Origin of the sequence: Mitsuaria sp. BK037, assembly GCF_014193045.1 — a bacterium.
Classification (GTDB): Bacteria; Pseudomonadota; Gammaproteobacteria; order Burkholderiales; family Burkholderiaceae_C; genus Roseateles.
The window spans coordinates 903,364-961,034 of sequence record NZ_JACHYS010000003.1 but is presented as its reverse complement, the minus strand read 5'-3'; the positions used below and the strand labels follow the sequence as shown (position 1 = coordinate 961,034).

General features: G+C 71.7%; 44 protein-coding genes (2 of these 44 only partly in view). 18 read left to right on the top strand and 26 right to left on the bottom strand.

What is annotated here, in order from left to right; translation table 11 throughout:
- The 3 genes from FHT37_RS20935 to FHT37_RS20925 form a co-directional block, all read right to left on the bottom strand.
- Window positions 1–339: the 5' portion of an organic hydroperoxide resistance protein gene (locus FHT37_RS20935; protein WP_183484085.1), read on the bottom strand. 84 nt of this gene lie to the left of the window's left edge; 339 of the gene's 423 nt are visible here — the first part of the coding sequence; its start codon is at window positions 337–339; its stop codon lies beyond the left edge, outside the window.
- Between the two features lie 70 nt (window positions 340–409).
- The gene (locus FHT37_RS20930; protein ID WP_183484082.1) at window positions 410–1,435 is read right to left on the bottom strand and encodes an alpha/beta fold hydrolase; all 1,026 of its coding nucleotides are present in this window, start codon (window positions 1,433–1,435) and stop codon (window positions 410–412) included.
- Between the two features lie 20 nt (window positions 1,436–1,455).
- Complete coding sequence (locus tag FHT37_RS20925) at window positions 1,456–2,295, bottom strand: alpha/beta fold hydrolase (RefSeq protein WP_183484079.1); 840 nt, start codon at window positions 2,293–2,295, stop codon at window positions 1,456–1,458.
- Window positions 2,296–2,525: 230 nt separating this feature from the next.
- On the opposite strand from FHT37_RS20925, the gene FHT37_RS20920 reads away from it, so the two are divergent.
- The 4 genes from FHT37_RS20920 (at window position 2,526) to FHT37_RS20905 (ending at window position 9,020) form a co-directional block, all read left to right on the top strand.
- Complete coding sequence (locus tag FHT37_RS20920) at window positions 2,526–3,212, top strand: TetR family transcriptional regulator (RefSeq protein ID WP_147241837.1); 687 nt, start codon at window positions 2,526–2,528, stop codon at window positions 3,210–3,212.
- Window positions 3,213–3,459: 247 nt separating this feature from the next.
- Window positions 3,460–7,131, top strand: coding sequence for a molybdopterin cofactor-binding domain-containing protein (locus FHT37_RS20915; RefSeq protein ID WP_183484077.1), 3,672 nt, complete (start codon window positions 3,460–3,462; stop codon window positions 7,129–7,131).
- Window positions 7,132–7,218: 87 nt separating this feature from the next.
- Complete coding sequence (locus FHT37_RS20910) at window positions 7,219–7,536, top strand: DUF3311 domain-containing protein (protein ID WP_183484074.1); 318 nt, start codon at window positions 7,219–7,221, stop codon at window positions 7,534–7,536.
- Entirely contained in the window at window positions 7,533–9,020 is a 1,488-nt protein-coding gene (locus tag FHT37_RS20905) for a sodium:solute symporter (RefSeq protein ID WP_183484071.1), read from the top strand. The genes FHT37_RS20910 and FHT37_RS20905 overlap by 4 nt, the downstream gene beginning before the upstream one ends.
- Here the strand turns inward: FHT37_RS20905 and FHT37_RS20900 are convergent.
- The 8 genes from FHT37_RS20900 to glnE form a co-directional block, all read right to left on the bottom strand.
- Entirely contained in the window at window positions 8,950–9,348 is a 399-nt protein-coding gene (locus FHT37_RS20900; protein ID WP_091731060.1) for a response regulator transcription factor, read from the bottom strand. The genes FHT37_RS20905 and FHT37_RS20900 overlap by 71 nt on opposite strands.
- Entirely contained in the window at window positions 9,348–10,034 is a 687-nt protein-coding gene (locus FHT37_RS20895; RefSeq protein WP_183484068.1) for a response regulator, read from the bottom strand. Before FHT37_RS20895 ends, FHT37_RS20900 begins: the two co-directional genes overlap by 1 nt.
- Before the next feature lie 96 nt (window positions 10,035–10,130).
- A complete protein-coding gene (locus tag FHT37_RS20890; protein WP_183484065.1) occupies window positions 10,131–11,315 on the bottom strand; it encodes a thioredoxin family protein in 1,185 nt (394 codons plus the stop codon).
- 5 nt (window positions 11,316–11,320) lie between these two features.
- A complete protein-coding gene (locus FHT37_RS20885; RefSeq protein WP_183484062.1) occupies window positions 11,321–11,971 on the bottom strand; it encodes a DUF4148 domain-containing protein in 651 nt (216 codons plus the stop codon).
- Window positions 11,972–12,306: 335 nt separating this feature from the next.
- Window positions 12,307–17,433: an ATP-binding sensor histidine kinase gene (locus FHT37_RS20880; RefSeq protein ID WP_183484059.1), complete on the bottom strand. Its 5,127-nt coding sequence runs from the start codon at window positions 17,431–17,433 to the stop codon at window positions 12,307–12,309.
- A gap of 175 nt (window positions 17,434–17,608) precedes the next feature.
- On the bottom strand, window positions 17,609–18,493 hold the full coding sequence (locus tag FHT37_RS20875; RefSeq protein ID WP_183484057.1) for a DMT family transporter: 885 nt from the start codon (window positions 18,491–18,493) through the stop codon (window positions 17,609–17,611).
- Between the two features lie 9 nt (window positions 18,494–18,502).
- Window positions 18,503–19,105, bottom strand: coding sequence for a rhomboid family intramembrane serine protease (locus FHT37_RS20870; protein ID WP_147242100.1), 603 nt, complete (start codon window positions 19,103–19,105; stop codon window positions 18,503–18,505).
- Window positions 19,106–19,126: 21 nt separating this feature from the next.
- Window positions 19,127–21,898 (bottom strand): bifunctional [glutamate--ammonia ligase]-adenylyl-L-tyrosine phosphorylase/[glutamate--ammonia-ligase] adenylyltransferase, encoded by a 2,772-nt coding sequence (gene glnE / locus FHT37_RS20865; RefSeq protein WP_183484055.1) that lies wholly within the window; start codon window positions 21,896–21,898, stop codon window positions 19,127–19,129.
- A gap of 74 nt (window positions 21,899–21,972) precedes the next feature.
- Here glnE and FHT37_RS20860 point away from each other — a divergent pair, with 74 nt between their 5' ends.
- From FHT37_RS20860 to FHT37_RS20820, 9 genes are all read left to right on the top strand, one after another.
- A complete protein-coding gene (locus tag FHT37_RS20860; RefSeq protein ID WP_183484053.1) occupies window positions 21,973–26,160 on the top strand; it encodes a YhdP family protein in 4,188 nt (1,395 codons plus the stop codon).
- Complete coding sequence (locus FHT37_RS20855; protein ID WP_091731025.1) at window positions 26,157–27,032, top strand: carbon-nitrogen hydrolase family protein; 876 nt, start codon at window positions 26,157–26,159, stop codon at window positions 27,030–27,032. The genes FHT37_RS20860 and FHT37_RS20855 overlap by 4 nt, the downstream gene beginning before the upstream one ends.
- A 133-nt stretch (window positions 27,033–27,165) precedes the next feature.
- Window positions 27,166–27,759 carry a hypothetical protein gene (locus tag FHT37_RS20850; RefSeq protein WP_183484050.1) on the top strand — a complete coding sequence of 198 codons (594 nt, stop codon included), beginning with the start codon at window positions 27,166–27,168 and terminating at the stop codon, window positions 27,757–27,759.
- 191 nt (window positions 27,760–27,950) lie between these two features.
- The gene (locus FHT37_RS20845; RefSeq protein ID WP_183484047.1) at window positions 27,951–28,958 is read left to right on the top strand and encodes a methionine ABC transporter ATP-binding protein; all 1,008 of its coding nucleotides are present in this window, start codon (window positions 27,951–27,953) and stop codon (window positions 28,956–28,958) included.
- The gene (locus tag FHT37_RS20840) at window positions 28,955–29,638 is read left to right on the top strand and encodes a methionine ABC transporter permease (RefSeq protein WP_183484044.1); all 684 of its coding nucleotides are present in this window, start codon (window positions 28,955–28,957) and stop codon (window positions 29,636–29,638) included. The genes FHT37_RS20845 and FHT37_RS20840 overlap by 4 nt, the downstream gene beginning before the upstream one ends.
- 96 nt (window positions 29,639–29,734) lie before the next feature.
- A complete protein-coding gene (locus FHT37_RS20835) occupies window positions 29,735–30,517 on the top strand; it encodes a MetQ/NlpA family ABC transporter substrate-binding protein (protein WP_183484041.1) in 783 nt (260 codons plus the stop codon).
- 177 nt (window positions 30,518–30,694) lie between these two features.
- On the top strand, window positions 30,695–33,781 hold the full coding sequence (locus tag FHT37_RS20830) for an MHYT domain-containing protein (protein WP_183484039.1): 3,087 nt from the start codon (window positions 30,695–30,697) through the stop codon (window positions 33,779–33,781).
- Window positions 33,778–34,770, top strand: a complete 993-nt coding sequence (locus FHT37_RS20825) for an HD-GYP domain-containing protein (protein WP_091730997.1) — start codon at window positions 33,778–33,780, stop codon at window positions 34,768–34,770. Before FHT37_RS20830 ends, FHT37_RS20825 begins: the two co-directional genes overlap by 4 nt.
- A gap of 107 nt (window positions 34,771–34,877) precedes the next feature.
- Window positions 34,878–36,125, top strand: coding sequence for a nucleoside recognition domain-containing protein (locus FHT37_RS20820; protein ID WP_183484036.1), 1,248 nt, complete (start codon window positions 34,878–34,880; stop codon window positions 36,123–36,125).
- A gap of 19 nt (window positions 36,126–36,144) precedes the next feature.
- On the opposite strand, the gene FHT37_RS20815 is transcribed toward FHT37_RS20820, so the two are convergent.
- The 3 genes from FHT37_RS20815 to FHT37_RS20805 form a co-directional block, all read right to left on the bottom strand.
- The gene (locus FHT37_RS20815; protein WP_183484034.1) at window positions 36,145–37,278 is read right to left on the bottom strand and encodes a GGDEF domain-containing protein; all 1,134 of its coding nucleotides are present in this window, start codon (window positions 37,276–37,278) and stop codon (window positions 36,145–36,147) included.
- A gap of 78 nt (window positions 37,279–37,356) precedes the next feature.
- The gene (locus tag FHT37_RS20810; protein WP_183484032.1) at window positions 37,357–38,142 is read right to left on the bottom strand and encodes a LytTR family DNA-binding domain-containing protein; all 786 of its coding nucleotides are present in this window, start codon (window positions 38,140–38,142) and stop codon (window positions 37,357–37,359) included.
- A 73-nt stretch (window positions 38,143–38,215) separates the two neighbouring features.
- Window positions 38,216–39,355: a sensor histidine kinase gene (locus tag FHT37_RS20805; protein WP_255489867.1), complete on the bottom strand. Its 1,140-nt coding sequence runs from the start codon at window positions 39,353–39,355 to the stop codon at window positions 38,216–38,218.
- Window positions 39,356–39,567: 212 nt separating this feature from the next.
- On the opposite strand from FHT37_RS20805, the gene FHT37_RS20800 reads away from it, so the two are divergent.
- The 3 genes from FHT37_RS20800 to FHT37_RS20790 all read left to right on the top strand — a co-directional run bounded on the left by FHT37_RS20800 (window position 39,568) and on the right by FHT37_RS20790 (window position 41,978).
- Window positions 39,568–39,933 carry a YciI family protein gene (locus tag FHT37_RS20800; protein WP_091730979.1) on the top strand — a complete coding sequence of 122 codons (366 nt, stop codon included), beginning with the start codon at window positions 39,568–39,570 and terminating at the stop codon, window positions 39,931–39,933.
- Window positions 39,934–40,130: 197 nt separating this feature from the next.
- Window positions 40,131–40,541 carry a VOC family protein gene (locus FHT37_RS20795; protein WP_091730975.1) on the top strand — a complete coding sequence of 137 codons (411 nt, stop codon included), beginning with the start codon at window positions 40,131–40,133 and terminating at the stop codon, window positions 40,539–40,541.
- Between the two features lie 120 nt (window positions 40,542–40,661).
- Window positions 40,662–41,978, top strand: coding sequence for an RNA polymerase sigma factor (locus tag FHT37_RS20790; RefSeq protein WP_091730971.1), 1,317 nt, complete (start codon window positions 40,662–40,664; stop codon window positions 41,976–41,978).
- Between the two features lie 12 nt (window positions 41,979–41,990).
- On the opposite strand, the gene FHT37_RS20785 is transcribed toward FHT37_RS20790, so the two are convergent.
- From FHT37_RS20785 to FHT37_RS20770, 4 genes are all read right to left on the bottom strand, one after another.
- Window positions 41,991–42,326, bottom strand: a complete 336-nt coding sequence (locus FHT37_RS20785) for a hypothetical protein (RefSeq protein ID WP_183484030.1) — start codon at window positions 42,324–42,326, stop codon at window positions 41,991–41,993.
- Window positions 42,307–42,612, bottom strand: a complete 306-nt coding sequence (locus FHT37_RS20780; RefSeq protein WP_147240851.1) for a hypothetical protein — start codon at window positions 42,610–42,612, stop codon at window positions 42,307–42,309. The genes FHT37_RS20785 and FHT37_RS20780 overlap by 20 nt, the downstream gene beginning before the upstream one ends.
- A 170-nt stretch (window positions 42,613–42,782) precedes the next feature.
- Entirely contained in the window at window positions 42,783–44,405 is a 1,623-nt protein-coding gene (locus FHT37_RS20775; protein WP_091730962.1) for a GGDEF domain-containing protein, read from the bottom strand.
- A gap of 6 nt (window positions 44,406–44,411) precedes the next feature.
- Window positions 44,412–45,383, bottom strand: a complete 972-nt coding sequence (locus tag FHT37_RS20770; RefSeq protein WP_091730959.1) for a LysR family transcriptional regulator — start codon at window positions 45,381–45,383, stop codon at window positions 44,412–44,414.
- 107 nt (window positions 45,384–45,490) lie between these two features.
- On the opposite strand from FHT37_RS20770, the gene FHT37_RS20765 reads away from it, so the two are divergent.
- Window positions 45,491–46,300, top strand: coding sequence for an SDR family NAD(P)-dependent oxidoreductase (locus FHT37_RS20765; RefSeq protein ID WP_183484029.1), 810 nt, complete (start codon window positions 45,491–45,493; stop codon window positions 46,298–46,300).
- Between the two features lie 6 nt (window positions 46,301–46,306).
- On the opposite strand, the gene FHT37_RS20760 is transcribed toward FHT37_RS20765, so the two are convergent.
- The 8 genes from FHT37_RS20760 to FHT37_RS20725 all read right to left on the bottom strand — a co-directional run bounded on the left by FHT37_RS20760 (window position 46,307) and on the right by FHT37_RS20725 (window position 57,124).
- Complete coding sequence (locus tag FHT37_RS20760) at window positions 46,307–47,374, bottom strand: hypothetical protein (protein ID WP_091730950.1); 1,068 nt, start codon at window positions 47,372–47,374, stop codon at window positions 46,307–46,309.
- A 178-nt stretch (window positions 47,375–47,552) separates the two neighbouring features.
- Window positions 47,553–48,275 carry an ABC transporter ATP-binding protein gene (locus FHT37_RS20755; RefSeq protein WP_091730946.1) on the bottom strand — a complete coding sequence of 241 codons (723 nt, stop codon included), beginning with the start codon at window positions 48,273–48,275 and terminating at the stop codon, window positions 47,553–47,555.
- 18 nt (window positions 48,276–48,293) lie between these two features.
- The gene (locus FHT37_RS20750; RefSeq protein WP_183484025.1) at window positions 48,294–50,225 is read right to left on the bottom strand and encodes an ABC transporter permease subunit; all 1,932 of its coding nucleotides are present in this window, start codon (window positions 50,223–50,225) and stop codon (window positions 48,294–48,296) included.
- A 6-nt stretch (window positions 50,226–50,231) separates the two neighbouring features.
- A complete protein-coding gene (locus FHT37_RS20745) occupies window positions 50,232–51,107 on the bottom strand; it encodes a branched-chain amino acid ABC transporter permease (RefSeq protein ID WP_091730939.1) in 876 nt (291 codons plus the stop codon).
- Between the two features lie 59 nt (window positions 51,108–51,166).
- Complete coding sequence (locus FHT37_RS20740; protein WP_091730935.1) at window positions 51,167–52,399, bottom strand: ABC transporter substrate-binding protein; 1,233 nt, start codon at window positions 52,397–52,399, stop codon at window positions 51,167–51,169.
- 237 nt (window positions 52,400–52,636) lie between these two features.
- Window positions 52,637–53,875, bottom strand: a complete 1,239-nt coding sequence (locus tag FHT37_RS20735; RefSeq protein ID WP_183484022.1) for an MFS transporter — start codon at window positions 53,873–53,875, stop codon at window positions 52,637–52,639.
- Window positions 53,876–53,900: 25 nt separating this feature from the next.
- Window positions 53,901–55,178, bottom strand: a complete 1,278-nt coding sequence (locus FHT37_RS20730) for an FAD-dependent monooxygenase (protein ID WP_183484019.1) — start codon at window positions 55,176–55,178, stop codon at window positions 53,901–53,903.
- Between the two features lie 155 nt (window positions 55,179–55,333).
- Window positions 55,334–57,124, bottom strand: a complete 1,791-nt coding sequence (locus FHT37_RS20725) for an alkaline phosphatase (protein WP_183484016.1) — start codon at window positions 57,122–57,124, stop codon at window positions 55,334–55,336.
- 124 nt (window positions 57,125–57,248) lie between these two features.
- On the opposite strand from FHT37_RS20725, the gene FHT37_RS20720 reads away from it, so the two are divergent.
- Window positions 57,249–57,671, top strand: partial view of an aldo/keto reductase gene (locus FHT37_RS20720; protein WP_091730919.1) — the start only. 558 nt of this gene lie beyond the right edge of the window; only the first 423 of its 981 coding nucleotides appear in the window; its start codon is at window positions 57,249–57,251; its stop codon lies off the right edge, out of view.

Below are 57,671 nucleotides of genomic sequence, written 5' to 3'. Positions count from 1 at the left end.
CCACTTCTGTGCCTCGGTCAGGCCGGGCAGCACCACGTGCAGCTTCGCCGCCAGCGCGAAGCCGCCGTCGGCGGTCGTGCCGAGCGAGATGTCGGCCTCGATGGAGGCGTCGTCGGGCACGCGGATCGGCTCGGCCGTCTTCACGCGGCGCATCGCGCCCATGAAGCAGGCGGACCAGCCCACCGCCAGCAGCTGCTCGGGGTTGGTGCCCGGACCGCCCGAGCCCGGCAGGCTCAGCCGGACATCGAGCGCGCCGTCGCTGGACTTGCCGGTGCCATCGCGGCCGCCGGTGGTCAGCGTGGAACCGGTGTAGAGGACCTTGTCGATCGTGCGGGTCATGGAGAAATCCTTCGAAGTCGGAAAGTGGAACGAAAAGCAGGGGCGTAGACGGCAGCGGCGGGTTCGGGGCTCACCACTGCGCGACGTCGATGACGGCCTTGGCGAAGTCGGCCGGCGCTTCCTGCGGCAGGTTGTGGCCGATGCCGCCGGTCAGCGCGCGGTGCTCGTACTTGCCGGTGAAGCGCGACCGGTAGGCGGCCGCCGGCGGATGCGGCGCGCCGTTGGCATCGCCCTCCAGGGTGATCGTGGGCATCGCCACGGTCTTCACCTGCGCTAGGCGGATCTCGAGCGGCTCGTACTGCGGGTCGGTCTCGGCCGCGCCGATGCGCGAGCGGTAGTTGTGCACCACCAGCGCGACATGGTCCGGGTTCACCAGGTTCGCGGCGCTGCGCTCGAAGGTTGCGTCGTCGAAGTTCCACTTCGGCGAGGCCTGGTGCCAGATGAAGCGGGCGAAGGCCTTCAGGTTCTTCTCGTAGCCGATGCGGCCGCGCTCGGTGGCGAAGTAGTACTGGTACCACCACGTGAACTCGTCGGCCGGCGACAGCGGCGTCAGCGCGGTGGTCCGGTCCAGCACCAGGAAACCGCTCACCGACACCAGCGCCTGGCAACGCTCGGGCCACAGCGCGGCCATCACGCAGGCATTGCGCGCGCCCCAGTCGCAGCCGCCGAAGATGGCCTTGCGGATGCCCAGCGCGTCCATCAGCGCGATGCCGTCCGCCGCCAGCGCGGTCTGCTGCGCCGAGCGCATCGTGGCGTCGGAGAGGAAACGCGTCGTGCCGTAGCCGCGCAGGTGCGGCACGATGACGCGGAAGCCCTGCGACGCCAGCATCGGCGCGACGTCCTCGTAGCCGTGGATGTCGTAGGGCCAGCCATGGAACAGCATCACCGGCGTACCGTTGCGCGGACCGAGGTCGATGTAGCCGATGTTCAGCGGGCCGGCGTCGATCTGGCGCATCGGGCCGAAGGCGGCGCGGCCGACGGCGGTCGGGGCGGCGGTGGCGGCGGTCGCCGGGCCGGTCAGCCCGCCCAGGGCCAGGCCGGCACCGGTCGCGGCGGCGAGCGACAGGAAGTCGCGGCGGTTCGTGTCTGCGGTCATGGGAGTCTCCTGTGGCCGGCTCAGTCGGCGGACTTCGCGGCGGTTTCGATCAGCGCGGCGACCTCGTGGGCATGGCTGACCATCGGCACGTGCGACGCGTTGGGGATCACGACGGTGCGGCGCGCATGCGCGCGCTCAGCCATCCAGGCCATCGCGGCGGGCGGGATGTTCTTGTCCGCGGCGCCGTAGACGAAGTACACCGGGTGGTCCTTCCACGCGGTGCCCTGGCTGGGTTCCTTCAGCGCCGCCTCGGCCACCGGGCGCTGGCCGACGGCCATCAGGCGCGCGGCATCGGGCTTCACGTCGGCGGCGAACTGGTTGCGGAACTTGTCCTGGTCGATGTACAGGTCCACGCCGCCCTCGGGCAGCGGCACCGGCGCGGCCAGTGCCTCGCCCAGCGTGCTGCCGGGGAACTTGCCGGCCAGCTCGACCACCGACTCGCCCTGCTCGGGCGCGAAGGCCGACACATACACCAGCGCCTTCACCCGGGCGTTGCCGGTGGCGGCATTGCTGATCACCGAGCCCCCGTAGGAGTGCCCGACCAGCACCACCGGCCCGGCGATCTTGTCGAGCAGGCTGGCGGTGTAGCGCGCGTCGCCGGAGACGCTGCGCAGCGGATTGGCGACCGCGACGACGGGATAGCCCTTGCCGCGCAGCTCGCCGGCCACGCCGTTCCAGCTGGAGGCGTCGGCGAAGGCGCCGTGGACCAGCACGATGGTGGGCTTGGCGCCGGCGGGCGCTGCGTCCTTGGCGAGCGCGGGCCCGGCGGCCGTCAGCGCGACCGTGACGCCCAGCGCGGCGAAGGCGCCCAGCGCGGCCGAAGCGCGGGAGCGGAGGGAACGGGACGAAGATGAAGACATGGTGGCTGCCTCTGCAGGATCGGGTGGAGGTCGGCGGAACCCCTGTCCCGCCGCTGTCCGCCATCAGAGCAGCGCCGCCCTGCGCGGCAAATTGAACCTGCGGGCGCGCCGCCCCCTACCTGTGTATGGTCCGCGGACCGTGGACAACCCGGTTGCCGCTGGCCGCCGCCCTGCGTATCATGAGGCGATTCATGTAGTGCCCGCTACATGAAATCGCATTCAGGACATTCATGGCTCAGAAGAAGCAGACCCAGGCGGTGCGCGGCACCGGCGTGCGCGAGGCCGCCGCGCAGGCCACCCGCGACAGCATCCTCAAGGCGGCGACCAAGGTGTTCGCGCGCTATGGCTACGACGGCGGCAGCATCGAGAAGATCTCCAGCTCGGCCAAGACGCACGACCGGATGATCTATTACTACTTCGGCAGCAAGGAGGGCCTGTTCATCGCGGTGCTCGAGGGCATCTACGACCGCATGGACCGGGCCGAGGCCACCTGCGCGCCGGACACCGCCGACCCGGTCGCGGCGCTGAAGACGGTGATCCGCTTCAAGATCGACTACTACCGCCGCCACCCCGAGTTCGTCACGCTGCTCAACACCGAGAACCTGCACAAGGGCAAGCATGTGGCCAAGTCGGAGAAGGCGGTGGAGTACTCGTCCACCGCGGTCGACCTGATCCGCGACATCCTCGATGCCGGCGCCGCGCAAGGCCTGTTCCGCGCCGACCTGCGCCCGCGCGACGTCTACCTGCTGATCGTCTCGACGGCCTATTTCTTCACCTCCAACCGCCACACGCTGTCCGCCTTCCTGGGCGAATCGCTGGAGACGCCCGAGGCCGTCGCCGCCTGGGAGCGCTTCGTCACCGACAGCGTGCTGCGCGTCGTGCGCGCCGATGCGGCGTCGCTTCCGCTCACGGCCTGAACCGACGGCGCGATCGCGCCGCGCGTTCAGCGCAGCGCTCCATGGGCGCGCACGGGGATCGCGCTTTCCCGGATCGGGTACCCCGTTCGAGGTAGGGCGTCGCCGTCGCGGTGGACATCGATGCCAGCGGGCGTTCGCGAGGCGCATCGCGACTTGTAGGATGAATTCATCCGGTCCGGCACGTGGCCCGTGCCCCCTGCGCGCGAGCGCCGCGCGTGCCAGGACGGGCCCCCGGCCGACTGCCCCGATGACCTACTTCCGTCCCACCTCGCTGGAGGACGCGCTCGCCGCGCTGGCCGAGCCGCTGCCCTCGCCGCGCCGCGTCCTGTGCGGCGGCACCGATGCCTACGCCGATCCCGGCGCGCGGCCGCCCGCGGGCGGGTGGATCGACATCAGCCGCCTGGACGCGCTGCACGGCATCGCGCCACGCGACGGCGAGCTGCGCATCGGCGCCGCGACGAGCTGGGACGCGATCGAGCGCTGCGCGCTGCTGCCGGCCTCGCTGCGCGAAGCGGCGCACCAGGTGGGCTCGCGCCAGATCCGCGTCGCGGGCAGCGTGGGCGGCAACCTCTGCCACGCGGCACCGGCGGCGGATGGCGTGCCGCCGCTGCTGACGCTGGACGCCTGCGTCGAACTGGCCAGCCTGCGCGGCGTGCGCCGCCTGCGGCTCGATGAATTCCTGCTCGGCCGCCGCCGCACCGCGCTCGCCGCCGACGAGCTGCTCACCGCCATCCTTCTTCCCGCCGCCGCGACCACCGGCCGCACCGCCTTCCTGAAATGCGCCAACCGCGATGGCACCGCGCTGGCGGTGGTCTCGGCCGCGGTCCGCCTGCGCTGGTCCGGGCGCGGCGTCGTGGCGCAGGCTGCCGTGGCGGTCGGCGCGGCGTCCGAGGTGCCGGTCCGCCTGCGCGCGCTCGAGGAAGGTCTGGAAGGCGCCCGGCCCGAGTCCCTGTCGTCGCTGATCCGCGAGAGCCGGCTGCCCGAGCTCGCGCCGATCGACGACGTGCGGGGTTCCGCGAGCCTGCGCCGTCACCTGGCGCGCGTCGCCGTCGAACGCGCCTGCGCGCGCTGCCTGCAGGAGGCCATCGATGGCGCCCCGCGTGATCCGACCTGCCCGCGTGCGGCGAGTCCGAGTCCGAGCTTGAGCGCGACGGCGCCGGGCTGTGTCGAGATCAACGGCCACCCACACCGCTTGCCGACCGATCTGTCGCGCACCGCGGTCGACTTCCTGCGCGAGGACCTGCGGCTGCGCGGGACCAAGGTCGGCTGCGGCCAGGGCGACTGCGGCAGCTGCACGATCGTCGTCGACGGCGAGCCGCGCTACGCCTGCGTGACGCCGGTCGCGCAGCTCGACGGCCGCCGCGTGACCACGGTCGAGGGCCTCGCCACGGCGAGCCCCTGCGGCGCGCGCCTGCAGCAGGCCTTCCTGGCGCACCAGGCGGTGCAATGCGGCTTCTGCATTCCCGGGATGCTGATGGCGGCCTCGGCGGCGATCGACGCCGGCGAGGTGCGCGACCGCGCCGGCGCCTGCGCCGCGATCGACGGCGTGCTGTGCCGCTGCACCGGCTATCGCAAGATCGTCGACGCGGTGACCGAGGTCGGCACCGGCGCGGCACCGCGCCCGCTCACGCCACCGCCCGGTGCCGGCGAGGGCGCGGCGGTCGGCCGTCCGCTGACGCGCCTGGACGGGCCCCAGAATGTCGACGGCAGCCAATGCTTCGGCGCCGACGGCATTCCCGCCGACAGCCTCTACCTGCGCGCGGTGCGATGCCCCTTTCCGCGCGCGCGTTTCGTGCTCGGCGACCTCGACGCCTACCTGCGCGCCCACCCCGGCCTGCATCGCGTGCTGACGCATGCCGACGTGCCGGGCCGCAACCTGCATGGCATCGCGCCGGCGTATGCCGACCAGCCGGTGCTGCCCGCCAGCGAGGCACGCCACCACCTCGAAGCGATCGCGCTGGTCGTCGGCGAGCGCGCGGCCGTCGCGGCGCTGGACCTCGCCGGCTTCCCGGTCGAGTGGGAGCCGCTGCCCGCCGTCTTCACCGTCGACGAGGCCGCCCGCCCCGACGCCCCGCTGCTGCATGCGAACCGCGCCGGCAACCTGCTGGTCGAGGGCCGCGTGCTGCGCGGCGACGCCGCCGCCGCGCTGCGCGAGGCCGCGCACGTGGTCACCGGCCGCTTCGCATCGAGCTTCGTCGAACACGCCTACCTCGAGCCCGAGGCCGGCTGGGCGCGCCGCGTCGGCGACACGATCGAACTGCATTCGCCGACGCAGGCGCCGCACCCGCACCGCGAGGACCTGGCCCGCGTGCTGGGCGTGCCGGAGCCGCGCGTGCGCGTCGTGCCGACCGCCGTGGGCGGCGGCTTCGGCGGCAAGCTGGACATGACGGTGCAGCCGCTGCTCGCGGTCGCCGCCTGGCACCTGGACCGACCGGTCGCGATCGTGTTCAGCCGCGAGGAGTCGATGGCCTCGTCGACCAAGCGCCATCCCGCCCGCATCGTCTCGACGATGGCGGCCGGCAGCGATGGCCGGCTGCGGGCCGTCGAATTCGAGGGCGACTACAACACCGGCGCCTTCGCCTCCTGGGGCACGGCCGTCGCCAACCGCGTGCCGGTGCATGCGGGCGGCCCCTACCGCCTGCCGCATTACGCGGCCCGCGCGCGCGCCATCCACACGCATGTCACGCCGGCTGGCGCCTTCCGGGGTTTCGGTGTGCCGCAGACGACGATGTCGCAGGAACAGCTGATCGACGAACTGGCGTTGAAGGCCGGCTGGGATCCGCTCGAATTCCGCGCGCTCAACGCGCTGCGGCCCGGCGACACGCTGCCGACCGGTCAGCTGCTGGACGACAGCGTCGGCCTGGTCGAGTGCCTCGATGCGCTGCGACCGCGCTGGACCGAGGCGCTCGCGCGGATCGCCGCGCGCAATGCCAAGGCGCCGCCGCAGCGGCGTCACGGCGTCGGACTGGCCGCGTTCTTCTACGGCTGCGGCAACACCGGTACGCCCAATCCGTCGACGGTGCGCATCGGCGTGCGGCCCGACGGCACGCTGGTGCTGCATCAGGGCGCCGTCGACGCCGGCCAGGGCTCGAACACGGTGATCCCGCAGATCGCGGCCGACGCGCTCGGCGTGCCGGTGGGCCGGCTCCACATCGTCGGGCCCGACACCCACCTGACGCCCGACTGCGGACGCACCTCGGCCTCTCGCCAGACCTTCGTGACCGGACGGGCAGCCTTCCTGGCCGGCACCGCGCTGCGGCGACGCATCCGCGCGCTGCTGAACGCCGCCGAGGACGCGCCAGTCCACTTCGGCGAGGGCTGGGTCGGCGCGGGCGACGCGCGCCTGCCGCTGCGCGAGCTGCCGCTGGATGCCCATGGCTACGCGCTGTGCGCCGAGGAGCGCTTCGATCCGCCGACGCGCTCGCTGGACGCCGCCGGCCAGGGCCGCCCCTATGCGACCTACGCCTTCGGCGCGCAGATGGCGGAGGTGGAGGTCGACCTCGAGACCGGACGCGTGCGGGTGCGACGGGTGGTCGCGGCGCACGACGTCGGCCGGCGCGTCAACCCGACGCTGCTTGAGGGCCAGATCGAGGGCGCGGTGGCGCAGGGCGTCGGCCTGGCGCTGATGGAGCAGTACCTGCCCGGCCGCAACAACAACCTGCATGACTACCTGATCCCGACGGTGCATGACGTGCCCGAGGTCGAGGTGCTGTTCGTCGAGGCCCCGACGCCGATCGGGCCCTACGGCGCCAAGGGCATCGGCGAGCCGGCGCTGGTGCCGACGGCCGCCGCGATCCTGAACGCGATCCACCACGCCACCGGCGCGCGGGTGCGCGAGGCGCCGGCCACGCCGGACGTCGTGCTGCGCGCGCTGGCCGCCGCCGGCCGCGGCTTGCCGCTCGCTCCCGGTGCCCGGTGATGCGCTGGATGCTTCGATCTCCGTCGATCCGCCGCGCCTCGCGGGCGCCGGTGGCGATGCCCGCCTCCCGGAAGGAATGACCCGGTGATGTCCGACACCCACCTCGCGTCGCCGTCGCGGCGCCACCGTTGGCTGGCCCTGCTGCCGGTGCTGCACGCGCTGGCCGGCGTGACCGTCGCCAACCGCGTGCAGCCCTTCGTGCTGGGACTGCCGTTCTTCATGGCCTGGACCATCGCCGGCATGCTGCTGACCGCGCTGGTGATGGCGGCGATCTACCGCCTCGACCCCGCCAATCGCGGCGACGCGGAAGCGGCGGCGGAAGTCGGCGACGACGTCAGCGAGCACATCAGCGGGCACCGCAGCGGCAATGGGAGCGCCAGCGCCCAAGCCGGGAGCGACGCATGAACGCGGCCACCGTCATCCTGCTGCTGACGCTGGCCTTCGCGCTCTGGACCGGCCTGCGGGCGCGACGCGGCGTCACGATGGACCTGGCCCAGTGGAGCGTCGGCGGGCGCGGCTTCTCCGCGTTGCTCGTGTTCGTGCTGATGGCCGGCGAGCTCTACACCACCTTCACCTTCCTGGGCGCCAGCGGCTACGCCTACGGCCACGGCGGCGCGGCGCTCTACATCCTGGTCTACACCTGCCTGGCCTTCGTGATGTCGTACTGGCTGCTGCCGCCGATCTGGCGCTTCGCCAGGCGGCATGGCGCGATGACGCAGCCCGAGGTCTTCGCGCGGCTCTACGACAGCCCGGCGCTGGGCCTGCTGGTCGCCGTGGTCGCGCTGCTGGCGCTGGTGCCCTACCTGGTGGTGCAGATGAAGGGCCTGGGCCTGATCGTCGAGCTGACCTCCTACGGCACGCTGTCGCCGGCGACCGCGGTCTGGATCGGGGCCAGCGTCATGACGGTCTACGTGATGCTGTCGGGCATCCACGGCTCGGCGCTGACCGCGGTGGTGAAGGACGTGCTGGTGCTGCTGGTCTGCGTGTTCCTGGGGCTCTACCTGCCCTACCACCACCATGGCGGCCTCGGCCCGACGTTCGAGCGCATCGAAGCGGCGCGGCCCGGCTTCCTCGCGCTGCCCGCCGAGGGCCGCAACGCCGTGTGGTTCAGCTCGACGGTGGCGCTGTCGGCGCTGGGCATGTACCTCTGGCCGCATGCGTTCAGCGCCGTGTTCACCGCGAAGTCCGAGCGCAGCTTCCGCAAGAACGCGGTCGTCATGCCGCTGTACGCGCTGGTGATGCTGTTCTCGATGTTCGCCGGCTTCGCGGCGGTGCTGGAGGTGCCGGGCCTGAGCGGCGGCCAGATCGACCTGGCGCTGCTGAAGCTGTCGCTGAAGACCTTCGACCCCTGGTTCGTCGGCGTCATCGGCGCGGCCGGCATGCTCACCGCGCTGGTGCCGGGCTCGATCATGCTGATCTCGGCCTCGACGCTGCTGGCGCGCAACCTCTACCGGCCGCTGTTCCCGCGCAGCGACGATGCGCGGCTGGCCGTCGTCTCGCGGCTGGCCGCGCCGCTGCTGACCCTGGTCGCGGTGCTGCTGACGCTGGGCGGCGGATCCAGCATCGTCGCGCTGCTGCTGATGGGCTTTGGCATCGTCACGCAGCTGGCGCCCGCGCTGCTGGCGGCGCTGGTGGCGCCGCGACTCGCCAGCCGGCATGGCGCGATCGCGGGCCTGCTGGTCGGCGTCGGATTCGTCGCCTTCACCGTCGTCACCGGCGCGACCACGCGCACGCTGCTGCCCAGCGCGCCCGGCTGGGTGCACGACCTCAACATCGGCATCGTCGGGCTTGCGCTCAACCTGGTGGTGATGCTGGGCGTCAGCCGGCTGGCGCCAGCGCGCGGCGCACCCAGTCCTCGAGTTCCCCTGCGTCGACCGGTTTCTCGATGACGCACAGCGCGCCCTGCCCCATCGCGCGCTCGCGCACCGACGGCGAGGTCAGCGCGGTGATGAACACGGTGGGCACGGCCAGGCCGTCGCGCTGCAGCCGCGCCAGCAGCCCGATGCCATCGAGGCGGGTCATGTGGATGTCGCAGACCAGGCAGCCGACCCGCGGCGCCACCTCGTCCTCCAGGAACTCGATCGCGGACGCGTAGCTGCGCGCCTCCCATCCGACCGCGCGCACCAGGCTGCTGGTGGCGGCGCGGACGAAGGGATCGTCGTCGACGATGGCCACGAGCGCGCGCGGCGGCGCCGACGGGTGGCCGATGCCGGGCATCAGGCGGCCTCGCGGATCACGCCGATGGCCTGCATCTTGCGCACCAGCTCCGCCACCGAGCGCGAGCGCATCTTGCGCATCGCCTGCCCGCGGTGGATCTTGGCGGTGATCTCGGCGATGCCCATCTCGCCGGCGATCTGCTTGTTCATGCGCCCCGAGGCGACATGCCCCAGCACCTCGCGCTCGCGCGGCGTGAGCGAGGCCCAGCAGCCGCGCACGTCGTCGAGCGCGCGCTCCACCGCCAGCCGGCGCGCATCCGCGTCCAGCGCGGCGACGACCGCATCGATCATGTCCTGGTCGCGGAACGGCTTCTCGAGGAAGTCGCGCGCGCCCGCCTTCATCGCCCGCACCGTCATCGACACGTCGCCGTGGCCGGTCATGAAGATCACCGGCATCGGCCCGAGCCCGCGGCCCGCCATCGACTGCTGGAAGGCCAGGCCGCTCTCGCCGCGCAGGCGCACGTCCAGCACCAGGCAGCCGGGCCCGGTGCCCTTGGGCGCGGCGAGGAAGGCGGCGGTGGTCGGGAAGTCGCGCACCTCCAGGCCCATCGAGCGCAGCAGGCTGGCGAGCGAGCCGCGGATCAGGTCCTCGTCGTCGACGATGTAGACGGTGCGGCGGGCGGCCGCATCCGCGGTCGCCACGGCGGGAGGGCCGGGTCGGAGGGACGATGGGATCAGGGACTGCATGACGGACACCTCGATGCGCAGGCGCGCAAGGTAGCAGAAGCAAAGGCGCCAGGGACGCCCGCGAGGGCGTCCCTATACGCATGTATGAGCGGGCGCTCAGCCGAAGGTGAAGGCATAGGCGCGCACGCCGGGGTCCAGGAAACGGATCTCGAGGCGCCGGTCGCGCACCGCGCCGCGCTGGCGCACCAGCTGGTAGAGCCGGCTGGCGTTCACGCGCCCGCGACCCTGCGCATCCACGTCCAGGCCGTGTTCCTCGCCGGGCGGCTGGCCGTCGATCGTCAGCACGAAACGCGCGCCGTCGGGTGGCCCGGCCATCACCAGATGCAGGTCCCGCGCATGGAAGCGGATCGCGATCGCGCCGGCACCGCCCGGGCCGCCCACGCCGGCAGGGCCGCTCGCATCGGTCCCGGTCGTCATGCCGCCCAGCTGCGCGAACTCCGGCCCCACGGTCCAGATCCCCGACAGCGCCCATTCGTTCAGGCCCAGGCGCCCCGCCGAGTAGCGCCGCGGCTGGTCGCGCAGCAGCGGCTCCGGCGAGGCCATCGCGTTGGCCTGCGCATACCCGAGGTAGCTTTCCGGCGAGCGCAGGTTGTCGAGGTCCGCCGGCATGCCCACGCCGCTCAGGTCGGTGCCGGCGCGCGCGGCCGACGGGGCGGTGCCCGACGGCATGGCCTCGCGCAACAGCGCCTGGATCACCTGCTCGGTGGCGTCCGCGCCGTCCTCGCCGAACTGGTGATGGCGCAGTCGCCCCTGCGCGTCGACCAGGTAGATCGCCGGCCAGAAGCGGTTGCGGTACGCGCGCCAGATCCGGTAGCCGTCGTCCAGCGCGATCGGGTAGTCGAGCTTCAGGTCCTTGGCCGCGCGCGTCACGTTGGCCGGGTCCTTCTCGAAGGCGAATTCCGGCGAGTGCACGCCGATCACCACCAACCCCTGCCCGGCGTAGCGCTGCGCCCAGGCGCGGACGTGGGGCAGCGTGCGCAGACAGTTGATGCAGGAGTAGGTCCAGAAGCTGACGACGACGACCTTGCCGCGCAGCGCCTCGAGCGCCAGCGGTGGCGAGTTGAGCCAGCCGGTGGCGCCCGCGAAGCCGGGCGCGACGCCCTCGACGGGCGGCGCCGCGACCGGGCGGCCTTGTGCGACGGCGGGCACGCCGGTCGACAGGCCGGCGGCCATCGCGACCGCCGCGAACAGGCGCCGCGGCGGCGCGACGGCGCAGGCGCCGGCCGCGAGTCCGAGCGCCAGCGCGCAGGCGCCGACGGCGATCAGGGCCAGCGTCTCCATGGCCGTCAGCCCTGGCGGCCCAGCGCCGTCACCAGCGTCTGGTAGCGGCCATCGCGCTTGAGCGCCTCGTAGCGCGCGCGGGCGGCGGCGTAGGCGGCGGTGTTGGCGGACGGCTCGCCCTCGCTGCGATCGAAGGCGGCCAGGCCGGATTCGCGGTAGATCTGCAGGTCGGCCAGCACCTCGGCGCGACTGAGCGGGCGGTCCATCATGTCCATCATCGTCAGCTCGTCGTAGCGCTCCCGCGCGGCCAGCAGCGCGGCGGAGGTGTTGGACTCCTCGCCATCGCGGCGCTCCGCGTCGGCCAGGCCGGAGTCACGGTAGACCTTCAGGTCCTTGAGGACATCGGCGCGGCTCAGCGCCTGCATGCGGGACACCGGCAGGCCGCGCAGCGCCAGGTAGCGCCGGCGCGCCTCCCGCCAGGCCGCGGTGCCGACCTGCGACTGCGAGTCGTCGCGCTCCAGCGCGGCCAGGCCGGACTGCTGGTAGGCGGCCAGGTCCTGCTCCACCTGCGCGCGGGTCACCGGCGCGGCGGCGGCGGGTTCGCCGGCGAAGGCGACCGACATCAGACCGGCCAGCAAGGCGCCACCGAAGGTGAGGGCCAGCACCAGGCGTTGCGGCTGGAAGCGCGGACGGAAAGTCATTGGGGACGGATTCATCTGGAACTCCTTGGATCGGGGTTGCCCGGCGGCACGGGCCCGCCACCCTGTGCGGCGGACCGCCGACGGGACGGCGGATCGCGGTGCGCCGGGTCCGGGGACACCGTCTCCGCGATGGGATCGATCGGACCAGAGCGCGGCCCGCCGGCCTATCCGACCGAGCGGCGGTCCTTCCCATACCTGGGTTTCATCCCTCCCCTTCCCAGGGCGACGCGTCCGAGACCCGCGCTCCGCCCTCCTCATCCCTTCGCACAGGATGTCCCGGCGCCGCGCCTGGCCGGCCGCGCAGGCGCGGATCCGACCGCCCCGCCCATCGACGCGAGCCGAGGCCACGGTCAGGCGTCCGCCATCGCCGCGACGCCGGCGGGATGCGGCGCCGTCGGCGTGCTCCGTGCGCCGGCACTCGGCAGCTGCAAGGTGACCAGCGTGCCGCCCTCGCGGCCCGGCTCGAAGGCCAGCGTGCCGGCATGGGCGTCGACGATGGACTTGCAGATCGCCAGCCCCATGCCCATGCCGTGGGACTTGGTCGTGAAGAAGGGCTCGGTCAGCTGCGCCGCCGCATCGGGCGGGATGCCGGTGCCGCGATCCTCGATCTCGACGCGGATCAGGTCCGGCAGCGCCGCGCCCCAGCGCATCGTCAGGCGACGCTGTCCCTCGGGCACCTCAGCCATCGCCTCGGCGCCGTTCATCAGCAGGTTGATGGCGACCTGCTGCAGCTGCACCCGGTCGCCGCGCACGCGGCAGGGCTGCGCCGGGCCGAGCACCGAGAGCGTCACCCCGAGCTCCGCCATCGAGCCGGCCACCAGCGACACGCACTCGCGCAGTGCGTCGCACAGGTCGATGTCGGCGAACTGCGGCTCGGCCTTGCGCGCCATCGCGCGCAGGCCCTGGATGATGCTCTTGGCGCGCTTGGCGCTGAGCCGGACATGGGAGACCATCGCCAGCGCCTCGCCGATGTCGGGCTCGTCGCGCTCCAGCCAGCGCGAGGCGGCGCTGGCCGAGGTGTCGATGGCGCTCAGCGGCTGGCCGATCTCGTGGACGATGGAGGCCACCAGCTCGCCCATCGCCTTGAGCCGGCTCGCGCGGCCGAGCTCGGCCAGCGCCGCGCGCAGCCGCTCCTCGGCCTCGGCGCGCTGGCGGTTCTGGTCGACGAGCTCCTCGTACAGCCGCGTGTTCTCGAGCGAGAAGGCCGCCTGCGAGGCGATCACCTCCAGCAGCTCCGCCTTGGCCGGCGTGAACACCCGCGGCGCCAGGCTGTTCTCCAGGTACAGCACGCCGATCAGGCGCGCGTAGCGCATCATCGGCACGCACAGCAGCGAGCGCGGCCGCGCGCGCTTCACGTAGTCGTCCTGCGCCAGCGCCAGGGCCTCGCGCGCGTCGTCGTACTGGGTCGCATGCTGCGTGCGCGCGACCGCATGGGCGATGGTCACCGGCAGCTGCTCGGCGCTGAAGGCCGCCGGCGTCTGCGTCACCGCGATCTGCCCCGCGACCATGCGCGCGCTGGCCCGCACCGTCCACTCGCCGTCGCGCCACAACGCGAGCGCGCCGTAGTCGGCGCCCGCCGATTCGAGCGCGGTGCGCATGGTCGTTTCGACGATGCGCTCGGGCACGATGTCGCTGGCCAGCGCATGGGTGATGCGCAGCACCGCCTGGACATCGAGTTCGTGCAGGCGGCTGGTGGGCCCCGGCGCGTCGGCCTCCTGCAGCTCCGGATGACGCTGCTGCAGCTGGCGCGCCTTGGCCGCCGCGCCCCAGCGCTGCCAGGCGGCCAGGGCATGGCGCAGGTAGGCGCGGCGCTCGATCTCGCGACCGAGGCCGGCGTGGAAGGCCGCGGCCAGCTCCGCCGCCAGCGCCTCCACCTGGGTGAAGCCGTGGCGCCGCGCCTGCGTCACCGCGGTGGAGAACAGGTCCGCCGCCTCGGCCAGATGGCCCAGCGCGCGCGCCTGCTCGGCCAGCACCAGCGCGCGGCGCGCGCCGAAGTTCTCCGGACATTCCGCGGCCCAGCCGTCCAGCGACGCGAGGTGGTGGCGCAGCGCCGCCTCCTGCGTCTCGTCGCGCTCACGCAGCTGCAGCAGCGCGAGCGCGCCGTAGAAGGCCAGGTCGCCGCATTCGGCGAAGTTGCGGGCGACGGCCACGCAGGCCTGCGCGCGCCGGCGCGACTCGAGCGCCTCGGCCAGGTCGCCGAAGAGCAGCCCCGCCTGCAGCCGGTAGGTCCAGTAGGCCAGGTCCACCAGCGTGACCGGCGCGCCCTCGACGGGCTCGGCCATGCGCTCGCCGCGCGGCTCGCCGTCCTGCAGCACGCTCAGCAGCGTGCGCTGCGCCAGCACCGCGTCGACGACCAGCCGGAAGTTGGCGTCCTTCGCCCGCGCCAGCGCGCCCTCGACGGTCTGGCGCACGTCCTCGAGGAACTCGCCCGCGAAAAGCATGCCGGTGGCCTGGTTGCGGCCGCAGTACAGCGCGAAGGTGTGGTCGCCCTCGCGGGTGGCGATCTCGAAGGCGCGGCCGAAGACCTCGCGCGCGCCGCGCGCCGGCTGGGTCCAGGGCACGACGAAGGTCGCATAGGTGTGCAGCACGCGCGCCTGGTAGCGGCGCAGGCCGCGCTCACCGACGAGGTGCAGCGCGAGCTCGCCGAAGGCGCGCGAGCTGGCGAAGTCGCCATATCGCGCGCCGAGCACCTGGATCAGGCAGACGTAGGCGTTGGCGGAGGCGTCGCAATGGCCGTGCGCGATCGCCAACCGGACCACGCGCAGCAGCATCAGGTCGACCAGCTGCTGGTCCGAATACATCGCCGGCGGGACCAGGTCGGCGAAGACGTTGACCAGCGCCCGGCGGCGCGGGTCCGGATCGACCGGCCAGTCGCGCAGCGCGTCGACGCCGTGTTCGTCGATCCAGGCGCGCAGCGGCGCGTATTCCGCGTCGACCTGCGCCGGCGTCGGATGGCGCGGCAGCACGATGCCCGCCGCGCTGGCCAGGAAGGCCAGGCCGATGTCCAGCGCCAGGTCGTAGCGGCCCAGCGTCGTGTACAGGGCCACCCGCAGCCGGGCCACCTCGGCGCTGAACAGGCCGTCGCCGGCCAGGCCCTGCAGCGCCGCCAGGCGCATCTCGGCGGCCTCGAGCGCACCGGTCATGAACTCGGCCTCGCCGCAGAGCAGGCTGGCCTCCAGCGCTTCGGGACTGGTCTGCTCGTCGCCCAGCCAGGTCAGCGTCCAGCCGAAGAAATCCAGCGCCGCGTGATGCGCGGTGGCCGCCTTGGCGCGCTTGCCCGCTTCCAGGTTGATCAGCGCGAAGGCGCGATGCTCGATCGGATGCACCACCGCCGGCCGCGCGAGGTTGGCCTGCGTGGCGATCAGGAAGGCGGGGATGCGTTCGTCGTTGGCGGCGCGCAGCCGGCGCGTGATCGCCAGGTGCAGCGCGGCCCGCTCGGCCGGCGCGATCGCGCCGAGGACCGCCTCGCGGACATGGTCATGGGTGAAGGTCCAGTCGCCGCGGTCGAGCACGACAAAGCCCGCCTGCAGCGCCGGCGCCATCGCGGCCGCGAGCGGGCCCTCGGTGCTGTCGACGGCCACCGCGAGCAGCGCCGGCGCCGCGCGGTCGCCCAGGCCGGCCATCGCGCGCAGCAGGGCGAGTGCGGTGTCGGGCAGCTCGTCGAGCTCGCGCGCGAGCAGCTCGCCGACGTCGTGGATGACCGGGCTGGCCGCGCTGCGCTCGGCATGCCAGGCCCAGCGCGTGCTCGCGGGGTCGTAGGCGAGCAGGCCCTTCGCGACCAGCCGCCCCAGCAGCCGGCGGATGAAGAAGGGGTTGTGGCCGGTCAGGTGCTGGACCAGGTCCAGCAGCGGCCCCAGCGCCGAGACGTCCTGGTGCAGCACCTGCGCGACCAGCGCGCGCACGGCGTCGTCGTCCAGCGGCCGCAGCGCCAGGTGGCAGGCGCCGGCGCGGCTGAACAGCGGCGCCGCGCGCAGCGGATGCGGCGCGTCCGTCTCGCCCGACCGCATCGAGCCCGCCAGCAGCAGCGGCGCATCGGCGTGGTCGATCAGCAGGCGCTCCAGCACCTTGAGCGTGTCGACGTCCGCCCACTGCAGGTCGTCGATCAGCAGCACCAGCGGACGCTCCGGCCGCGCGAAGGCGGCGAACAGCCGGGCCATGGCGCGCAGGACGATCTCGCGCTCGAAGACCAGCGCCGCGTCGCCCGGCACCGGCGCGGCCGGCCCGTCCTGCGGACCGAGCACGGCGGCCAGGCCCGGCACCCAGGCGGCGAGCGTCGCGCCGACCGGCTGCGCGGCGCGACGCAGCCGGTCCCGCCAGGTCTCGAAGTCGGCCTCGGCGCTGCCCAGCACGCCCTGCAGCAGCGGCTCCAGCGCCCGCGCCAGCGCGTCGAAAGGCACGCCGCTGCGCGCGGCGTCGCACTTGCCGGCCGCCACCAGCGGCGCGACGGGCTGCCGCATCCGCGCGACCGCCTCGCGCAGCAGCGCCGACTTGCCGATGCCCGGTCCGCCCCAGACCCAGGCGGTGCGGGCGCCTTCGCCCTCGGCCACCGCGCGATAGAGCGCGGCGAGCTGGGCGAGCTCGTCGTCGCGGCCGACCACCGGGCCGGGTTCGTGCGCGCCGGCCAGCGCGGCGCCGGCATCGAGCACGAAGTCGGGGATGGTGCCGTGGCGGCGCAGCAGTTCGTCGCAGCTGCGCAGGTCGGCCAGCAGCGCGCCGGCGTCGGCATAGCGGCGGTCCGGCGACTTCTGCAGCAGGCGCAGCACCAGGCGCGAGAGCTGCGCCGGGACCTCCGGCCGCAGCGCGTGCACCGGCGACGGCAGGCGGGTCGCATGGGCGTGGATGCGGGCGGCGGCGTTGTCGCCATCGAAGGGCGGCGCGCCGGTCAGCAGTTCGTGGAACAGGCAGCCCAGGGCGTAGAGATCGGCGCGCGCGTCGACCTCGACATTCATCCGCCCGCCCAGCTCCGGCGCCATGTAGTCGAAGCGGGCATCGTCCCAGGCCAGCGCTTCCTCGCCGCGGGCCTGGGGCTCGCCCTGGCGCAGCGCGAAGCCGAAGCCGGTCAGCGTCGCCCTGCCGGCGGCCTCGTCGACCAGGATGCAATCCGGGCCGAGCGCCCGATGGACGATGCCGGCGGCATGCATCCCGGCGACCGCCGACACGATGGCCCGCGCCAGGCGCAGGAAGGCCGCCGGCGCCATCGGCGGCCGGGCGGTCTCGCCGAGCAGCCGGCCGCCCGGGTCCTGGAGCAGCAGCACGACGCCCTCGCCACTGGGCTGCAGCGCCTGCGGCACCGCGGCCCAGTCCGGCCGGAGCGCGCCGCGCAGCGCGTATTCACGCTGCAGCAGCGCCAGCGCGGCCGGCGCCTGATGGCCGCGTCCGGCCACGAGGACGGACGGACCGCGCTGCGGACTGGCCCGGTGCAGGCGAGTCCCGCGCGGGGTCAACTCGAGGAAGGGGAGGCGGGCAAGGTCGTTCATCGCTGGCTTCAATGTAGGGAACACTACATGAAATTCGATGATATGGGCCGACCTCGGCGACCGCAAGGCGACACCCGCGCGACAACTCCCTCGAAAGAGTTAGTCCGAGGGTTTATCGGGGGTTGGCGGAGGGATTGCGCCGTGACGGCGCGCGGCGCGGGCGCGAAGCCGGCGCTCAGCGATTGACCATCACGATGCCGGCCGCGAGCCCGGCCAGCGCGAGCATCAGCCGCGGCGTGATCGGCTCGCCGAGCAGCATCGCGCCCGCGAGCAGCCCGAACAGCGGCGTGCTCAGCGTGAAGCTGGACAGCCGGGTCGCCGGGTAATGGCGGATCAGCCAGAACCACAGCAGGTAGCTGGCGAAGGAGACGATCACCGCCTGGAAGCCGAAGAGCCCGATCAGGCGCCAGGACCAGGCCAGCGGCAGCACCTCGCCGGTGGCGAGCGCGCCCGCCGCCAGGGCCAGCGCCGACACGCCGAGCTGGTACAGCAGCGTCTTCTCCGCGCTCGCCGACGACAGCCGCGTCGCACGGATCGCCAGCGTCGTGCCGCCCCACAGCAGCGCGGCCAGCACGCCCAGCGCGTCGCCGAGCCATTGCATCGCCTGCCCGGTGCCCTGCAGGCCCTCGCCGAACGCGAACGCCACCGCGCCGAAGGCGATCAGCAAGCCCACCGTCTGGCGCATCGTCAATCGCTCGGCGGGCGAGATCAGCGGCATGCCCAGCGCGACGACGAAGGGCGACAGGTAGAGGAACACCACCATCCGCGACGCCGTCGTGTACTGCAGCCCGACGAAGATGCAGGCGAACTCGGCCGCGAACAGCAGGCCGGCGAGCAGGCCGCCGGGCAGGCTGCCGTCAGGGCGGAAGAGCGCGATGCCGCGCGCCGCGGCGAAGCCCCACACCAGCAGGCCGGCCAAGCCCGAGCGCAGCGCGGCCTGCCACAGCGGGCCGATCTCCGCCAGCGCGGCCTTGGCCGCGACCTGGTTCAGGCCCCACAGCACGCAACATCCCAGCAGGATGACCACCGCCGCGCCGTCGAGTCGCTGTTTGCGTTCCATGGCGCCGGATCATGCCCGGCGGCGTGTCCAGGCCCGCGCGGCCAACGCACACAGCAGCGCCGCCGCGGTGCCCGCGACCAGGCCGGTGAAATGCGACAGCGGCGCGATCGCGATGTTCCAGCCGTCCCAATGCCGCAGCGGCGGGCCGGCCAAGGGGCGCTCCGCCGCGACCTTCGCGATCAGTCCCAGCCCGATCAGCAGGCCGATGACGCGCTCGCGCCCATGCGAGGCGCGCATCCGCATCATCCCGATCGCGGCGACGGCGACCCCCGCATGCAGCACGCCGGAGGCGCCGCCGAAGCGCTCGAGCGACGGTTCGATCAGCAGCCCAAGCTGCGTCAGCGGCCAAGCCAGCAACCAGGCGACCGCGTCCCGTGGCCCCAGGCGCGCGGCGACGCCCAGCAGGCCCACGACGGCACAGCCGGCGAGGTTGGCGATCAGGTGCTGGGGACTCCAGTGCAGCCACGCGGCGCTGACCGCGCGCCACGGCTCGCTGGCCGCGAACCCGGGCCGCCACTCGAGCGCGGCCTGCACCGGCGCGGGCTGGACCCAGGCGACCAGCGAGCCGATCGCGAGCGCCATCGCCACCAGCAGCCAAGCGCGTCCCGGCATCGGGGCCTCGTCCGCGACGCGTCAGCCGAAGACGGCCCGCCAGAGCGCCAGCACCGCGTCGCGCTGCGGCGCGAGCGCCTCGGCGGCCTCGCCGTCGAGCGCGGTGGACTGCTCGTTGAGCCGCGCCCGGTGCTGCACGCGGCGCAACTCGCGATAGGCATCGGCGGCGTCGCGGCCGACGTTGGCGGGCAGCAGCCCGGCGGACTCGGCACGCTGCAGCAGCGCGATGTTGCCGGCGTTGGCCAGCAGCTCGGGGTGTCGCGCCGAGTGCGCCAGGATCAGGTACTGCAGCGCGAATTCGGCGTCCACCATGCCACCCGGGCTGTGCTTCACGTCGAAGAAGCCGGTCCGCACCGAGCGCGCGACGCGCAGCTTCTCGCGCATGGCGACGACCTCGTCGCGCAGCGCCGCCGGATCGCGCGGCGCGGTCAGCACCGCGCGGCGGGTGGCCTCGAAGCGCTCGGCCAGCGACGCATCGCCGGCGCAGAAGCGCGCCCGCGTGATCGCCTGGTGCTCCCAGGTCCACGCGGTGTTGCTGCCGCGGCCGCCCTGGTAGTTCTCGAACGAGGTGATCGACGTCACCAGCAGCCCCGAGTTGCCGTTGGGGCGCAGCGCGGTGTCGATGTCGAAGAGCTCGCCCGCGGCGGTGCGGATCGTCAGCCAGGTGATCAGCTTGCGGATGAAGGCGCCGTAGATCTCCGCGGCGTTGTCGTCCTCGTCGTCGAAGAGGAAGACCAGGTCCAGGTCACTGCCGTAGCCCAGTTCCTTGCCACCGAGCTTGCCGTAGGCGATCACCGCCAGCCGCGGCGACGGCCGGTGCTTCTGCTTGAGCCGGTCCCAGGCCCAGTCCAGCACGCATTGCACCGTCGCGTCGGCGAGCAGCGACAGCTCGTCCGCCACCTGCTCGACGCTGATCTGCCCCTCCACGTCGCGCACCAGCGTGCGGAAGACCTCGGCGTGATGCGCGCGGCGCACGCTGTCCAGCAGCGCGTCCTCGCTGGCCTCGCCATGCTCGGCCCAGGCGTCATGGCGCGCCTGCAGGTCCTGGATGAAGGCCGCGCCATCGAAGCGCTCGTGCAGCAGCCGTGCATCGGCCAGTTCGTCGATGACGCCGGGATGCTGCATCAGGTAGCGCATCGGCCAGCGCGCCAGGCCCAGCAGCCGCAGCAGCCGGCCCTGCACCGCCGGCCGCTCGACCAGCAGCGCCAGGTAGCTCTCGCGGCGCAGCAGCGGCTCGATCCAGTCGACGAAGCGCTGCGCCGCGTCCAGCGTGCATTCGCCCTGGCGCACCGCCAGCGCCGCGCGCCCGACCAGCTTGGCCAGCCGCAGCCGGGAGTCCTCGCGCAGGTTCTGCACCCGCGCCTGCTGGGCCCAGCGCCGCACGTTGGCGGCCAGCTCGGGCTGCAGCTTGTCGAGGAACTCCTCGCTGTCGATCGGCAGCGGCGGGCCGCCGCACATGCCGTTCTTGCAGCTGCCCTTGCCCGGCGCGACGCCGTCGTGCAGCAAGGCGTCGAACTCGGTCGCCACCAGCTCGCGCACCTCCATCAACCGGTCCAGCAGCGGGCAGGCGTGGCTGTTGCAGCTCAGGCAGAGGCTGCGCGCGATCCAGCCGATGTCCTCGTCCGAGGCCGGCAGGCAGTGGGTCTGCTGGTCGTCCAGGTACTGGATGCGGTGCTCGACGCGACGCAGGAAGTCGTAGCCCTTGGCCAGCGCGGTGGCGGTCTCGGGTTTCATCAGGCCGCGCGCCGCCAGGCGCGTCAGCGCCTTCAGCGTCGAGCGGGTGCGGATCTCGGGGAACTGCCCGCCGCGCACCACCTGCAGCAGCTGGACGATGAACTCGATCTCGCGGATGCCGCCGCGCGAGAGCTTCACGTCGTTGGCGCGCTCGGGCCGGCCGGCGGCGCGGCGCTGGGCCTCGTCGCGGATCTTGCGGTGCAGTTGCCGCAGGCCCTCGAAGACGCCGTAATCCAGGTAGCGCCGATAGACGAAGGGCGTGACCAGGCTGCGCAGCTGCATCGCGCGACCGCTCTTGACGCTGGCGCGCGGCGCGACGACGCGGCTCTTCAGCCAGGCGAAGCGCTCCCACTCGCGGCCCTGCACGAGGAAGTACTCCTCCAGCATCGCCATGCTCACCGCGGGCGGACCGGAGTTGCCGTTGGGGCGCAGCGCCAGGTCGACGCGGAAGACCTGGCCGTCCTCGGTCACGTCGCCGATCAGCGTCGACAGCCGGCGCGAGAGCTGCGCGAAATATTCGTGCGCGGAGATCCGCTGGCGGCCCGTGCCGCTGTCCGGGCCCTCGGTCTGGCCGTCGTCCTCGTAGACGTAGATCAGGTCGATGTCGGACGAGACATTCAGCTCCCGCCCGCCGAGCTTGCCCATGCCCACGACCCAGAAGTCGATGTCCTGGCCGACCGCGTCGCGCGGCGGGCCGTACAGCGCGTCGAGTTCCGCGCGGCAGTGCGCGACGCCAATGTCCAGCGCCACCTCGGCCAGATGGGTCATCGCCTGCGTGACGTCGGTCATCGGCGCGCCCTGCTCGACGTCGAGCACCGCCAGCCGTTCCATCACCAGCTGGCGCATCACGCGCAGCGCGGCGGGCAGCGCACGCCCGCCTTCGCACAGGCGGTCGACGACGGCGCGCATGACCGCGTCATCCGGCAGGCCGGGCGGCAGCAGGGGCAATTCGGCCGCGTAACGGCGGCGGATGCGCTGAACGAATCGGCTGTGGTCCGCGCTCGCGGCCGGCGTCGAAACGCCTGCCGGATCGGCGGTTGCCGGGGCAACTGAATCCATCGGTAAAGAAAGCTCTCGCTGGCTCATGGCCGGAAATGGCTGTGCTAGATTCGGCGACCGCCGTCCCCTCTTACATGTCTTCGTCCGCCGTCACCAGTTCTGACTCCGGTTCCGCGGTCGCGAAGCGACGCTGGTGGGCACGCTGCGCCCTCTGGCTCGGTCTGGCTTCGCTGGGCCTGTTCTCCCTGCTGATCGCGGCCTGGCTGGCATTGCACTGGGCGATTCTGCCGCACATCGACGACTGGCGGCCCCAGCTCGAAAAGCAAGCCACCCAGGCATTGGGGGTACCCGTGAAGATCGGCGCCATCAGCGCCCGATCGTCGGGCTGGATCCCCACGCTGGACCTGCGCGACGTGCGCATCGTCGAGGCCTCCGGCCGCGAAGCGCTGCACCTGCCCCGCGTCAGCGCCGCGCTGTCGCCGCGCTCGCTGCTGGCCTTCGAACTGCGCTTCTCCCAACTGCTGCTGGACAGCCCCGAGCTGCTGCTGCGCCGCGACGCGCAGGGCCGGGTCTTCGTGGCCGGCCTCAGCGTCGACGGCCCCTCGGACACGCAGGCCTCCGAAGCGGCCACCGACTGGTTCTTCGAGCAGCACGAGTTCGTCATCCTCCATGGCCGCATCCGCTGGGTCGACGACCTGCGCGCCGCGCCACCGCTGGAGCTCTTCGACCTCAACCTGGTGCTGCGCAACGGCCTGCGCCGCCACCGGCTGCGGCTGGACGCCACGCCGCCGGCCGGCTGGGGCGAGCGCTTCACGCTGCGCGGCGAGTTCACCCAGTCGCTGCTGGACCGGCCCGGCGCGGTGCAGCGCTGGAGCGGCCAGCTCTTCGCCCACCTGCCGCGCACCGACGTCAGCGAGCTGCGCCGCTACGTGGACCTGCCCTTCGAGCTCAACGAGGGCGACGGCGCCCTGCGCGCCTGGCTGGACGTGGACCGCGGCGAGCCGCGCAGCCTGACGCTGGACATGGGCCTGCGCGCGGTGAAGCTGCGCGTCGCGCCCGGCCTGCCGGAGCTGGCGCTGGCGCGGATCGGCGGGCGGCTGGTGCTGAAGCAGACTCCGCAATCGCTCTCGCTGGAAGCGAAGCAGCTGGGCTTCCAGGCGGGGGACGGGCTGGACTGGCCGCGCTCGGACTGGGCGCTCGAGGTCAAGCGCGACGCGCGGACCGGCACCATCACCGGCGGCGACTTCCAGGCGCAGCAGCTGGACCTGGCGCTGGGCGCGCAGATCCTGGCCCGCCTGCCGCTCGCCGAGGCTCAGCGCCAGTTGATCGCCGACATGAAACCGGGCGGCCTGCTCAATGCGCTGCAGCTGCACTGGGACGGCCCGCTCGACGCGCCGCGCAGCTATCGCGCCAAGGGCCGGCTGCAGGGCCTGCAGCTGGCGGCCGCGACGCCGGAGCCGCCGTCGGATCCCGCCTCCTCGCCGCCGACCGGCCGACCCGGCGTGCGCGGCGCCGACCTGCAGTTCGAGGCCACCGACCAGGGCGGCAGCGCGACCCTGGCCGTGACCGACGGCGACGTGACGCTGCCCGGCGTCTTCGAGGAAGCGACGGTCCCGCTCAAGCAGGCGCAGGCCAGCGTGCAGTGGCGCGCGCAGCGCCCGGTGGCGGTCGGCGGGGCCAAGCGCGCGCCGGCGCCCGGTCCCTTGTCCCTGCCGGCGACGCGTCCGCTGGCCGCGGCCTCGGCGGTGGCTACCGCCGCGTCGGCGCCGGCCGAGCCCGCCACGCGCTGGACGGTGCAGTTCAACGACGTGCGCTTCAGCAACGACGACCTGCACGCCGAGGTCGACGGCAGCTGGCAGAGCGGTGACGGCAAGCGTCCGCATGACCACGGCCGCCTCGACCTCACCGGCCGCATCGACGAGATCCGGGCCCCGCGCGTGCTGCGCTACCTGCCGGCCTCGATGGGCCACGACGCGCGGCGCTACGTGCGCGACGCCATCCGCGACGGCACGGTGCACCGCATCCAGGTGCGCCTGCAGGGCGACCTGATCGACTTCCCCTTCGACGCGCCGCGCAGCAAGGGGCAGTTCCGGGTGTCGGGGCAGGTCCGCGGCCTGACGCTGGCCTACGTGCCCAGCCATCCGGCCGAGGGCGAACTGCCCGCCTTCCAGTCGCCGTGGCCGGCGATGGAGCAGCTCGACGCCGAGCTGGTCTTCGACCGCGCCGCGATGAGCATCCGCAACGCCAAGGCCCGGCTGATGGGCGTGGACCTGGTCAACGTGCAAGGGTCCATCGCCGACCTGTACCACCACGCGCCGGTGCTGGAGATCGACGGCCAGGCGCGCGGGGCGCTCGCCGACGCGCTGCGCTACGTGAAGGCCTCGCCGGTGGCGGCGCTCACCAGCCACGTGCTGGACACGACCACCGCGACCGGTCCGATGGCGCTGAAGCTCAATCTGCGGCTGCCGCTGATGCATGTCGACGACACGACGGTCAAGGGCCTGGTCACCTTGACCGGCAACGACGTCCGCATCCGGCCCGACACGCCGCTGCTGGGCCAGGCCCGCGCGCAGGTCAGCTTCGACCAGAAGGGCCTGCAGATCCGCGGCGGCCAGGCGCGCGTGCTGGGCGGCGACGCCAGCTTCGATGGCGGCAGCCTGCCCGACGGCACGATGCGCTTTGCCGCGCAAGGCACGGTCACGGCCGAGGCGCTGCGCAATGCGCCGGAGCTGGGGCTGCAGCAAGCGGCGTCGGTGATGACTGGCCAGGCGGCGGTGCGCTTCGAGCTGGGCGTGCTCAAGAACGGGCAGACCGAGATCGCCGTGACCAGCCCGCTGCAGGGCATCGCGGTGAACCTGCCGGCGCCGATGCACAAGGCGGCCGAGGAGGCCTGGCCGATGCGCATCGCCACCAAGGCGCTGGCGCCGGCCGGCGCGGCCCTGCGCGATGAATTGCGCGTCGAGGCCGGCCCGCTGCAGGCGCTGTACCAGCGCGACGTGACCCACGAGGCCAAGGTGCTGCGCGGCGCCATCGCGGTGCGCGAGCGCGCGCCCGAGCTGCCCGCGCAGGGCGTGACGGCGCGCGCCAGCTTCGACCAGTTCAATGCCGACGCTTGGCAGACCGCGCTGCCGGGCCTGACCGGCGCGAAGGCCGGCGCCGAGCTCGAGGGCGCGGCCGAGGGCGGCTACGCGCCGACGCAGCTGACGCTGAAGGCGCAGACGCTGCAGGTGGCGGGCCGCACGCTCAACGGCGTGACGGCGGGCATCTCCCACGACGCCGGCGCGGGCTGGCGCGTGTCGGTCGATGCGCAGCAGCTCAGCGGCCTGATCGAGGTCCGCGCGGCCAGGCCGGACCAGCCGGGCCGGGTCTTCGCCCGGCTCTCGCGGCTCTCGGTGCCCAAGAGCGATGCCGATTCCGTCGAGCAGCTGCTCGACAAGCAGCCGCGCTCGGTGCCGGCGCTGGACATCGTCGTCGAGGACTTCGAGCTGCGTGGCAAGCGCCTGGGCCGGCTCGAGATCGATGCCCAGCAGCAGAGCGAGGCCCGCGACTGGAAGCTCAACCGGCTGGTGCTCAAGAGCCCCGACGCGACGCTGAGCGCTTCCGGCAAGTGGGCGCCCGAACCCGGCCAGGCGCTGCGCCGCACCGAGCTCGACTGGAAGATGGACGTCGCCGACGCCGGCAAGCTGCTGGAGCGGCTCGGCCAGGGCCAGGTGCTGCGCGGCGGCAAGGGCGTGCTCACCGGCCAGGTGGCGTGGCAGGGCTCGCCGATGTCGCCGGACTACGCCAGCATGAGCGGCCAGCTCAACGTCTCGATGGAATCGGGGCAGTTCCTCAAGGCCGAGCCCGGCGTGGGCCGGCTGCTGGGCGTGCTCAGCCTGCAGTCCATCCCGCGGCGGCTGATGCTGGACTTCCGCGACGTCTTCTCAGAAGGTTTCGCCTTCGACAACGTCACCGGCGACATCCGCATCGCCAAGGGCGTCGCGCGCAGCGACAACCTGCGCATGAAGGGCCTGCAGGCGGCGGTGCTGATGGAAGGCAGCGCCGATCTGGCGGCCGAGACCCAGGACCTGCATGTGCTGGTGCTGCCCGAGATCAATGCCGGCGGCGCGGCGCTCGCCTACGCGGCGGTGAATCCGGCCATCGGCCTGGGCGCCTTCCTGGCCCAGTGGCTGCTGCGCAAGCCGCTGGCGGCGGCCAACTCCGAGGAGTTCCGCGTCACCGGCACCTGGTCCGATCCGCGCATCGAGCAGCTGCCGCGCCGTGCGCAGCCGCAGGGCAGCTACAACAACGCCACCACCGCGCAAGGAGAGTCCGTCCAATGAGCACCTCGACCCCGCAGGCGGCGCCGCCGGTCACGATCGCCGCGATCCAGATGGTCTCCGGCCCGCGGCTGGAGGAGAACCTCGAGCGCGCCGCCCACTGGATCGGCGAGGCGGCGCGCCAGGGCGCGCGGCTGGTGTCGCTGCCCGAGTACTTCTGCCTCATGGGCCACAAGGACACCGACAAGCTGCCCTACGCCGAGCGGCCCGGGGACGTCGACGCGCCCATCCAGGGCGCGCTGCGCCGGGCGGCGCGCGCGCACGGCGTGTGGATCCTCGGCGGCACCTTGCCGATGGCGATCGACGGCGCGGCCCTGCCCGCCGAGCGGGTGCGCAACACCACCTGCGTCTTCGCGCCGGACGGCACGATGGCCGCGCGCTACGACAAGCTGCACCTCTTCTGCTACGACAACGGCCGCGAGCGCTACGACGAGGCCCGCGTGCTCCAGGCCGGCGAGGCGCCGGTGAGCTTCGACGCGCCGATCGCCGACGGCCCCACGCTGCGCGTGGGCCTGTCCATCTGCTACGACCTGCGCTTCCCCGAGCTCTTCCGCGCGATGAGCTTCGGCGGCCCCCGGCCGCTTGACCTCATCAGCGTGCCGGCGGCCTTTACCTACACGACCGGCCAGGCGCATTGGGAGCTGCTGCTGCGCGCCCGCGCGGTCGAGAACCAGGCCTACGTCATCGCCGCGGCCCAGGGGGGCACGCACGAGAACGGACGCCGCACCTGGGGCCACAGCCTCATCGTCGATCCCTGGGGCGAAGTGCTGGCCTGCCTGCCCGAGGGCGAGGGCCTGGCGATCGCACGCCTCGACCCGGCGCGCATCGCGCAGGTGCGCGAGCAACTGCCGGCGCTGCAGCACCGTCGGCTCTGAGACGCGGCTGCGGCCGCGTTCCGTGAGCAGGCCCGCGAGCGCGTCCGCGTTCCGGTCCTGCGATCCGGTCCTGCGATCCGGCGCCGGAATCCGGTTCAGATCGGGCGATCGGCGGCCGCTTCCTGGAGGCAAGATGCCCGGCATGATCGACCGCCGCCCTGCCCGCCCTCTTCGCTCCATGCCGGCGCTGCTGGCCGCCATGGCCTGCGCGCTGCTGGCGGGCTGCGGCACGCCGGCGCGGCCGCTGGAGTCCTCGCTGACCGACATGGAGTCGCTGCAGCTGCGCTCCTGGCTGAGCCCGCAGTTGCGGCGCAACATCGACCTGCTGCCGGTGAGCGGCGGCCAGGAGACCTCGCGCTGGTGGGGCAGCCGCATCAACGCGATGACGCTGAACCAGACCTACCAGGAATCGCTGCGGCGCCTGGGCCTGATGCCGGACGTACCGGACACCGGCCGCTACCAGCTGCAGGTCGAGGTGCTGGCGCTGGCGCAGCCGAATGTGCCGGTGCTGCCGGAGGTGGCGATCTCGGTCCGCTACACGCTGACGGAGCGCGCCGCCGGCGGCGGCAAGGTGCTGTACCAGCGCACGCTGCGCACGACGCAGAAGGCGGGCGTCGACGACAGCCTGAACCCCTCGGAGCAGTTGCGCATCGCCACCGAGGCCGCGCTGCGCAACAACATCGCGGACCTGATCCGCGACCTCGCGTCCCTCTCCCTCCCGGCCTAGACGGCAGGAAACCCCGCCTTCCCGATATAAGAATTCAGCGGAATTCCCACCCCGGCATATGCATATAAGCATTGATTGCTTGCCAACGGCCGGGTTATCCCTAAGCATCACGGCTTTCCGCCCCAAAAAGGCGCATGTCGGCAAAAGGTCCCGAACGGCGGCCAGCTGGCGCGAGCGTCCGTCTTTCGTCCGTGATCGAACTCCAACAGCTGCACAAATCCTATGAGGTCGAGGGTCGCCGCGTGCCGGCGCTCCAGGGCATCGACCTGCGGGTGGAACCGGGAGAAGTGTTCGGGATCATCGGTGCCTCGGGCGCCGGCAAGAGCACGCTGCTGCGGGTGATCAACCTGCTGGAGCGCCCGGACAGCGGTCGCGTGGTGGTGGCCGGCCGGGACCTGCAGGCGCTGGACGCGGCCGGCCTGCGCGCCGCCCGCCAGAAGATCGCGATGATCTTCCAGCACTTCAACCTGCTGAGCTCGCGCACCGTCGCGCAGAACGTCGCCTGGCCGCTGCGCATCGCCGGCTGGGAGGCCGCGCGCATCGCGCCGCGCGTGCAGCAGCTGCTCGCCCGCGTCGGCCTGTCCGACCAGGCGGACAAGTATCCGGCCCAGCTCTCCGGCGGCCAGAAGCAGCGCGTCGGCATCGCCCGCGCACTGGCGCTGGACCCGCAGGTGCTGCTCTGCGACGAGGCCACCAGCGCCCTCGACCCCGAAACCACCCGCTCGATCCTGGACCTGCTCGCCGAGCTCAACGAGGAGCTGAAGCTGAGCATCGTGCTGATCACCCACGAGATGGACGTGGTGCGCCGCGTCTGCGACCGCGTCGCGGTGCTGGAAGGTGGCCGCATCGTCGAGCTCGGCCCCGTGGCGCAGGTCTTCCTGCATCCGCGCTCGGACACGGCGCGGCGTTTCGTGCTGGCGGCCGAGCATGTCGACGAGGGCGAGCAGCGCGACGACTACGCGCATGTCGCCGGCAGCCTGTGGCGCCTGACCTTCTTCGGCGAGCGCACCTACGAGCCGCTGCTGGGCGAGGTCGCCCGCCGCGCGAACCTGGATTTCGGCATCCTGGCCGGCCGCATCGACCGCATCAAGCGGCAGCCCTACGGCCAGCTGACCATCGCCGTCAGCGGCGGTGATCGCCAGGCCGCCCGCCAGCTGCTGGCCGAGCGCGGCGTGCAGGTCGAGGAGCTGCGCGCATGAGCCTCACGCCCTCCCTGATCGAGACCCTGCGGACCATCGACTGGCCCGAGATCGCCACCGCCAGCGGCGACACGCTGCTGATGCTGGGCGGTTCGCTGCTCTTCACCGCGCTGCTGGGCCTGCCGCTGGGCATCGCCCTGTACCTGTTCGACCGCGGTCGGCTGGTGTCCTCGCCGCGGCTGTACGCGCTGCTGTCGCTGGTGGTGAACGTGCTGCGCTCGCTGCCGTTCGTGATCCTGCTGATCGTGCTGATCCCGTTCACGCTGCTGGTGACCGGCACCTCGCTGGGCGTGGCCGGCGCGATCCCGCCGCTGGTCGTCGGCGCGACGCCCTTCCTGGCACGGCTGGTGGAAACCGCGCTGCGCGGCGTCGACCGCGGCATCGTCGAGGCCGGCCTGGCCATGGGCGCCAGCACCCGCCAGATCGTCGTCCAGGCGCTGCTGCCCGAGGCGCTGCCCGGCATCGTCTCGGCGCTCACCGTCACCGCGATCACGCTGGTCGGCTACACGGCCATGTCGGGCGTCATCGGCGGCGGCGGCCTGGGCGACCTGGCCATCCGCTTCGGCTACCAGCGTTTCCAGACCGAGGTCATGGTCGTGACCGTGGTGCTGCTGCTGGTGCTGGTGCAACTGCTGCAGATGCTGGGCGACTGGCTGGTGACCCGCGTGTCGCACCGCTGAGCCCGTCCGGCATCGACCAGACCCCGCCTCCCCCCTTTTCAGCGCCGATCGCCCCAAGCAGGCGAGCGGCATCATTCCTCAGAGGAGTTTGCAAGCATGAAGAAGCTGTTCGCCGCCACCGTCGCGGCCCTGTCGCTGGCCACCGCCGGCACCGCCTCCGCCGAGAAGCTGAGCGTCGCCGCCACCGCGGTGCCGCACGCCGAGATCCTGAACCTGGTCAAGCCGGAGCTGGCCAAGCAGGGCGTGGAGCTCGAGGTCAAGGTCTTCACCGACTACGTCCAGCCCAACGTGCAGGTGGCCGAGAAGCGTCTGGACGCCAATTTCTTCCAGCACAAGCCCTACCTGAACGAGTTCAACAAGGGCAAGGGCACGCGGCTGGTGGCCGTCGCGGCGGTGCATGTGGAGCCGTTCGGCGCGTATTCGACCAAGCACAAGACGCTGGCCGCGCTGCCCGAGGGCGGCACCGTCGCGATCCCCAACGACCCGACCAACGGCGGCCGCGCGCTGCTGCTTCTGGACAAGGCCGGCGTGATCAAGCTCAAGGACAAGGCCAACATCCTGGCGACGACCAAGGACATCGCCGACAACCCGAAGAAGCTGAAGTTCCGTGAGATCGAGGCTGCCACGCTGCCGCGCATCCTGCCGCAGGTGGACCTGGCGCTGATCAACACGAACTACGCGCTGGAGGCGAAGCTGAACCCGGCCAAGGACGCGCTGGCGATCGAGGGCGGCGAGTCGCCCTACGCCAACTGGCTGGTCACCCGCGACGACAACCAGAACGCTCCCGCGGTGAAGAAGCTGGCCGCCGCGCTGCAGAGCGAGGCCGTCAAGCGCTTCATCCAGGCCCAATACAAAGGGGCGGTGGTGCCCGCCTTCTAACGACGGCTGCGGCCAGGATTGATTCCGTACAGCGCCCCGCGATCGCGGGGCGCTTTCATTTGGGCGCTGGATATCGAGGATTTGTGCCGGGCCGCCTTCCCGGCTTCTTGGCACCATGGCGGCCTCCTCCCTTGTCCCTCGGAATGGCGCCGCCAGGATGCCGCTCCTCGCCCGTCCGTGTCCGAACTCTCCGCGGCGCTGCCGCAGTTCTTCCTGCTTCGCGATGGCGCCCCGACGCTGCTGCTCACCGGCCATTACGACGGGGCCCTGGTGCTGCTGTCGCTGGCCGTCGCCTCGCTGACCTCGGCGCTGGCGCTGCAGGTCGCCGGCATGGCCAAGCCGGCCACGGGATGGCGTCGCCAGTCCATCCTGGCCACGGGCGCGCTGGCGCTGGGCGGCGGCATCTGGTCGATGCACTTCATCGGCATGCTGGCCTTCCAGCTGTGCGCGCAGATCGCCTTCAACGCCCATGTCACCGCCGCCTCCATGGTCCCGGCGCTGATCGCCTCCTGGGTCGCGCTGGCCCTGCTCTCGCGCCGCGAACTCGACCGCTGGCGCCTGGTCGCCGGCGGCGTGCTGGTCGGCGCCGGCATCGGGACGATGCACTACACCGGCATGGCGGCGATGGAGATGTCCGCCGCGCTGCGCTACGACCCCGCCTGGTTCGGCGCCTCCATCGTGGTCGCGGTCCTGCTGGCGATGCTCGCGCTGTGGATCCGCTTCGGCCTGGCCGGCCGCCTCAGCCGGCCCTGGGCGATCGCGCTGGGCGGCGTGGTGATGGGCGGCGCCATCGCCGGCATGCATTACACGGCGATGGGCGCCGCGCGCTTCGTCGGCCTGGCCGACGGCCCCTGCAACACCTCGATCGAGAACGCCGGCTGGCTCGCCCTGGCCGTGACCGTGATGGCGCTGGCCATCAGCGCCATCACCGCCGGCGCCAATGGCCTGCTGGTGCTGCGCCGGCTCAACACCGAGCTGGTCGAGGAACGCGGCCGCATGCTGGTGATGGAGACCGCGCTGCGCGACAGCGAGACCAAGTACCGCACCGTGATCGCCAACAGCCCGGGCGTGACCTTCCGCTGCCGCCTGGACGAGAACTGGTCGATGCTGCTGATCAACGACGCCGTCGAGGACCTGACCGGCTGGACCGCCCGCGACTTCCTGGAAGGCCGCCAGCACTTCGCCGCGCTGATCCATCGCCACGACCAGGCGCGGGTGAACGCGGCCGTGGAAACCGCCGTCGCCGCCGACACGCCCTATGCGCTCGAGTACCGCGTCCACACCCGCGACGCCGGCGAGCGCTGGGTCTCCGAGCGCGGCCGCGCGGTGCGCGACGCGCAGGGCGCGCCGCAGTGGATCGACGGCGTGATCCTCGACATCACCGAGCCCAAGCGGCTGCAGCGCCAGCTCGAGGAAGCCAAGGAGCGCGCCGAGTCCGCCGCCGCGGCCAAGAGCGCCTTCCTGGCCAACATGAGCCACGAGATCCGCACGCCGATGAACGCCATCCTCGGTTTCACCGAGCTGCTGCTGGACACCACGCTGACCGAGGCCCAGCGCCGCCACCTGACGACGGTGCGCGGCTCGGCGCGCTCGCTGCTGGCGCTGCTCAACGACATCCTGGACACCGCCAAGCTCGACAAGGGCGCGATGGAGCTGGAGTCGGTCGACTTCTCGCTGCGCACCGTCTGCGAGCAGGCGCTGAACTCGCTGCGGCTGCTGGCGCAGCGCAAGAACCTGGTGCTGCACCTCGACTACCCGTCCGCCGCGCCGCGCTTCTTCCAGGGCGATCCGCTGCGGGTGCAGCAGGTGCTGCTGAACCTGGTCGGCAATGCGATCAAGTTCACCGAGCGCGGCGTGGTCACGCTGCGCATGCGGCATGAAGGCGGCCAGGTCCACCTGGCCGTCGTCGACACCGGCATCGGCATCGCCCCCGACCGGCTGGACCGCATCTTCGACGCCTTCGCGCAGGCCGACGCGTCGACGACGCGCCGCTTCGGCGGCACCGGCCTGGGCACCACCATCTCGCGGCAGCTGGTCGAGCGCATGGGCGGCCGCATCACTGTCGAGAGCGAACTCGGCCAGGGCAGCACCTTCCACGTCTGGCTGCCGCTGCCGGCCGGCAACGCGGCGCTCGCCGAGGCCCAGGCGAGCGAAGCGGCCGTCGCCCTGCCGCCACTGCGGCTGCTGGTGGCCGACGACGTCGCGCAGAACGGCGAGCTGCTGCAGCTGATCCTGGGCCGCGAGGGGCATCAGGTCACGCTCGCCGCCGACGGGCTGCAGGCGCTGAAGGCCTTCTCCGACGAGCGCTTCGACGCGGTGCTGATGGACGTGCACATGCCGGGGTTGGACGGCCTTGGCGCGACGCGGCGGATCCGCAACTTCGAGCATGCGCAGGGCCGCGGCCACACGCCGGTGGTCGCGCTGACGGCCAGCGTGCTGGAGGAAGACCGGCAGGCGGCGCTGGCCGCCGGCATGGACGGCTTCGCGGTCAAGCCGGTGGAGCCGGCCCGGCTGTTCGCCGAACTCGCTCGGGTGCTGGGCCTGTCGCCGGGCCGCGGCGCCGGGGAGGCCGGGCCGGCGCCGTCGACACGCCATGCGGCGGGCCTGGGCTCAGCGGGCCCCGGCACCGAGCCGCTCGACTGGCAGCAGGGACTGCGGCTGTGGGGCAGCGTCACCGCGTGGCAACGCGGGCTGCGCCGCTTCGCCGAGGAACAGCGCGAAGGCGTCGCGCGGCTGCACCAGCTGACGCAGGCGCGGCAGTGGATCGAACTGCGCGGGCTGGTGCACCGCTGGCGCGGCGTGGCCGGCAGCCTGGCGATGCCGCGGCTGCTCGCCCACGCGCAGCCGGTCGAGACCGCCCTGCGCCTGGGGCGCGAAGAGGATCTGATGGCGCTGGTCGACACGCTGGCGCTGACGCTGCAGGACACGCTGGACGCGGTCGCGGAGCTGGATGGCCGGCCCTCGGGCTTCGCGGCCAGCGCGCCGATGCCGATGTCGGCCGATCGGCCCGCCGATCCGTCGGCCGAGGCGGCCGCGCGCGACCTGCGCGCCTCGAAGCAGCTGGTGGACCGCCTGGCGGCCGCGCTCAAGCGCAGCGAACTCGACGACGAGTCGCTGAGCGCGCTGCGGCTGGCGCTCGGCGCCGAGGCGCTGGGGCCCTTGACGCGCGCGCTGGACGACTTCGACTTCGACGCCGCCCTGCTGCTGCTGCAGTCGCTGCGCACCCGGCTGAGCACGCCGAATGCCCCGCAAGGCCTGTCGTGAACGCCGATCACCGTCCCAAGCTGCTGCTCGTCGACGACGAGCCCGCCAACCTGCAGGTCCTGCGGCATGTGCTGCAGGACGACTACCGGCTGCTGTTCGCCCGCGACGGCCAGAAGGCCCTGGAGCTCGCGAAGAGCGAGGCGCCGCAGCTGATCCTGCTGGACATCATGATGCCGGGGCTCTCCGGGCTGGATGTCTGCCGCGTGCTCAAGTCGCAGCCGGCGACGCGGCGCACGCCGGTGATCTTCGTCACCGCGCTGGCCGACACCAGCGACGAGACCGAGGGCTTCGAGGCCGGCGCGGTCGACTACATCACCAAGCCGGTCAGCCCGCCGGTGGTGCGGGCGCGGGTGCGGACCCACCTGTCGCTGGTGCGCGCGGACGAACTGCGCGAGACCCGGCTGCAGATCGTGCAGCGCCTGGGCCGCGCCGCCGAGTACAAGGACAACGAGACCGGCTGGCACGTCGTGCGGATGAGCCACTACGCCCAGCTGCTGGCGCTGGCGGCCGGCTGGACCGACCAGGACGCCGACGACCTGCTGCATGCCGCGCCCATGCATGACGTCGGCAAGCTCGGCATCCCGGACGCGATCCTGCAGAAGCCGGGTCCGCTGACCGAGGCGGAATGGATGGTGATGCGCCGCCATCCGGCCATCGGCGCCGAGATCCTGGGCGATCAGGCGACCGGCCTGCTCGGCATGGCGCGGCGCATCGCGCTGGCCCATCACGAGAAATGGGACGGCAGCGGTTATCCCGAGGGCCTGGCCGGGGAGTCCATCCCGCAGGACGCCCGCATCGTCGCGATCGCCGACGTCTTCGACGCGCTGACCAGCATCCGCCCCTACAAGCCGGCCTGGCCGGTGGAGCAGGCGGTGGCGCACCTGCGCGCGCAGGCCGGCCGACACTTCGATCCGGCGCTGGTGGAGCTGTTCATCGGCGTGCTGCCGCAGGTGCTGGAGGTGCGGGACCGCTTCCTGGAGGAAGGCTAGGCCCCGCGGCCGGTTATGGCCGCCCGCCAGATCGTGATGCTCGCATTCCCGCAACACCGGGCGTGCGCAGCGCCCGGCATCGCCGCGGCCCGGAATAATCCGCGCCCATGGTGCTGAACTTCATCTGGATCGGGTTCTTCCTGATCGGCTTCGCGGTCGCGCTGGCGCGGCTGTTCCAGGGCGACCTGACCATCTTCACGCAGGTGCTGACCGGCATCTTCGACACCGCCAAGACCGGCTTCGACATCTCGCTCGGCCTGGTCGGCGTGATGAGCCTGTGGCTGGGCCTGATGAAGGTCGGCGAGACCGCCGGCGTGATCCAGCTCTTCGCCCGCGCGATGGGACCGTTCTTCGCGAGGATCTTCCCCGAGGTGCCGCGCGGCCATCCGGCCGGCGGCTCGATGGTGATGAACTTCTCGGCCAACATGCTGGGGCTGGACAACGCCGCCACGCCGCTCGGGCTCAAGGCGATGAAGGAGCTGCAGGAGCTGAATCCGCGGAAGGACACCGCGTCGAACGCGATGATCATGTTCCTGGTGCTGAACACCGCCGGCATCACGCTGATCCCGACCTCGGTGATCGCGATCCGCCAGGCGATGGCGGTGGACCAGGGCCTGGTCGGCTTCAACGCCGCGGACATCTTCCTGCCCACGCTGATCGCGACCTTCATCTCCTTCATGTCGGGCTTGGTCGCGGTGGCATGGGTGCAGCGCATCAACCTGTTCAGCGCGCCGGTGCTGGTGTTCGTCGGCGGCTTCATCGCGATCATGGCCGCGGTCTTCGGCTGGCTGCACAGCTATCCGCCGGAGGTAATGTCGCAGTACATCGGGCTGCTGGGCAGCGGCGTGATCCTGAGCATCATCGTGATGTTCATCGCGGTCGGCGCCTGGCGCCGCGTCAACGTCTACGAGGCTTTCGTCGAGGGCGCCAAGGAAGGTTTCGGCGTCGCGGTCCAGATCATTCCCTACCTGATCGCGATCCTGGTGGCGATCTCGGTGTTCCGCACGACGGGCTGCATGGACTTCGTCGTCCAGGGCATCGCGGCGGGCGTGGCGGCGCTGGGCCTGCCCACCGACTTCGTGCCGGCGCTGCCGGTGGGGCTGATGAAGACGCTGTCGGGCAGCGGCGCGCGCGGCCTGATGGTGGACGTGCTCAAGACCTATGGCGTGGACAGCTTCGAGGGCAAGCTGGCCGCGATCATCCAGGGCTCGACCGAGACGACCTTCTACGTGCTGGCCGTCTACTTCGGCAGCGTCAACATCAAGAAGACGCGTTATGCGCTGAGCTGCGGCCTGCTCGCGGACGCGGTGGGCCTGGTCGGCGCGATCCTGGTGGGCTACTGGTTCTTCAAGTGAGCCGCGCGACGGGCGCGCCTCACTCCACCCGGTTGCGCCCGTTGGCCTTGGCGCGATAGAGCGCCGCGTCGGCGCGCGCGAGCAGCGCGTCCAGGCTGGTGTCCCCGGGCTGCGCCCAGGCCACGCCCAGGCTGGCCGAGCACGGCGGGATGCCGGGCTCCGGCGCATGCGCGGCCAGCGCCGCGCGCACGCGCTCGGCCGAGGCGCGCGCCGCCTCGGCGTCGGTGGACGGCAGCAGGATCACGAACTCCTCGCCGCCATAACGACCCAGCCGGTCGTTCACCCGCAGTTCCCCGCGCATCGCCGCCACCGCGCCGCTCAGCACCCGGTCGCCGGCTTGGTGGCCGTGTCGGTCGTTGACCTGCTTGAAGTGGTCGATGTCCAGCAGCACCAGCGACAGCGGCTGGCCGTAGCGACGCCAGCGGTCGAATTCCTCGCCGCCGGCCTGCAGCACCGCGCGGCGCGTCAGCGCGCCGGTCAGCGCGTCGCGGGTGGCGAGCAGCTCGAATTCCTCGCGCACCCGCTCGCTGGCCATCAGCAGGACGCCCACGCTCAGCAGCAGCACGCTGAAGCAGTAGCTGGCGATGTAGGCGGTCTGCACCGTCGTCATCGCGAAGCGCGAGGACTGCGCCCCGTCCACCCAGAAGCTCGCCAGGCCGCGGCCGACCAGCACGGCCGCCTGCAGCAGCAGCGTGCCCGCGATCAGGCGCGCCGCGAAGCCGCGGCCGTCCCGCAGGACCAGCCGCGCGTGCGCCAGCACGCAGGCCGTCATCGTCCCGGTGAACACGACCATGCGCACGCGGTAGTCGGGCCGGATCAGGAACCAGGTCAGCACCGCCAGGCTCAGCAGCGCGATCGCGCCCCACAGCCGCCAGCTCACCGGCCGGCCGAAGAAACGCTGCGAGCCGAAATAGAAGAGCCCGCAGCCCGTCAGCAGCAGCGCGTTGCCGGTCTGCGCGACGACGAATTCGGGCCACAGCCCCTGCAGCGCGTAGACACCGGCGGCGAAGGCGCAGGTCATCGGCGCCATCGCCCAGGGCAGCAGCCCGTGGATCGTCGACGGATAGTTGCGCCGCACCCCGAGCAGCACCAGCCCCAGGACCGCCGCCATCAGCGCGGTCATGACGGTGATCGAGCGGGGATCGAGCTGCATGAGGCCGGCAGTGTAGGCGGCGCCGATGACAGGCGGGCCGCCGCTGGCCGGTCGCGGGCGCGGTGCGCGCCCCGCCGTTCACATCGACCGGAAGAGGTGGACGTAGGCGCGGCTGACCGGCAGCTCGCTCGCATGCCCGCGCACGCGGACGAACAGCCGGCTCAGTTCGTCGCGCCGCGTGCCGGCCACATGGTCCAGGTTGACGATGGTCGAGCGATGCACCTGCCAGAAGCGCTCGCCGTCCAGCTGCGCGACCAGCTCGTGGATCGGCGTGCGGATCAGGTATTCGGCCTCGGCGGTCTGGACACAGGTGTACTTGTCGTCGGCGCGGAAGAACAGCACGTCGTCGACGCAGACCTGGTGCATCAGGTCGCCCTGCGTCGCGCGGACCCAGCGCAGCGGGCCGGCGGGCCGGGCACCGCCGCCCGCGGGCGCGTGCAGCGTGCGCAGCGCCGCCAGCAACCGGGCGTCGAGCGCCGCGTCGCCGTCGGCCTCCGGCTTCGCGAGCGCGCGCCGGATGCGCTCGACCGTGCGGCCCAGCCGCTCCGGCTCCACCGGCTTGAGCACGTAGTCGATCGCTTCCTGCTCGAAGGCCTGCACCGCGTACTGGTCATAGGCGGTGACGAAGACGACGCGGGTCGCGCCCTCGATGCCCTCGGCGACTTCCAGGCCGGTCAGGCCCGGCATCTGGATGTCGAGGAAGGCCAGGTCCGGCCGCAGCGCGGCGATCCGCTCTGCCGCCTCCGAACCGTTGCGGGCGACGTGGACGACGTTCAGCTCGGGCCAGACGGCGGCCAGCTGCGCAGCGAGCGCGCGGGCCAGGTGGGGTTCGTCGTCGGCGATCAAGGCGGTGGGTGCGGTCATGGTCGGAGAGGCGAATGGAAGGGAGCGAAGGACGCAGCGAATGAGGGCGGCAGGGCAGTGGCGGTGGCGACGTTCAGCCGTCCAGCGGCACGCGCAGCGTGACGAGGCATCCCGGCTCGGCGGCCACCAGGTCCAGCGAGGCACGGTCGCCGTAATGCGTCATCAAGCGCTCGCGCAGGTTGGACAGGGCGATGCCGTTGCCCGCGCGGCGCGACGCGCCCGGCCCCACGCCGTCGTCCCGGACCTCGACGACCAGGAAGCCGGCGCGCAGCGCCGCATCGACCTGGACCGTCCCGCCGTCGATCTTTGGCTCCAGGCCGTGGTGCACCGCGTTCTCCACCAGCGGCTGCAGCAGCATCGGCGGCAGCATCACCGCGCGGGCCTCAGGGGTGGCATGGACCTCGAAGCGCAGCCGGTCCTCCATGCGCGTGCGCAGCACCGTCAGGTAGGCCTCGGCCAGCGCGAGCTCGTCCTCCAGCGGGCCGCTCTCGCGCCGCAGGCCACCGAGCGAGGCCCGCAGATAGGCCGTGAAGGCGCCCAGCATGTCCTTGGCCTTGGCCGCGTCGTAGTCGATCAGCGAGTGGACGTTGGCCAGCGTGTTGAACAGGAAATGCGGCTCGATCTGGCCCTGCAGCAGGCGCAGCTGGGCCTCGGTGGCGCGGCGCTCGGCCTTGAGCTGCCGGTTCTTCGACGCGAACCAGTGATGCAGCACGAAGGTGATGCCCAGCGACAGCACCGAGGTGATGCCGATGACCTTGCCGCCCTGCGCCCAGTCCAGCCGGACCCAGGAGGTGAGCCCCGCGAGCCACATGCCGGGCAGCCAGCCGATCACGGTGCCGAGGATGGGCACGCCGGAGAAGAACAGCGTGCGGCGCCAGTCGCTCCATTGGCGGATGCGGGCGCGACCGCCCAGGCGCGGCGTCAGGATCGCGAAGAGCACCTGGATGACCACGCCGATGGTGAGGCACACCGTCAGGTTCTTCCCGTACCACCATCCCCAGAGGCGCAGGTCGAACCAGTCCACCACCCGGAAGTTCATGACGAACCCCAGCACGGTGAAGCCGGCCGAGAGCGCGGCGCAGAAGACCAGGGTCCAGACCCATTGCATCCAGGCGGGGCCGCTGGGCTGGACATCGTTGCTGATCCAGGCATGCCAGGAGGCACGCAGGCGACGGGCATCGCGCCAGAGCGGTCGGGACGGGGCGGGAGTCATGCGCTGCAGTGTAGGAAGCGGTCGATCGCCGGCCGCCCGGGGAAACGACGGATCGACAGCCCGCCGGATGGATCGACGGCCTGCGGCGCGGAGGGGCCCGCTCGGCGCCCGCGCCCATGCCCCTGACCTTCGGCTGGACATCCGGTCCATGGTGTCCAATAGCCCGCTGATCCGCCTCCCCGGCATTTCGCCCGCATTCCACGGAGACCCGCATGAGCTACATCCTGCTGATCAACGAACCTGTCGGCCAACGCGAGGCGCGCACGCCGGAAGAGGGCCGCGAGGCCTATGCGCGCATGACCGCCTTCGCCGGCCAATTGCAGGCGCAAGGCCTGCTGCAGGCGGCGCAGTCGCTGCAGTCGGTCAACGGCTCGACCCGCGTCGCCAAGCGCGACGGCCGCATGACGACGATCGACGGCCCCTTCGCCGAGGCCAAGGAAATGGTTGGCGGCTTCTTCTGGCTGAACGTGAAGACCCGCGAGGAAGCGCTGGCGATCGCCCGCGAATGCCCGGCCGCCGAATGGTGCACGGTGGAAGTGCGCTCGCTGGTGCCCTGCTACGAGGAATCGAAGGCCTGAGGGCGCGTCGGGACGAACAGCTCGTCCCGGTTTTTCTCGCTGATCGTGTCGAGACCTGTCGAAACCGGCGGGCCTGGGCCGTCGTGCCAGTGTGGACGCCCCGGAAGGACCGGGGCGCCGCCCGCCGGAGGGCACGATGCGACCGCTTCTTCACCCGCTCGGGCTCGACCCCCTCACCCCGCTTCAGGACAAGCACCATGCGCCACAAGCAAATCTTCGTGAACCTGCCCGTCAAGGACGTCGAGCGCAGCAAGCGCTTCTACAGCGCGATGGGTTACGAATTCAACCCGCAGTTCTCCAACGAGCAGGCGCTGTCGATGGTCATCTCGGACGACATCTACGCGATGCTGCTGGTCGAGGAGTTCTTCCAGACCTTCACGCCGCGCAAGATCTCGGACGCGCACACCACGACCGAAGTGCTGACCTGCCTGTCCTGCGAGAGCAAGGCACAGGTGGACGAGCTGATCGCCAAGGCCCGGGCCGCCGGCGGCACCGTGCCGCGCGAGCCGCAGGACATGGGCTTCATGTACTCCCAGGCCTATGCGGACCCGGACGGGCACATCTGGGAGCTGATGTACATGGACATCACGCAGTTCCCCGGCGCCTGAGCCCTGGCGGGCCCGCCCGGGCGGCGACGCCGCTGGCGCCGGTGCCCGCGGTCCGGCGCCCGACCCCACGCGCGGCATGCGGAGCGGCATCCCCGCCGCCCAGGCCGTACGATCGCGCGCATGACCGACGAGACCCATCGCGCGATCACCACCGTCTGGCGGCAGGAGTCCGCCAAGATCATCGGTGCCCTGTCACGGCTGACCCGCGACGTGTCGCTGGCGGAGGAGCTGGCGCAGGACGCGCTGGTGGCCGCGCTGGAGACCTGGCCGAGGCAGGGCCTGCCCGACAAGCCGGCGGCCTGGCTGATGACCACCGCCAAACACCGGGCGCTGGACCGGCTGCGCCATGTGAAGCTCAGCGGCGACAAGCTCGAGCAGCTGGGGCATGAGCTCGATGCGCGCGAGGCGATGATCGTGCCGGACTTCGTCGACGACCTGGACGACGAGCGCGCCGCGCGGGAGATCGGCGACGACGTGCTGCGGCTGATGTTCTGCGCCTGCCACCCGGTGCTGGGGCTGGAGGCGCGGGTGGCGCTGACGCTGAAGATGGTGGCCGGCCTGACGACCGGCGAGATCGCCCGCGCCTACCTGCAGTCGGAGCCGACGGTGGCGCAGCGGCTGGTCCGCGCCAAGCGCACGCTGGGCGAGGCGAACGTGCCCTTCGAGCTGCCGCGCGGTGAGGCCCTGACCGGCCGCCTGGCGGCGGTGCTGGAGGTGCTCTACCTGATCTTCAACGAGGGCTACGCCGCCACCAGCGGCGAGCGCTGGATCCGTCAGGATCTGTGCGACGAGGCGCTGCGGCTGGCGCGGATGCTGGTGCGGCTGGCGCCGCGCGAGGGCGAGGTCCACGGGCTGCTGGCGCTGATGGAACTGCAGGCTTCGCGGGCCTCGGCGCGCGTCGATGCGCAGGGGCAGCCGGTGCTGCTGCTGGAGCAGGACCGGTCGACCTGGGACCAGGGATCGATCGAGCGGGGGCTGGCGGCGCTGGCCACCGCCGAGCGGCTCCCCGCCGAGCCCGGGGGCGACGTGGGTGACAACGCGGGTGCCGGCGAGGGTCCGGGGCCGTACGCGCTGCAGGCGGCGATCGCGGCCTGCCACGCGCGGGCACGGCGCGCCGAGGACACCGACTGGCCGCGCATCGCGGCCCTCTACGAGGTGCTGGCGATCCGGCAGCCTTCGCCGGTGGTGGAGCTGAACCGCGCGGTGGCGCTGTCGATGGCCTTCGGGCCGGCGGTCGGTCTGGAGATCGTCGACCAGCTGATGGAGGAGCCGGCGCTGAAGCAGTACCCCTGGCTGCCGAGCGTGCGTGCCGACCTGCTCGCCAGGCTGGGACGCAATGCCGAGGCGAAAGAGGAATTCGAGCGCGCCGCCGCGATGACCGCCAATGCGCGGGAACGGGAGCTGCTGCTCAGGCGGGCGAGAGAGCAGGGGCACTGAGGGCCCCGCAGCTCAGAACACGCGCACACCGACACGCTCCGCCGCGGCGATCAAGCCCCGATCCTTGGTCGCGATCGACGCGCCCGTGGCCAGCGCCAGGTCCAGATACAGCAGGTCAAAGCCTTGCACATGGCGCTTGACCGCGGCGTCCACATGCTCGAGCAAGAGCGTGATCTGGGGATGCAGGACCACGCGATAGGACTCGATCATGGCCGCGTAGTCCTGGACGGTCCCCGGCGGCCAGCCCCCTGATCGACTCCGCTTGAGCAGCGAGTGAGCGCATTCGGCGTGGAACACATACGGCGCGATGCCCAGCGCGACGTTCGCGTCAACAACCACCGCAACCATGGCGCATCTCCATCAGCGCACCCTGCAGCTCACCCGCACGCGGCGGATAGTTCAGGACATCGGGATTGCGGGCGTAGATCGCGATCAATCGTTCGGGCAGGTCGAACGGTCGGGCATCCTCCCCTGGCGCGACGACCCGCTTCCGGGAGCGGCAGTCGATCAGCGATTGAACGTAGTCGAGTCGTCGTCGACCGGCATCGGTCAACGGACCCGGAATGGAAGGAAACCTCGGATCTCCCATCGGGGCGATCCGTCCCGACGATCCGGCAGCATGGGCATCAGTCATGAAACCTCCTGGCAGGCAAGGTGCGAAAGAGGTTTCCATTCTTGGCACCGATCGAACCGGTCGACCTTCACCCACGGCGCGTTTTCGGCGAAACCGCCACGCAGGTTCTTGTGTATTTGCGCCGACGCCGTCGCCCGACGGCCTCGATGAGCACGGTCCTTCCGGCCGATTCAATCCGGCGCGTCGCCTTCGCCTTCGCTCTCGTCGGTGAGGCGCACGCCGGCGCCCTGACGCTCGCGCTTGGCGGCGTACATCGCGGCATCACTGCGCGCCATCAGCGTCTCCAGCGTATCGCCCTCCTGCCGCTGCGCGGCCCCGATGCTGATGCTCACGCGCAGGCCGTCCGACACCGCGTTCCAGTCGTGCCGGCGCACCGCCTCGTCCAGCCGGCGACAGGCCTGCTGCGCGACCTCCTCGGTCGCGCCGCGCAGCAGCAGCACGAACTCGTCGCCGGCCAGGCGCGCCGCGACGTCGTGCTCCCGCACATGCTGGCGCATCAGCCGCGCGATCTGACTCAGCACCTGGTCCCCGACCAGGTGCGAGTGCTGGTCGTTCACCTGCTTGAAGTGGTCGACGTCGATCAAGGCCAGGCTCACCACGCCGCCGGCCGCGAGCTGCGCCCGCGCGTGATCCTCGAAGCTGCGGCGGTTGGCGAGCTCCGTCAGCGGATCCTCCATCGACAGCTTCTCCAGCCGCTGCGCCTCGCTGGCGAGTTGCACGCGGTCGCGCTCGCTGCGGCGCGCGTCGAGCTGCCATTGCACCGTCGACTCGCGACTCGCAAGGCTGGCGATCCGCACCCGCGCTTCGCGCTCGCGCAGCGCGCGCAGGCGCTGCAGCGCGCGTTGCGGCTGCCCCTGCTGTTCCTCGATCTGGCTGGCGATCAGCTCGCCCAGCTGCGCCAGGGGCTCGTGCTGGACCAGGTCGGCCTCGGTCACCAGCTGCGCCGCGGCCCGACGCGCCTGCGGCCACAGCCGCCGCGCCCAGGCCAGCTCGGCCTGCACCCAGCCCGCCAGCGAGGCGAGCCAATGCCGCTCCTGCGCCGGCAACTGCGCCAAGGCCAGCTGCAGTTCCGGCTGCGCGAACGCCGAGGCGCCCTTCCAGATCTGCGCCATCGTCTGCATCAGCGTCCACCAGCACTGTGCTTCGGCATCGCCTTCGGCCAGCAGATGCCGCGCGTTGATCAGGTGCCCTTCGAGCGGCCCCAGCGGCGGCAACTGCCCCCGCTGTTCCCGCTCGCCCGCGTAGGCCAGCAGCGAGCCCATCGCCAGCCACAGGCAGGCCGTCAGCGGACTGCGCCTGGGCTTGCTGGCGTTGGCGGCGTCGGCCGCCTGGCGCAGCACCTCGGCCGCCTTGTCGAAGTTGCGGGCCCACACGTGGCAGGCCCCGAGGTCCTCCAGCGCCAGCACCAGCGCCGCGCCGTCGCCGCGCAGCTGCGCGAGCCGCAGCCCCAGCAGCGCCGCCTCGATCGCCTCCTCGTGATGCCCGGCCAGCGACGCGCTGTGCGCCAGCACCGACAGCGCCCCGGCCTCGCCGGACGCGTCGCCTTGCTGCCGGAACAGCCGGGCCGCCAGTTCGCTGCGTCCCCGGGCCTCGCCCGGTCGATGCAGCGCGCGATCACAGCGCGCCAGGTGCAGCAGCGCCTGGGCCTGCTGCGCCTCGTCCGCCTGCTCGAGCGCCAGCAGCAGCCACTCCTCGCCGAGCGGTTGCGCCGCGGCGACATCGCCGGCGGCGAGCACGGCGCGGGCTTGCTGGGACAGCGCGGACGGCGGGTCCAGGACGGGATCGGAACGCAAGGCGGTTCAGGAGGTGGGTACCGAGGAGGCAGAGGATAGCGGCAACAGCCGCGGCGCCAGCAGCTCGGCCAGCCATTGCATGAAGGCCTGCACCCGCCGCGGCAACTGGCGCCGGTGCGCGTAGAGCAGGTGCACCGGCATCGGCGCGGGCCGGAAGCGGGGCAGCACCTCCACCAGACGGCCGTCCAGCACCTCCGCCTCGATCCCGTGGCGCGGCACCTGCGTGAGGCCCAGCCCCGCCAGGCAGGCCGCCGCGTAGGAGCCGGAATCGCTCACCGTCAGCGCACCGGTCATCGGCACGAAGTGCGTCGCGCCGGCGTCGTCGCACCATTCGAAGCCGGGGCAGCGCTGACCCAGCGTCGTCACGTACTGGACCAGCCGATGGCGCGCCAGGTCCTCGAGGGACTCGGGCATGCCGAACTCGGCGATGTAGGCGGCGCTGGCCAGGTTGGCCATCGCCAGCGCGCCCAGCGGCCGGGCCACCAGGGTGGAATCGCCGAGCGGCCCCACGCGCAGCACGCAGTCGAAACCCTCGCGCACGAGGTCGACGCGGCGGTCGGTGCTGCTGAGCTCGACCTCCAGCCCCGGATGCGCCGCGAGGAACTCCGGCAATCGCGGGACGACGAGGTCCTGGGCGATCCGCATCGGCATGTCCACCCGCAGCCGGCCGCGCAGGCCGCTGGCGGCCGGCTGGAACATGGTCTGCATGTCGTCGAGGTCGGCCAGCAGGTCCTTGCAGCGCTCGTAGCAGGCCTGCCCGTCCTGCGTCAGCTGCACGCGCCGCGTCGTGCGGTGGAAGAGCCGCGTGCCCAGGCTGGCCTCGAGCCGCTGCACGGCCGTGGACGCGCTGGCCTTGGGCAGGCCCAGACTCTGCGCGGCCTGGGTGAAGCTGGCCAGTTCCGCGACCCGGACGAAGACCTGGAGCGTCTCGATCGAAGGCGGCGGGGAGGCCGGCAAGCGGAGGGGAGCGTCGCTCATTTGTTCGTCTCGCATGAACGGTCAAATCGGTTCAGGACGATTTATACGCCAGCCATCGATCAATAAAGTTCCTGCATCCGATTCACCGACCCCAGCAGGAGCTCACCATGACGGCGACCACCGCTTCCACTTCCGCCTCCATTTCCGCTTCCACCTCCACCCCGACCCGCATCGCGCTGATCACCGGCGGCAGCCGCGGATTGGGCCGCAACGCCGCCGTGCATCTCGCCCGCCGCGGCATCGACAGCATCGTGACCTACCGCAGCCAGCAGGCCGAGGCGCAGGCGGTCATCGACGAGATCCGCCAGCTGGGCGGCCGCGCGGCGGCCTTGCCGCTCGACGTGGGCGACAGCGGCAGCTTCCCGGCCTTCGCCCAGGCGCTGAAGCAGACGCTCCAGCAGCATTGGCAGCGCGAGCGCTTCGACCACCTGGTCAACAACGCCGGCATGGGCGTGCATGCGCCGCTGGCCGACACCACCGAGGCCCAGTTCGACGAACTGATGCGCGTGCACCTGAAGGGCCCGTTCTTCCTGACGCAGGCGCTGCTGCCGCTGATGAACGACGGCGGCAGCGTGCTCAACGTGTCCAGCGGCCTGGCGCGCTTCGCGATGCCCGGCTACGGCGCGTACGCGACGATGAAGGGCGGCGTCGAGGTGATGACGCGTTACATGGCCAAGGAGTTCGGCGCGCGTGGCATCCGCGTGAACACGCTCGCGCCCGGCGCGATCGAGACCGACTTCGGCGGCGGCACGGTGCGCGACAACGCACAGGTCAACGCCCTTGTCGCGTCGGTCACCGCGCTGGGCCGCGTCGGCTTGCCGGATGACATCGGACCGGTCGTCGCCTCGCTGCTGTCGGACGACAACCGCTGGGTCAACGCGCAGCGCGTGGAAGCGTCGGGCGGCATGTTTGTCTGATCGGTCTCACCCCGCGCGCGCATACGGGGCCTGCGGCTCCTGCGCGCGCTGCACCACCTCTCCGAGGCAGTCGGGATAGCGACGCTGCAGATGTTTCAGTCCCGCCTGCCGACTGGCCTTGTAGTCCAGGGTTTCCTGGAGGAATTGCAGGCGGGCCCGGTTCTCGTCGATCAACTGCGCCCAGGTCACGACGTGGACGGAATAGTTGAACGGGCTGCGCAAATGCAGCTCTTCCTGCAGCCTCGCGCGGTTCCGCGAGCCTTCTTCGATGTCCCGCCCCACCAGCCAGAACGACCACTTGACTTTCACAGACAGGAATCGTTCGTCGCCCGTGACGTCCAGCGCGTAGTCGGAGATCTGGTTGATCTCCCTGCGCCCGATCGCGACACGCGGCGCCTTCAACTCGACGACGAGGTGCTCCAGCGTCGACGGTTGGTGCCGCCTGGTCGCACGGGAGAACATGAGGTCGATGATCGAGCGCTTGTCGCCGACCGCCTCGATGGGCTCATCGATCGCGACATTGCGTCCCAGCAGTTCCCGGTGCTTGCGCAGCACCTCCGTCAATGATCGGTTGTCCACTGAAAGCGCGAACTCGTCGCCGAACAGCCAGGGGTTGCGCGCGACGATGCGGTGCAGTTCCCCACGCTCCTTGACGTGCGGTCGCAGCACTTCATCGAACAGGAGCGTCTCCAGCCCGTCGAGCAGCTGAAGGCGCTGGGTCACCACATGGGATTCGCGGATCACCGAGGACAAGGACACGTCCTTCAGCAGTTCCGCCATCCTCTGGCGGTCCTCCGCCGGCAGGTTGAGCACCTCGGTCAACAGCGCCTGGAGTTCCTCGGGACCGCATTCGACGGCCTGCCGGAGCACCCGGAACTGCAGGGCCACCGCCTCCGGCGCCAGGGTGCGAAACACCGGATGAAAGCGCGACAGGTGCCACGCAACCTGGTCGAACAGCTGTCGTTCCAACAGTTCGACCGGCGTCTCCGGATCGCGGGAGAACGGATAGAGGCCCTGCGCCTGCCAGGCCTCGACCGGCGGTCGATCGGGCTCGCGCTGGGGAGTGTTCGTCATGACTGCACCTCGCTGGAGGAGAAGCCCCGGAGCGGGGCGAGGCAGTCACTCTAGGCAGCGCGTCGACCCGCGGCACTCCTGCATTCGCGATGGACATCGCGGCGATTCCAACTGCTTGGAGGCGCGCGATGCCCGATCGGAGTCGTCGCGCGGGTCGGGCGGGCGCCCGGGCCCGGCGTCAATGCCCGCCGCCCAGATAGGCCGCCTTCACCGCCGGATCGGTGCGGAGCTTCTCCGCCGGACCGTGCAGCGAGATGCGCCCGTTCTCCAGCACGTAACCGTAGTCGGCCACCGCCAGCGCGGCCGCGGCGAACTGCTCCACCAGCAGCATCGTCACGCCTTCCCCCTTCAGCCGCTCGATGATGCGGAACACCTCGTCCACCAGGATCGGCGCCAGCCCCATCGAGGGCTCGTCCAGCAGCACGACCTCGGGGTTGAGCATGGTGGCGCGCGCCATTGCCAGCATCTGCTGCTCGCCGCCCGAGAGCGTGCCCGCGAGCTGCTGGCGCCGCTCCTTCAGGCGCGGGAAGAGCTCCATCGCCTTCTCCAGGTCGGCGTCGACATCGCCCTTCGGACGCGCGCCCGTGTAGCGCGGGAACGCGCCCAGGCGCAGGTTGTCGGTGACGCTCATCGTGGCGAACACGCGCCGTCCCTCCGGCGAATGCGCCAGCCCCAGCCGCGCGATGTGGTACGACTCCAGGCCGTCGATGCGCTTGCCGTTGAGCGTGATCTGCCCGGCGCTGGGCGCGATCATCCCGGACACCGCCCGCATCGTCGTCGTCTTGCCGGCCCCGTTGGAGCCGATCAGCGTCACCACCCGTCCCTTGGGCACCTCCACCGAGATGCCGTGCAGCACTTCGACCTTGCCGTAGCCGGCATGCAGTTGATCGATCTTGAGCATGTCTGTTCCGCTCCGCGCTCAGGCCGGCTGGCCGCCGAGGTAGGCCTCGATCACCTTGGGATCGGCCTGCACCTGCGCCGGCCTGCCCTCGGCGATCTTCTGGCCGAAGTCCAGCACCGACACCACGTCGCAGATGCCCATCACCACATCCATGTGGTGCTCGATCAGGATCACCGTGATGCCGTGGTCGCGGATCTTGCCGATGATGCGCATCAGCTCCTTGATGTCCGGCGCCGTCAGGCCGGCCGCGGGTTCGTCCAGCAGCAGGAGCTTCGGGTCCAGCGCCAGCGCCCGCGCGATCTCCAGCAGCCGCTGCTTGCCGTAGGGCAGGTTGCGCGCCTCCTCGAAGGCCAGCTCGCCCAGTCCGACGAACTCCAGCAGGCCCAGCGCCCGGGCCCGGGCCTGGGCGTCCTCCGCGTTGTAGCGCGGCGAGTGCAGCGCCACCTGCACCAGGTTGCTGCCGAAGCTGTGATGCAGCGCCACCATCACGTTGTGCAGCGCGCTCATCTCGCCGAACAGCTGCACGTTCTGGAAGGTCCGCGCGATGCCCGACAGCGCGATGTCGGCCGAGGTGCGCCCCACCAGCGAGCGGTCGACGAAGCGCAGCTCGCCCGCCGTCGGCACGTAGATGCCGGTCAGCACATTCATCATCGTGCTCTTGCCAGAGCCGTTCGGGCCGATCAGGCCGTGGATCGTGCCGCGGCGCACCTGCAGGTCGACGTTGTTGAGCGCCTTCAGGCCGCCGAACTGCATCAGCACGCCCCGCGCGTCGATCAGCAGCTCGTCCGCGCCGCCGGCCCGCGCGATGGCGTCCGCGGGTTTCTCGGCCACCGGGCCGCCCTCGCCCACCGGCCTGGCCTTGATGTGCAGCGCGCCGCGCACGAAGCCGACGATGCCGTCCTGCAGGTAGTAGACGACGAACAGCGTGATGAGCCCGAAGATCGACAGGCGCCAGTCGGTCATCGTCTCCAGCACGAAGGACAGCCCCGCCAGCGCGATGCTGCCCACCACCGGCACCGCCGCCTGCAAGCCGCCGACCTTGCCGCGGCGCAGCGCCACGACGGTCACCGCCACCACCAGCAGCGCAAAGGCCACCGACACGTAGCGGAACAGCTGCAGGTCGTCGAGCAGCTTGGGCAGCAGCACGATGATCGCGGCGCCCAGCAGCGCGCCGGTGCGGGTCTTGCGGCCGCCCATGATGATGGCCAGCAGAAACATCACCGTCAGTTCGAAGTTGTAGGTGTTGGGCGAGATGTACTGCTCGGAGTAGGCGTACAGCGCGCCGGCCAGGCCCGCCAGCCCGGCGCTGACCACGAAGGCGTAGACCTTGTAGCGGTAGACCGAGACGCCCATGCAGTCCGACGCCACCGGGCTGCCGCGCAGCGCCTCGAACGCGCGGCCCAGGTGCGAGCGCAGCACGCGATGCACGAACACCAGCGACGCCAGCAGCATCACCGCGACCAGCCAGTAGAACTCCGTCTCGTCGAGCTGGTGGCCCAGCAGCTTGGGCTTGGTGAGCGTGATGCCCATGGGCCCGTTGGTCAGGAAGTCCATCTCGTTGATCAGGATCTGGATGATGGTGCCGAAGGCCAGGGTCACCATCGCCAGGTAGGGCCCGGTCACGCGCAGCGCCGGCAGCGCCAGCAGCGCGCCGAAGGCGGCCGTCACGCCGACCGCCAGCGGCAGCGTCACCAGGATCCAGAGCCCGAACTTGGTGATCAGCACGCCGGCGGTGTAGGCGCCGATGCCGAACAGCCCGGCATGGCCCAGCGAGACCTGCCCGGTGTAGCCGACCACGATGTCCAGGCCGAACAGCACGATCGCGTAGATCATGATGGTCTCGACCAGGTGGATGTAGTACGGGTTGCCCGACACCAGCGGGAACGCGAACAGCGCCACGATGGCCACGGCGCCCGCGACGAATTTCTTCGGATTGATCTTGGTCGTCATGGGGGCTCAGACCTTCTTGATCGCGGTCTTGCCGAACAGGCCGGCCGGCTTGAGCGCCAGCACGATCAGCAGCAGCACCAGGCCCGGCACGTCCTTGTAGCCGGTGGACAGGTAGAAGCCGGTGGTCGTCTCGGCGATGCCCAGGATGATCCCACCGACGATGATGCCCATGCCCGAGGTCAGCCCGCCGATGATCGCCACCGCGAAGGCCTTCAGGCCGAGCACCGCGCCCATCGTGGCGCCCGTGAGCGTGAGCGGCGCGATCAGCACCCCGGCGAAGGCCGCCGTCAGCGACGACAGCGCGTACGAGAAGGTGATCACCAGACCCGTGTTGATGCCCATCAGCTTGGCGGCGTCGCGGTCGTTGAAGGTCGCCACGACCGCGCGGCCGTAGATCGAGCGCCGGTTGAAGAGCTCGACCGCCAGCATCATCAGCAGCGCGCCCACCACGACCAGGATCTCCATCGGCAGCACGTTGGCGCCGAGCAGCTTGATCGGCGCCTCCGGCAGCGGCGACGGGAACTTCAGGTCGTCGCGGCCCCAGACGTTCTCGGCCACGTTCTTGAAGATGATGCCCAGCGCGATGGTGGACATGATCCAGCCGAACTCCGACTTGATCTTGATGGCGGGACGCACGCCGATGCGCTCGACGAAGGCGCCCTGCAGCGCGCCGAACAGGCACACCAGCGGGATCATCAGCCAGTAGTTCACGCCGTGCCCGACCAGCGTCAGGCCCACGAGCGCGCCCAGCATCAGCGCGTCCCCCTGGCCGAAGTTGAGGGTGTCGGAGGTGGAGAAGGTCAGCTGGTAGCCGAAGGCGATGACCGCGTAGATCATGCCGAGCGCGATGCCGCTGAACACCAGTTGGGTCAGGATCTGCATACGGAGTCCGGGACGTCAGGGAAGAAAAAACGGCCGCACCGGGCGGCCGTTTCGTGGGGTCACTTCTTCTGGGTCAAGGCGCCCTTGGCGTTGACGTCCTTGACCTTGACCTCGGAGGCCGCCTTGAAGTCGGCCTCGTAGGCATAGACCACGCGCTGGCCCTTCACCTCGCCGAACACCGGGATGTTGGCGGTGATGGCCTCGTGGTCGGTCTTGGTGAACGGCTTGTTGTAGGTCGTGACGACGCCCTCGACGGGGGCCTTCAGGTCCTCGAGCGCAGCCTTGACCTTGGGGCCTTCGGTGCTGCCGGCCTGCTTGATCGCCGCGGCCAGCAGGTAGATCGAGTCGTAGCCCTGCGCGGCCGAGACCGGCGAATCGATGCGGCTGTTCTTCGGGTTGAACGTCTTGAGGTAGTTGACGATGAAGGACTGGCGCTTGGGCGTGGTCGGTTCCTGGATGAAGGTCTGCGGCATGCGCGCGCCTTCGCCGCCGGGGCCGGCGTTGTCGATGTAGTTGGCCATCGACAGCGTCCAGCTGCCCACCATCGGCACCTTCCAGCCAAGCTTGGTCATGCCGTTGGCGATCTGCGCCAGCTCGGGGCCGATGCCGTAGGTCAGGATGGCCTCGGCGCCGGCCTCCTTGGCCTTGAGCAGCTGGGCCGTCATGTCGACGTCCTTGATGTTGAACTTCTCGACGGCGACGGGCTTGATGCCCTTGAGCTCGAGCGCCTTCTCCAGGTCGGCGCGGCCGAGCTGGCCGTAGTTGGTGGAGTCGGCCAGGATGGCGACCTTCTTGAAGCCGCGGCGGGTGATGGCCTCCTCGACGATCATCGGCGCCTGGATCGAGTCGTGGGCGGCGTTGCGGAAGACGTAGTTCTCGGGCTGGTCCTTGAACTGCTGGGTGATCACCGAGCCGGTGGCCACGTTGTTCATCACCGGGATCTTGGCGTCCTGGTAGAAGCGCTGCGCGGCGAGCGCGACACCGGTGTTGATGAAGCCGACGGTGGCGACGACCTTCTCGCGGTTGATGAGTTCCTGGGCGATCTGGACGCCGCGTTCGTTCTTGGCCTCGTCGTCGCGCTCGACGAGCTGGATCTGGCGGCCCAAGACCCCGCCGTTCTTGTTGATTTCCTGGGCTGCCAATCGCACACCGTCGCGCATGCTGACGCCCATCGACGACGAACCGCCGGTGAAGGGGCCGGAGACGCCGATCTTGATCGGGTCGGCCGCGAGGGCGGCGAAGCTGGCGGCGGCCAGGGCGGTAGCGGTGATCCAACGCGCGCTGAACATCATGTTTGTCTCCGAATGGTCTGGTCCATGAGGGGTCGGAACGCCAACCCTCGAGCGCCGGTACAACAAACAGCCGGACGCACGGCGTCAGCCTTCTCGGAACATGGTGCATCAAGCGTGTCGGATTGCACGCATGCGATTACGTACTCGCAAACCCGGAGCGCGGCGTTCAGCGTGGTGTCAGGTCTGTGGACGTGCCGCCGGCACGCGCCACTGCGGTGCGCGCGTGGCTCGCCGGACTCAGGCGTCGGCGGCGCGCCCGCGCGCCCGCAGGGCCCACGCGGCGATCACAGCCACCGCCAGCACCGCCATCGCGTACCCGCTCAGCGCGCCCCAGCCGCCGTGGTCCCAGAACCATCCGCCCATCGCGCCGAGCGTGCTGGAGCCGAGGTAGTACGCGAGCAGGTAGAGCGAAGCCGCATGGCCCTTGCTGCGTCCGCCGAGCGCGCCGACCCAGGCGCTGCTCACCGAGTGCGCGACGAAGAAGCCGATCGTCAGCAGCACGATGCCCAGGATCACCGCCGGCAGCCAGGCCAGCAGCGTGAGCCCCACGCCCGCCGTCGCCAGCGCGATGCCCGACAGCAGCGCCGGCGCCCGCCCGAAGCGGTCGGACAGACTGCCCGCCGTCGCCGACGCGGCAATGCCGAAGAGGTAGGCGCAGAAGATCAGCCCGATCGCGCTCTGGCTCAGCGAGAACGGCGGCCTCATCAGCCGGAAGCCGGCGTAGTTGTAGACCGCGACGAACATGCCCATCATCAGGAAGCCCATCGCGAACAGCAGCGGCAGCATCGGATGCGTGAGATGCGCCCGCCACGTGGCCACATGCTCCGACAGCGTCACGCCGCGGCGGCGCACGAAGTGCTTCGATGGCGGCAGCAGCAGCCAGAAGCCGATCGCCGCGAGCAGCCCCAGCACGCTGACGATGAACAGCGCCGGCCGCCATCCGAAGGCATCGCTCAGCAGGCTCACCCCGACCCGGCCCATCATCCCGCCGAAGGCCGTGCCGCCGACATACTGGCCCATCGCCCGGCCCAGGCCCTTCGGATGGATCTCCTCGGCCAGGTAGGCCATCGCCACCGCCGGGACGCCGCCCAGCACCAGGCCCTCCAGCGCCCGCGCCACCAGCATCCCATGCCAGCCCGGCACCACCGAGGCGATCAGGTTGAGCAGCGCCGCCATCGCCATCGACCCGAACATCAGCCGCTTGCGGTCCATGCTCTCCGACAGCGCCCCGGCGCAGAGGATCGCGAACGCGAGCGCACCGGTCGCCAGCGACAGCGACAGCGCGCTTGTCGCCGCGCCGACCCGGAACTCCGCCGCGAACAGCGGCAGCAGCGGCTGCACGCTGTACAGCAGCGAGAAGGTGGTGAAGCCGGCCAGGAACAGCGCGAACGCGATGCGGCGGTAGGCGCGCGTGCCGGGCTCGGCGTGCTCGCCGTGCGGGGCAGCGGCGGGCGCCGGGCCCGGGGAACTGCTCATCGGGAGGTGGGCAGGCGGTGGCCGCTCAGCGGCGGCCGAACATCATCTGCCCGGCCAGCGCCCGCTTGAGCGGCGGCATCGCCTGCAGCGCCGCCAGGCCGAGCCCGCGCGCCGCCGGCAGTCCGGGCCAGCGCCAGGCGAAGGTGCGGGCGAGGAAATCGGTGGTCAGGATCGTCGCCCAGCGGTCCGGCGCGCGCTGCCACTCGACGCGCCGCAGCGCCTGGTCGACCTGCGGATCGCGCCGCAGCGCCTCGACCAGCGCGAAGGCGTCGCGCAGTCCCAGGTTCAGGCCCTGCCCCGCCACCGGATGCAGCGTCTGCGCCGCGTTGCCGATGCGGATGCGGCGGCCCTCCACCAGCGTGCGTTCGGCATTCAGGCCGAGCGGGAAACACTTCAGCGGACTGATGCCCAGCAGGCGGCCGACGCGATCCGGCAACTGCTGCTGGATCACCGCCAGCCGCTGCGCGTCGCTCAGGCCCTCGACCTCGTCCTCGTCCTGCGGCTGGCACCAGACCAGCGCGGCGCGGCGCTGGCCGTCGCGGTCGGGCAGCGGCAGCAGCGCCAGCGGCCCGCGCCGCGTGAAACGCTCATAGGCCACGCCCACCGGGCTGTCCGGCGCCAGCGTCACCGTGCCCACCCAGGCGTTCTGCCGGTAGTCGCGCGTCAGCGACTTGCGGGCCTGCTCGGAGAACACGCCGCCCTCGGCCACCACCGCCAGGTCGAAGCGCTCGGCGATGCCGGCATCGATCTCGATCTCGTCCGGCCGGTCCTGCTTGAGGCCGTCCACCGCCTGGCCGAAGCGGCTGACCAGCCGCCGCGGCTCCAGCGCGCTGGCCTGCTGCCAGGCGGCCTGCAGCGGCGCGACCAGCTGGCCGTAGGCCAGCACCGCGCCGAGTTGCGGCACCGCCTGCTCGGCGGCGCTGATGCGGACCTCGGGCTCGCCCGAGGGACCGAACCAGGGGCTGGAGAGCGTCGGCGGCGCCTGGCTCACATGGACTTCGCGGATCGGCTGCGCCTGCGCCGCCGGCCACACGCGCAGGCGCTGCAGCAGCTGCATGCTGCCCAGCGACAGCGCCAGCGTGCGCGGATCGCCGGAGACATCGCGCTCCAGCGGCCGGGCGTCGAAGAGGCTCACCTGCGCCTGCGGCAGGTAACGCGCGGCCAGCAGCGCGAGCGCGAGCCCGGCCGGTCCCGCGCCGATCACGGCCAGACGCAGCGGCGGGGCCTGGCCGTCGAAGGCGGCGTCGAAGGCATCGGGCGCCGTCGAGGCGGAATGAGCGGCGGAGTCTGGAGCTTGGGACATGACGTCGACCCGGGAAAACTGGTGCCGGCCGCGTCAGGCGGCCGGCTGCGGACGACTATAGCGCCGGCCCTTTCGCCGTGGCTCGGCGGGATCGCAGCGGCTTGCGCCAGCGCGCATCGGCGCGCGAAGGCCCGCGACCGGGCGACGGCCGCCGGTCACACCGCGACCAGCCTGCGCTGTCCCGCGCCCGGCAAGGTGCGCAGCGACTGCGCCAGCGACGCGGTGTAGTCGCGGCTCAGGATGGTGCTGACGAAGATCCAGTCGCAGCGACACTCGGCCGCCGTGGCGGTGATCACCATGTAGCCGCGTCGCGAGGTGTCCGCGTAGACCAGCGGTCCGATCAGCTGCGTCAGCGCGCCGGCAAGCTGCTGCGGGTCCTCGTTGGGCAGGTACTCCTCGAAGCCCGGCGAGGTCACCGAGGAAGTCGCGAACTCGACTCCGACCTGGCGGTTGGCCCCGTCCAGCAGGTCGTTGGCCCAGGCGTTGTGGGTGTCGCCCGCCAGCACGACCAGGTTCTTGTCGAGCTGGCGCGCCGCACCCAGCAGCGTCTCGCGGGCGACCGGGTAACCATCCCAGGCATCGAGGTTGTAGGGGAGGCTGGGCGCGTTCAGCACCGCCTGCTCCTGCGGCGTCAGGCTGGCCGGGTCGTTCTGCGCCTTGGCGACGATGGCCGCGTACTGCGACACGGTCACGCCGGTGCCGGGCGCATTGGCCTCGAAGAGGATCGGCGACGGGATGTCCATCCGGCCCATCAGCACCTGCTGCCCCAGTACCTGCCAGGTCGCCGTCGATGCCTGCAGGCGCGCCTGCAGCCACTCCTCCTGCGTCGTGCCCAGCAGCGTGCGGTCGGCGCGGGCCATGTCGGCCTGGAACCGGCCGCTGTCCAGGCCCGAGGCGCCGAGGTAGTCCGCGTAGTCCAGCTGCTCGCTGCGCGCGATCACCCGCGTGTCCAGCATGTGCAGCGACATCAGCGAGCCGAAGTCGAAGCCGCGGTAGGTCGTCAGCGGATCGGCGCCATCGCGCACCGGCAGCCACTCGTGCCAGGCCTGCACCGCGGCGGCCCGGCGCGCGGCGAAGTCGCCCTCGGTCGCCGGCTGGTGGTTCTGCGCGCCGCCCCGCCAGGCGTCGTTCGCGATCTCGTGGTCGTCCCACACGGCGATCATCGGCAGCAGCGCGTGCAGCCGCTGCAGGTCGGCGTCCGAGCGGTACTGCGCGTAGCGGCGCCGGTAGTCCGCCAGGACCACGATCTCCTGCTGCGGCTCGACCACCCGGCCCAGCGCCTGGGCGTTGCCGCTCGCGTACTGGCCAGGGCCGTATTCGTAGAGGTAGTCGCCCAGGTGCACGGCGAGGTCGTAGCCCTCGGCCTCGGCGCGTTTGGCGGCCTCGGCGTAGACGTTGAAGTAGCCGGTCGGATAGTTGGCGCAGGAGAACACCGCCAGCTTCGCCTGCGCGACATTGCCGCTGGGCAGCGTCTTCGCGCGGCCCACGGTCGACACCGCCTGGTAGGCCTTGAAGCGGTACCAGTAGCGCGTGCCCGGCTGCAGGCCGGTGGCATCGACCTTGACGCAGAAGTCGCCGGCCGCGCGCGCGGCCGCGCCGCCGCTGGCCACGAGGGTGCCGAAGGCGGCGTCGCTGGCCACCTCCCAGGTGACCGGCACGTCGCGCGTGTCCGCGGCGTCCTGCGCCAGCACGCGGGTCCAGAGGATGACCCGATCGCCCAGGGGATCGCCGCTGGCCACGCCGTGGCTGAACACGACCGCGACGCGCGGGCCGCCGTCGTCCCCGCCATCGCCATCGCCGCCACCGCAACCGGCCAGCGGCAGCCCGGCCAGCGCGCCGGCGGCCAGCGCGCCGCGCACCAACTGGCGGCGGGCGTGGTCGACGGTCTCCGCCGGCGAGGCGGCCTCGTCCTTCTTGATCCAGTTGAGCAGGGGTGTCTTGGTCATGGTCGGTGCCGCCTCTCGCACAAGCCGTCCCCGCCCTCCGGGGCATTCGGCATGCCGCGCCACCACCGCGCGGTGCGTCCGCTACCCTTGCGCCCCGACCCGAACCACGCACGAGGAAAAGCGCATGCAATACCGTCGACTTGGCCGCAGCGGCCTGCAGGTGTCCGAACTGTCCCTGGGCTCCTGGGTGACGTATCACAACCAGGTCGACACCGGCTCGGCCGTCGAGATGCTGGCCGCCGCGCGTGACGCCGGCATCAACTTCTTCGACAACGCCGAGGCCTACGCGCTGGGCAAGAGCGAGGAGATCATGGGCCAGGCCTTGCGCCAGCTGGGCTGGGGCCGCCACACCTACGTCGTCTCGACCAAGTTCTACTGGGGCATCGACAAGTCGGGCACGACCGTCAACTACAAGGACACGCTGAACCGCAAGTACCTGATGCAGGCCATCGATGGCTCGCTCAAGCGCTTCGGCCTGGACGAGATCGACCTGGTCTACTGCCACCGCCCCGACCCGCACACGCCCATCGAGGAGACGGTGCGCGCG

What these genes read in the sequence shown, in the direction of transcription:
- FHT37_RS20930 (WP_183484082.1), bottom strand. Translation starts at nt 1,435, where the DNA reads ATGACCGCAGACACGAACCGCCGCGACTTCCTGTCGCTCGCCGCCGCG.
- FHT37_RS20925 (WP_183484079.1), bottom strand. Translation starts at nt 2,295, where the DNA reads ATGTCTTCATCTTCGTCCCGTTCCCTCCGCTCCCGCGCTTCGGCCGCG.
- FHT37_RS20920 (WP_147241837.1), top strand. Translation starts at nt 2,526, where the DNA reads ATGGCTCAGAAGAAGCAGACCCAGGCGGTGCGCGGCACCGGCGTGCGC.
- FHT37_RS20915 (WP_183484077.1), top strand. Translation starts at nt 3,460, where the DNA reads ATGACCTACTTCCGTCCCACCTCGCTGGAGGACGCGCTCGCCGCGCTG.
- FHT37_RS20910 (WP_183484074.1), top strand. Translation starts at nt 7,219, where the DNA reads ATGTCCGACACCCACCTCGCGTCGCCGTCGCGGCGCCACCGTTGGCTG.
- FHT37_RS20905 (WP_183484071.1), top strand. Translation starts at nt 7,533, where the DNA reads ATGAACGCGGCCACCGTCATCCTGCTGCTGACGCTGGCCTTCGCGCTC.
- FHT37_RS20900 (WP_091731060.1), bottom strand. Translation starts at nt 9,348, where the DNA reads ATGCCCGGCATCGGCCACCCGTCGGCGCCGCCGCGCGCGCTCGTGGCC.
- FHT37_RS20895 (WP_183484068.1), bottom strand. Translation starts at nt 10,034, where the DNA reads ATGCAGTCCCTGATCCCATCGTCCCTCCGACCCGGCCCTCCCGCCGTG.
- FHT37_RS20890 (WP_183484065.1), bottom strand. Translation starts at nt 11,315, where the DNA reads ATGGAGACGCTGGCCCTGATCGCCGTCGGCGCCTGCGCGCTGGCGCTC.
- FHT37_RS20885 (WP_183484062.1), bottom strand. Translation starts at nt 11,971, where the DNA reads ATGAATCCGTCCCCAATGACTTTCCGTCCGCGCTTCCAGCCGCAACGC.
- FHT37_RS20880 (WP_183484059.1), bottom strand. Translation starts at nt 17,433, where the DNA reads ATGAACGACCTTGCCCGCCTCCCCTTCCTCGAGTTGACCCCGCGCGGG.
- FHT37_RS20875 (WP_183484057.1), bottom strand. Translation starts at nt 18,493, where the DNA reads ATGGAACGCAAACAGCGACTCGACGGCGCGGCGGTGGTCATCCTGCTG.
- FHT37_RS20870 (WP_147242100.1), bottom strand. Translation starts at nt 19,105, where the DNA reads ATGCCGGGACGCGCTTGGCTGCTGGTGGCGATGGCGCTCGCGATCGGC.
- glnE (WP_183484055.1), bottom strand. Translation starts at nt 21,898, where the DNA reads ATGGATTCAGTTGCCCCGGCAACCGCCGATCCGGCAGGCGTTTCGACG.
- FHT37_RS20860 (WP_183484053.1), top strand. Translation starts at nt 21,973, where the DNA reads ATGTCTTCGTCCGCCGTCACCAGTTCTGACTCCGGTTCCGCGGTCGCG.
- FHT37_RS20855 (WP_091731025.1), top strand. Translation starts at nt 26,157, where the DNA reads ATGAGCACCTCGACCCCGCAGGCGGCGCCGCCGGTCACGATCGCCGCG.
- FHT37_RS20850 (WP_183484050.1), top strand. Translation starts at nt 27,166, where the DNA reads ATGCCCGGCATGATCGACCGCCGCCCTGCCCGCCCTCTTCGCTCCATG.
- FHT37_RS20840 (WP_183484044.1), top strand. Translation starts at nt 28,955, where the DNA reads ATGAGCCTCACGCCCTCCCTGATCGAGACCCTGCGGACCATCGACTGG.
- FHT37_RS20835 (WP_183484041.1), top strand. Translation starts at nt 29,735, where the DNA reads ATGAAGAAGCTGTTCGCCGCCACCGTCGCGGCCCTGTCGCTGGCCACC.
- FHT37_RS20820 (WP_183484036.1), top strand. Translation starts at nt 34,878, where the DNA reads ATGGTGCTGAACTTCATCTGGATCGGGTTCTTCCTGATCGGCTTCGCG.
- FHT37_RS20815 (WP_183484034.1), bottom strand. Translation starts at nt 37,278, where the DNA reads ATGCAGCTCGATCCCCGCTCGATCACCGTCATGACCGCGCTGATGGCG.
- FHT37_RS20810 (WP_183484032.1), bottom strand. Translation starts at nt 38,142, where the DNA reads ATGACCGCACCCACCGCCTTGATCGCCGACGACGAACCCCACCTGGCC.
- FHT37_RS20805 (WP_255489867.1), bottom strand. Translation starts at nt 39,355, where the DNA reads ATGACTCCCGCCCCGTCCCGACCGCTCTGGCGCGATGCCCGTCGCCTG.
- FHT37_RS20800 (WP_091730979.1), top strand. Translation starts at nt 39,568, where the DNA reads ATGAGCTACATCCTGCTGATCAACGAACCTGTCGGCCAACGCGAGGCG.
- FHT37_RS20795 (WP_091730975.1), top strand. Translation starts at nt 40,131, where the DNA reads ATGCGCCACAAGCAAATCTTCGTGAACCTGCCCGTCAAGGACGTCGAG.
- FHT37_RS20790 (WP_091730971.1), top strand. Translation starts at nt 40,662, where the DNA reads ATGACCGACGAGACCCATCGCGCGATCACCACCGTCTGGCGGCAGGAG.
- FHT37_RS20785 (WP_183484030.1), bottom strand. Translation starts at nt 42,326, where the DNA reads ATGGTTGCGGTGGTTGTTGACGCGAACGTCGCGCTGGGCATCGCGCCG.
- FHT37_RS20780 (WP_147240851.1), bottom strand. Translation starts at nt 42,612, where the DNA reads ATGACTGATGCCCATGCTGCCGGATCGTCGGGACGGATCGCCCCGATG.
- FHT37_RS20770 (WP_091730959.1), bottom strand. Translation starts at nt 45,383, where the DNA reads ATGAGCGACGCTCCCCTCCGCTTGCCGGCCTCCCCGCCGCCTTCGATC.
- FHT37_RS20765 (WP_183484029.1), top strand. Translation starts at nt 45,491, where the DNA reads ATGACGGCGACCACCGCTTCCACTTCCGCCTCCATTTCCGCTTCCACC.
- FHT37_RS20760 (WP_091730950.1), bottom strand. Translation starts at nt 47,374, where the DNA reads ATGACGAACACTCCCCAGCGCGAGCCCGATCGACCGCCGGTCGAGGCC.
- FHT37_RS20755 (WP_091730946.1), bottom strand. Translation starts at nt 48,275, where the DNA reads ATGCTCAAGATCGATCAACTGCATGCCGGCTACGGCAAGGTCGAAGTG.
- FHT37_RS20750 (WP_183484025.1), bottom strand. Translation starts at nt 50,225, where the DNA reads ATGACGACCAAGATCAATCCGAAGAAATTCGTCGCGGGCGCCGTGGCC.
- FHT37_RS20745 (WP_091730939.1), bottom strand. Translation starts at nt 51,107, where the DNA reads ATGCAGATCCTGACCCAACTGGTGTTCAGCGGCATCGCGCTCGGCATG.
- FHT37_RS20740 (WP_091730935.1), bottom strand. Translation starts at nt 52,399, where the DNA reads ATGATGTTCAGCGCGCGTTGGATCACCGCTACCGCCCTGGCCGCCGCC.
- FHT37_RS20735 (WP_183484022.1), bottom strand. Translation starts at nt 53,875, where the DNA reads ATGAGCAGTTCCCCGGGCCCGGCGCCCGCCGCTGCCCCGCACGGCGAG.
- FHT37_RS20730 (WP_183484019.1), bottom strand. Translation starts at nt 55,178, where the DNA reads ATGTCCCAAGCTCCAGACTCCGCCGCTCATTCCGCCTCGACGGCGCCC.
- FHT37_RS20725 (WP_183484016.1), bottom strand. Translation starts at nt 57,124, where the DNA reads ATGACCAAGACACCCCTGCTCAACTGGATCAAGAAGGACGAGGCCGCC.